This is a genomic window from Burkholderia sp. WSM2230, from assembly GCF_000472445.1.
In the GTDB taxonomy this organism is placed as follows: Bacteria; Pseudomonadota; Gammaproteobacteria; order Burkholderiales; family Burkholderiaceae; genus Paraburkholderia.
On sequence record NZ_AXAJ01000004.1, the window covers coordinates 115,343 to 172,868 of the forward strand.

49 protein-coding genes and 1 riboswitch (2 of these 50 cut by a window edge) are annotated in these 57,526 nt (G+C 63.3%); of the genes, 24 read left to right on the top strand and 25 right to left on the bottom strand.

Features of this window, described 5'->3' with window-relative positions:
* The 3 genes in view from A3AC_RS0110710 to A3AC_RS0110720 are tightly spaced (at most 32 nt apart) and all read right to left on the bottom strand, a layout consistent with a single transcriptional unit that may run on beyond the window.
* On the bottom strand, positions 1–115 hold the beginning of the coding sequence (locus A3AC_RS0110710; protein ID WP_025598818.1) for a molybdopterin-dependent oxidoreductase. The gene continues 677 nt to the left of window position 1, outside the view; 115 of the gene's 792 nt are visible here — the first part of the coding sequence; its start codon is at positions 113–115; its stop codon lies off the left edge, out of view.
* Positions 116–147: 32 nt separating this feature from the next.
* Positions 148–786, bottom strand: a complete 639-nt coding sequence (locus A3AC_RS0110715) for a cytochrome b/b6 domain-containing protein (protein ID WP_025598819.1) — start codon at positions 784–786, stop codon at positions 148–150.
* A 29-nt stretch (positions 787–815) separates the two neighbouring features.
* Entirely contained in the window at positions 816–1,679 is an 864-nt protein-coding gene (locus tag A3AC_RS0110720) for a DUF1223 domain-containing protein (protein ID WP_025598820.1), read from the bottom strand.
* 573 nt (positions 1,680–2,252) lie between these two features.
* On the opposite strand from A3AC_RS0110720, the gene A3AC_RS0110725 reads away from it, so the two are divergent.
* The 6 genes from A3AC_RS0110725 (at position 2,253) to A3AC_RS0110755 (ending at position 9,726) form a co-directional block, all read left to right on the top strand.
* Complete coding sequence (locus A3AC_RS0110725) at positions 2,253–2,672, top strand: GreA/GreB family elongation factor (RefSeq protein ID WP_025598821.1); 420 nt, start codon at positions 2,253–2,255, stop codon at positions 2,670–2,672.
* A gap of 213 nt (positions 2,673–2,885) precedes the next feature.
* A riboswitch (TPP riboswitch) is annotated at positions 2,886–3,004 on the top strand.
* A gap of 132 nt (positions 3,005–3,136) precedes the next feature.
* The gene (gene thiC / locus A3AC_RS0110735) at positions 3,137–5,068 is read left to right on the top strand and encodes a phosphomethylpyrimidine synthase ThiC (RefSeq protein WP_025598822.1); all 1,932 of its coding nucleotides are present in this window, start codon (positions 3,137–3,139) and stop codon (positions 5,066–5,068) included.
* Positions 5,069–5,328: 260 nt separating this feature from the next.
* Entirely contained in the window at positions 5,329–5,541 is a 213-nt protein-coding gene (locus A3AC_RS0110740) for a glycine zipper 2TM domain-containing protein (protein ID WP_025598823.1), read from the top strand.
* Positions 5,542–5,792: 251 nt separating this feature from the next.
* Entirely contained in the window at positions 5,793–6,308 is a 516-nt protein-coding gene (locus A3AC_RS0110745; protein WP_025598824.1) for a hypothetical protein, read from the top strand.
* A gap of 455 nt (positions 6,309–6,763) precedes the next feature.
* Positions 6,764–8,362: an L-lactate permease gene (locus tag A3AC_RS0110750; protein WP_025598825.1), complete on the top strand. Its 1,599-nt coding sequence runs from the start codon at positions 6,764–6,766 to the stop codon at positions 8,360–8,362.
* A 437-nt stretch (positions 8,363–8,799) separates the two neighbouring features.
* Entirely contained in the window at positions 8,800–9,726 is a 927-nt protein-coding gene (locus A3AC_RS0110755; protein ID WP_035475022.1) for a DMT family transporter, read from the top strand.
* A gap of 474 nt (positions 9,727–10,200) precedes the next feature.
* On the opposite strand, the gene A3AC_RS30655 is transcribed toward A3AC_RS0110755, so the two are convergent.
* Both A3AC_RS30655 and bamC read right to left on the bottom strand, forming a co-directional pair.
* Complete coding sequence (locus A3AC_RS30655; RefSeq protein WP_198017985.1) at positions 10,201–10,356, bottom strand: hypothetical protein; 156 nt, start codon at positions 10,354–10,356, stop codon at positions 10,201–10,203.
* A 171-nt stretch (positions 10,357–10,527) separates the two neighbouring features.
* On the bottom strand, positions 10,528–11,760 hold the full coding sequence (bamC, locus tag A3AC_RS0110765) for an outer membrane protein assembly factor BamC (RefSeq protein WP_025598828.1): 1,233 nt from the start codon (positions 11,758–11,760) through the stop codon (positions 10,528–10,530).
* 345 nt (positions 11,761–12,105) lie between these two features.
* Between bamC and A3AC_RS0110770 the strand changes: the two genes are divergently transcribed.
* The 3 genes from A3AC_RS0110770 (at position 12,106) to A3AC_RS0110780 (ending at position 16,040) form a co-directional block, all read left to right on the top strand.
* The gene (locus A3AC_RS0110770) at positions 12,106–12,564 is read left to right on the top strand and encodes a DUF2844 domain-containing protein (protein ID WP_025598829.1); all 459 of its coding nucleotides are present in this window, start codon (positions 12,106–12,108) and stop codon (positions 12,562–12,564) included.
* A 160-nt stretch (positions 12,565–12,724) separates the two neighbouring features.
* Complete coding sequence (locus A3AC_RS0110775; protein ID WP_025598831.1) at positions 12,725–13,996, top strand: DUF3443 domain-containing protein; 1,272 nt, start codon at positions 12,725–12,727, stop codon at positions 13,994–13,996.
* Between the two features lie 142 nt (positions 13,997–14,138).
* Positions 14,139–16,040, top strand: coding sequence for a hypothetical protein (locus A3AC_RS0110780; protein WP_025598832.1), 1,902 nt, complete (start codon positions 14,139–14,141; stop codon positions 16,038–16,040).
* A gap of 184 nt (positions 16,041–16,224) precedes the next feature.
* Here A3AC_RS0110780 and A3AC_RS0110785 read toward each other — a convergent pair whose 3' ends face one another.
* Positions 16,225–16,740, bottom strand: coding sequence for a hypothetical protein (locus A3AC_RS0110785; protein WP_025598833.1), 516 nt, complete (start codon positions 16,738–16,740; stop codon positions 16,225–16,227).
* A gap of 301 nt (positions 16,741–17,041) precedes the next feature.
* Here A3AC_RS0110785 and leuA point away from each other — a divergent pair, with 301 nt between their 5' ends.
* Positions 17,042–18,760 (top strand): 2-isopropylmalate synthase, encoded by a 1,719-nt coding sequence (gene leuA, locus A3AC_RS0110790; protein WP_025598834.1) that lies wholly within the window; start codon positions 17,042–17,044, stop codon positions 18,758–18,760.
* Positions 18,761–18,895: 135 nt separating this feature from the next.
* On the opposite strand, the gene A3AC_RS0110795 is transcribed toward leuA, so the two are convergent.
* The 8 genes from A3AC_RS0110795 to A3AC_RS0110835 form a co-directional block, all read right to left on the bottom strand.
* A complete protein-coding gene (locus tag A3AC_RS0110795) occupies positions 18,896–19,663 on the bottom strand; it encodes an amino acid ABC transporter ATP-binding protein (RefSeq protein WP_025598835.1) in 768 nt (255 codons plus the stop codon).
* The gene (locus tag A3AC_RS0110800; RefSeq protein ID WP_013338679.1) at positions 19,663–20,340 is read right to left on the bottom strand and encodes an amino acid ABC transporter permease; all 678 of its coding nucleotides are present in this window, start codon (positions 20,338–20,340) and stop codon (positions 19,663–19,665) included. The genes A3AC_RS0110795 and A3AC_RS0110800 overlap by 1 nt, the downstream gene beginning before the upstream one ends.
* A gap of 22 nt (positions 20,341–20,362) precedes the next feature.
* On the bottom strand, positions 20,363–21,145 hold the full coding sequence (locus A3AC_RS0110805) for an amino acid ABC transporter substrate-binding protein (RefSeq protein ID WP_025598836.1): 783 nt from the start codon (positions 21,143–21,145) through the stop codon (positions 20,363–20,365).
* Between the two features lie 351 nt (positions 21,146–21,496).
* Positions 21,497–22,948: a dihydropyrimidinase gene (gene hydA, locus A3AC_RS0110815; protein ID WP_025598837.1), complete on the bottom strand. Its 1,452-nt coding sequence runs from the start codon at positions 22,946–22,948 to the stop codon at positions 21,497–21,499.
* 51 nt (positions 22,949–22,999) lie between these two features.
* Complete coding sequence (locus A3AC_RS0110820; protein WP_025598838.1) at positions 23,000–24,511, bottom strand: NCS1 family nucleobase:cation symporter-1; 1,512 nt, start codon at positions 24,509–24,511, stop codon at positions 23,000–23,002.
* 114 nt (positions 24,512–24,625) lie between these two features.
* Positions 24,626–25,954 (bottom strand): NAD-dependent dihydropyrimidine dehydrogenase subunit PreA, encoded by a 1,329-nt coding sequence (preA, locus tag A3AC_RS0110825; protein ID WP_025598839.1) that lies wholly within the window; start codon positions 25,952–25,954, stop codon positions 24,626–24,628.
* A gap of 57 nt (positions 25,955–26,011) precedes the next feature.
* Positions 26,012–27,361, bottom strand: coding sequence for an NAD(P)-dependent oxidoreductase (locus A3AC_RS0110830; RefSeq protein WP_025598840.1), 1,350 nt, complete (start codon positions 27,359–27,361; stop codon positions 26,012–26,014).
* A 128-nt stretch (positions 27,362–27,489) separates the two neighbouring features.
* Positions 27,490–28,797 (bottom strand): Zn-dependent hydrolase, encoded by a 1,308-nt coding sequence (locus A3AC_RS0110835; protein WP_025598841.1) that lies wholly within the window; start codon positions 28,795–28,797, stop codon positions 27,490–27,492.
* 342 nt (positions 28,798–29,139) lie between these two features.
* Between A3AC_RS0110835 and A3AC_RS0110840 the strand changes: the two genes are divergently transcribed.
* Positions 29,140–29,856, top strand: a complete 717-nt coding sequence (locus A3AC_RS0110840) for a TetR/AcrR family transcriptional regulator (RefSeq protein ID WP_025598842.1) — start codon at positions 29,140–29,142, stop codon at positions 29,854–29,856.
* Positions 29,857–29,881: 25 nt separating this feature from the next.
* On the opposite strand, the gene boxA is transcribed toward A3AC_RS0110840, so the two are convergent.
* The 4 genes from boxA to A3AC_RS0110860 form a co-directional block, all read right to left on the bottom strand.
* Positions 29,882–31,123: a benzoyl-CoA 2,3-epoxidase subunit BoxA gene (gene boxA / locus A3AC_RS0110845; protein WP_025598843.1), complete on the bottom strand. Its 1,242-nt coding sequence runs from the start codon at positions 31,121–31,123 to the stop codon at positions 29,882–29,884.
* A gap of 61 nt (positions 31,124–31,184) precedes the next feature.
* Positions 31,185–32,612 (bottom strand): benzoyl-CoA 2,3-epoxidase subunit BoxB, encoded by a 1,428-nt coding sequence (gene boxB / locus A3AC_RS0110850; RefSeq protein WP_025598844.1) that lies wholly within the window; start codon positions 32,610–32,612, stop codon positions 31,185–31,187.
* 68 nt (positions 32,613–32,680) lie between these two features.
* Positions 32,681–34,351, bottom strand: a complete 1,671-nt coding sequence (boxC, locus tag A3AC_RS0110855; protein WP_025598845.1) for a 2,3-epoxybenzoyl-CoA dihydrolase — start codon at positions 34,349–34,351, stop codon at positions 32,681–32,683.
* Positions 34,352–34,465: 114 nt separating this feature from the next.
* Entirely contained in the window at positions 34,466–35,449 is a 984-nt protein-coding gene (locus tag A3AC_RS0110860) for a helix-turn-helix transcriptional regulator (protein WP_025598846.1), read from the bottom strand.
* A 182-nt stretch (positions 35,450–35,631) separates the two neighbouring features.
* Between A3AC_RS0110860 and A3AC_RS0110865 the strand changes: the two genes are divergently transcribed.
* The 7 genes from A3AC_RS0110865 (at position 35,632) to A3AC_RS0110895 (ending at position 45,005) form a co-directional block, all read left to right on the top strand.
* Positions 35,632–36,099 (top strand): DUF4863 family protein, encoded by a 468-nt coding sequence (locus A3AC_RS0110865; protein WP_025598847.1) that lies wholly within the window; start codon positions 35,632–35,634, stop codon positions 36,097–36,099.
* An 8-nt stretch (positions 36,100–36,107) separates the two neighbouring features.
* Positions 36,108–37,703 carry a 3,4-dehydroadipyl-CoA semialdehyde dehydrogenase gene (locus A3AC_RS0110870; protein ID WP_025598848.1) on the top strand — a complete coding sequence of 532 codons (1,596 nt, stop codon included), beginning with the start codon at positions 36,108–36,110 and terminating at the stop codon, positions 37,701–37,703.
* Between the two features lie 123 nt (positions 37,704–37,826).
* A complete protein-coding gene (locus tag A3AC_RS0110875) occupies positions 37,827–39,431 on the top strand; it encodes a benzoate-CoA ligase family protein (protein ID WP_025598849.1) in 1,605 nt (534 codons plus the stop codon).
* Positions 39,432–39,439: 8 nt separating this feature from the next.
* Complete coding sequence (locus A3AC_RS0110880; RefSeq protein ID WP_025598850.1) at positions 39,440–40,270, top strand: alpha/beta fold hydrolase; 831 nt, start codon at positions 39,440–39,442, stop codon at positions 40,268–40,270.
* A gap of 138 nt (positions 40,271–40,408) precedes the next feature.
* Positions 40,409–40,744, top strand: a complete 336-nt coding sequence (locus A3AC_RS30975) for a hypothetical protein (protein ID WP_025598851.1) — start codon at positions 40,409–40,411, stop codon at positions 40,742–40,744.
* An 80-nt stretch (positions 40,745–40,824) separates the two neighbouring features.
* Positions 40,825–42,936, top strand: a complete 2,112-nt coding sequence (locus tag A3AC_RS0110890; protein ID WP_025598853.1) for a phosphocholine-specific phospholipase C — start codon at positions 40,825–40,827, stop codon at positions 42,934–42,936.
* Between the two features lie 269 nt (positions 42,937–43,205).
* The gene (locus A3AC_RS0110895; RefSeq protein WP_025598854.1) at positions 43,206–45,005 is read left to right on the top strand and encodes a methyl-accepting chemotaxis protein; all 1,800 of its coding nucleotides are present in this window, start codon (positions 43,206–43,208) and stop codon (positions 45,003–45,005) included.
* Between the two features lie 39 nt (positions 45,006–45,044).
* On the opposite strand, the gene A3AC_RS0110900 is transcribed toward A3AC_RS0110895, so the two are convergent.
* From A3AC_RS0110900 to A3AC_RS0110910, 3 genes are all read right to left on the bottom strand, one after another.
* A complete protein-coding gene (locus A3AC_RS0110900) occupies positions 45,045–45,425 on the bottom strand; it encodes a DUF5594 family protein (protein ID WP_025598855.1) in 381 nt (126 codons plus the stop codon).
* Positions 45,426–45,544: 119 nt separating this feature from the next.
* Positions 45,545–45,742 carry a hypothetical protein gene (locus A3AC_RS0110905; RefSeq protein WP_025598856.1) on the bottom strand — a complete coding sequence of 66 codons (198 nt, stop codon included), beginning with the start codon at positions 45,740–45,742 and terminating at the stop codon, positions 45,545–45,547.
* A gap of 117 nt (positions 45,743–45,859) precedes the next feature.
* On the bottom strand, positions 45,860–46,768 hold the full coding sequence (locus A3AC_RS0110910; protein ID WP_025598858.1) for a LysR family transcriptional regulator: 909 nt from the start codon (positions 46,766–46,768) through the stop codon (positions 45,860–45,862).
* A gap of 164 nt (positions 46,769–46,932) precedes the next feature.
* Between A3AC_RS0110910 and A3AC_RS0110915 the strand changes: the two genes are divergently transcribed.
* The 3 genes from A3AC_RS0110915 to A3AC_RS0110925 are packed head-to-tail and all read left to right on the top strand — an operon-like array spanning position 46,933 to position 51,467.
* Positions 46,933–49,053 carry a 3-hydroxyacyl-CoA dehydrogenase NAD-binding domain-containing protein gene (locus tag A3AC_RS0110915; RefSeq protein ID WP_025598859.1) on the top strand — a complete coding sequence of 707 codons (2,121 nt, stop codon included), beginning with the start codon at positions 46,933–46,935 and terminating at the stop codon, positions 49,051–49,053.
* A gap of 59 nt (positions 49,054–49,112) precedes the next feature.
* A complete protein-coding gene (locus A3AC_RS0110920) occupies positions 49,113–50,321 on the top strand; it encodes an acyl-CoA dehydrogenase family protein (protein ID WP_025598860.1) in 1,209 nt (402 codons plus the stop codon).
* A 15-nt stretch (positions 50,322–50,336) separates the two neighbouring features.
* Positions 50,337–51,467, top strand: coding sequence for an acyl-CoA dehydrogenase family protein (locus A3AC_RS0110925; protein WP_025598861.1), 1,131 nt, complete (start codon positions 50,337–50,339; stop codon positions 51,465–51,467).
* A 64-nt stretch (positions 51,468–51,531) separates the two neighbouring features.
* Here the strand turns inward: A3AC_RS0110925 and A3AC_RS0110930 are convergent, their stop codons facing one another.
* Both A3AC_RS0110930 and A3AC_RS0110935 read right to left on the bottom strand, forming a co-directional pair.
* Positions 51,532–52,032 (bottom strand): GAF domain-containing protein, encoded by a 501-nt coding sequence (locus A3AC_RS0110930; protein ID WP_025598862.1) that lies wholly within the window; start codon positions 52,030–52,032, stop codon positions 51,532–51,534.
* Positions 52,033–52,118: 86 nt separating this feature from the next.
* Positions 52,119–52,544, bottom strand: coding sequence for a TOBE domain-containing protein (locus A3AC_RS0110935; RefSeq protein ID WP_025598863.1), 426 nt, complete (start codon positions 52,542–52,544; stop codon positions 52,119–52,121).
* A 211-nt stretch (positions 52,545–52,755) separates the two neighbouring features.
* Here A3AC_RS0110935 and A3AC_RS0110940 point away from each other — a divergent pair, with 211 nt between their 5' ends.
* Entirely contained in the window at positions 52,756–54,543 is a 1,788-nt protein-coding gene (locus A3AC_RS0110940) for an SH3 domain-containing C40 family peptidase (protein WP_084515433.1), read from the top strand.
* 189 nt (positions 54,544–54,732) lie between these two features.
* A complete protein-coding gene (locus A3AC_RS0110945; protein WP_025598865.1) occupies positions 54,733–55,197 on the top strand; it encodes a VOC family protein in 465 nt (154 codons plus the stop codon).
* A gap of 227 nt (positions 55,198–55,424) precedes the next feature.
* On the opposite strand, the gene A3AC_RS0110950 is transcribed toward A3AC_RS0110945, so the two are convergent.
* Entirely contained in the window at positions 55,425–56,357 is a 933-nt protein-coding gene (locus A3AC_RS0110950; RefSeq protein WP_025598866.1) for a recombination-associated protein RdgC, read from the bottom strand.
* A 236-nt stretch (positions 56,358–56,593) separates the two neighbouring features.
* On the opposite strand from A3AC_RS0110950, the gene A3AC_RS0110955 reads away from it, so the two are divergent.
* On the top strand, positions 56,594–56,926 hold the full coding sequence (locus A3AC_RS0110955) for a hypothetical protein (protein WP_025598867.1): 333 nt from the start codon (positions 56,594–56,596) through the stop codon (positions 56,924–56,926).
* Positions 56,927–56,973: 47 nt separating this feature from the next.
* Here A3AC_RS0110955 and A3AC_RS0110960 read toward each other — a convergent pair whose 3' ends face one another.
* On the bottom strand, positions 56,974–57,526 hold the 3' portion of the coding sequence (locus A3AC_RS0110960) for a glycosyltransferase family 2 protein (protein ID WP_025598868.1). The gene runs 293 nt beyond the window's last position; 553 of the gene's 846 nt are visible here — the last part of the coding sequence; its start codon lies off the right edge, out of view; its stop codon occupies positions 56,974–56,976.

A 57,526-nucleotide genomic window follows, 5' to 3' on the forward strand; every position in this document is an offset into this window, starting at 1 on the left:
TGCCGAACAGACGCCGCGACGGCATGGAAAGCTCACGCCGGGCGTCGATCAGAATCGACTCGCGGTCCAGCTTGCCGGCGCGCGCCAGCCGCGATGTTTCAGAGGGCTTGTTCATGATTCGGTATCCGTAATATTCGAACGTTGCGCTCAGCGTCCGCGCAACATGGCGAGCAGCGAACGCGGCACGAGTGCAACCATCGCGAGGTGCACGACAATGAACGCGGCCATCAGCGCCATCGCGCAGAAATGGACGATGCGTGCGTTGTCGTAGCCGCCCATCAGTTCGCGCAGCAGCGGAAACTGCACCGACTTCCAGATCGCGAGCCCGGACAGCACCAGCACGATCAGATCAAAAACGACGAACAGGTAGGCGAATTTCTGCACCGCGTTGTAGACCCGCAAGTCGGCGTGCGAAAGCTTGCCCGTCAACGCGGCGAGGAAGTCGCGCCATACCGCGCGCGGCGAAAGCGGCAAAAACTTGCGCACGAAACGCCCGCTTAGCAGGTTCAGCGCGAGATACACCAGACCGTTGAACACCAGCAGCCACATCGCGGCAAAATGCCATTGCAGCGCGCCGCCGAGCCAGCCGCCGAGCGTGATTTGGCTCGGAAAGCTGAACGACGCGAAGACCGGCGACGCGTCGTAAATGCGCCAGCCGGACAGCATCATCACGATGGCCGCGAGCGCGTTCAACCAATGCGTAACGCGCACCCAGAGCGGATGGATCGCTCCGCTCGCGGGCGCGGCCGGCGGCGCGTTGCCGCGAACGACATCAGGCGTTGCCATGGGAATCTCCTGTAATTGACGACGCGCGCTCAGGGGCAAAAGGCCAGTTCGGCCACTTGCAGAACGTCGCCGGTTGCGGCGTTTTCGACGAAGGCGACCACGCCGGACCGGTCGGCGAGAACGTGGTGGTCGCCAATGGCCTCGGCATCGTCGAGACGGATGTCGCGCCGAATCTGCGCCGTGCCGCCAACGAGCGGCACAGGCCCGATCCATTGCCGCGCGACTCTTTCGTGATGCAAGGTCGCGCCGCGGTTTTCTCCTGCGCCGACTTGCGAGCTCAGCGCGTTTTCATACACCGCGACATATGCGTCGAGCCGCGTCGCGGTATCCGCCGCCGCACTGTCGAAGCGGGCGGCGACGTCGAATACGTCGCCACCCGGCCGCGGCTTTATTTCCAGCGCAACGTTGGCCTTTGCCGGCTCGGCGATCAGCTTGCCGACCCGGCTTTGGAAGCTGTCCGGCTGCGACCAGCTTCGCAACTCGCGGCCCGCTACGAACACCTCGGGCGTGTAGACCGTGTGGCCGCCGGCAAGATCGGCAAGCATCTGCTGGCGCTCGGTGAAACGATGCTGCGAAAAGCGATCGGTCCAGCCGAGGCTGTTCCAGTAGTCGACATGCAACGCAAGGGGCACGACGCTCTGCGTGGAACCGCTGTTTTTCCATTGACCGAGCCACGCATCAGCGGGCGGGCAGCTATTGCAGCCTTCGCTGCTGTAAAGCTCGACGAGCGCAACGCGATGTGCAGGACTGCGCGCGCTGCACATCGCGCTCGCTGCACTCGCGAGACCGCTCGCGCACAACAGCGCGAGCGCGGTGACGAGTGCGACCGCGCGCTGAAGCGGCTGAAACGGCCGATGCGGCCTACGCGTGCGGCGCTTGAAGACTGATTGCATGACGTGCTCCGATCAGGATCTGCACGTTTGTCGAGGCGCGCGGCGGGATATGACACCGCGCTGCAAATTTTTTTCACCTCGCGTTTGCGGGCCGCCGGGGCGAGTGCTCGCGCCACATCGCCGGTTTCGGACCCACTCCAACACCTACGGCGACGAAAGGTTCGCCAAGGCCCCTGAAAGACGCCGTGCTAACATGCATCTACCCTTCGCACCGCTTCTGTGCGGTTCTCATCACGCGAATTCGCGCGGCGCGTCGTTCACTCCACTCCATACCTACTGGCCTTTCATGCGTTTCCCGACCTCCCGCCGCCTCACCCGCTTGCGCCGTTGCCGCGCAACCGGTTGCGCGCGCGTGCAGTTCGCGCCGCGAGGGGCCGGCCAACGGTTGCGAACGCTTTCGCCAACAACGGCACCGCTTCTCGCCGCCCGGCACCCCGACTGACGCGCTTCGCTCTCTCGCCCGAAGCCGCGTCGTCCCTCAGGGGACTTTCGGGGCGCCGGGCGATCACATCCTCATGATGTTTTTTGTATAGGAATTGCAGCCGTATTGCAGATCGATTTGGAGCAGCCGCCGTGAAAGCCACCAGAAGGACCAAGCAGTGTTACCTCACCGAACTCGACGTCGCCCGTCTTGAGAAGCACGCCGCTGCGCCTGGCGCGCATGCCCGCTTTCAGGAAATGCTCGACGACGTCCTGGAGCGCGCCGTGATCGTCGACTCGCGCGAAATTCCAGCCAACGTGGTGACTATGAACTCGCAGGCCACGCTCGTCGACGAATCGAGCGGCGAGCACATGACGTGGACCGTCGTCTATCCGCCGGAGGCCGACTTCGCGCACGGCCGCCTGAATGTGTTTTCGCCGGTGGGCCTCGCGCTGCTCGGCGCGAAGCGCGGCGAGCACATCCGCTTCATGCCGCCAAGCGGCGATGAAAAAGTGCTGAAGCTCGAGAAAATCCTGTATCAGCCCGAAGCGGCCGACGACTTCACGCGCTAGGCAAGCCGCGAGAAGGCACGCGCCACCTCTGCTGCGGCGCGTCATGAGTGGCGGCCGCCGTCAATACAAGCATAGTCCGTAAATGGCGCATGAAAGCCCGCTGCATCACAGCGGCATTCAGGCGCCGAATCTGGCCGCCGCGTCGTGCGCGCGTGCCGCCCAAGGCATCGCGCATGGGTTGCCAAGCAGCGCCCGGCGGGTGTATCGTGTGCGCTGCTAACGCGGGGGTCCTGCGTCGCACGAGAGTTGGAGGTCCGTGCCACGTGGGTGAGAAATACCCTTTGAACCTGATCTGGATAATGCCAGCGCAGGGAAGCGTACGGATTTCGCACTCCAGCTCCTCTGCCTCACCCCTCGCGAATTCCGACTACTTCCATCTCGTCTCCTGCTTAGCGGCCCCACATTGCATGGGACCGGACTAAGGCGTGCTATCGCCCACTCCGGCCGACACATGGAGAACACGCATGAACGCCAATCCGAAGTTTCTTTCCGCCGACGCCCACGTCGACGAAGCCGCCGTCGCACCGCTGCCGAATTCCCGCAAGGTCTACGTGACCGGCTCCCGCCCCGACATCCGCGTGCCGATGCGCGAAATCAGCCAGGCGGACACGCCTGACAGCTTCGGCGGCGAAAAGAATCCGCCCGTCTACGTCTACGATACATCGGGCCCGTATTCCGATCCGGACGCGAAGATCGACATTCGCGCCGGTTTGCCCGCATTGCGTCAACGCTGGATCGAAGAACGCGGCGACACCGAAGCGCTCACCGGCCTCACGAGCGACTACGGCCGCGAGCGCGCCGCCGACCCCGCCACCGCCGAACTGCGCTTCCAGGGCCTGCATCGCACGCCGCGCCGCGCGCTGCCCGGCAAGAACGTCTCGCAGATGCACTACGCGCGTAAGGGCATCATCACGCCGGAAATGGAGTACATCGCGATTCGCGAAAACCAGCGCCGCGCCGAATACCTGGAGAGCCTGAAGAAGAGCGGCCCGAACGGCGAAAAGCTCGCCGCGATGATGGGCCGCCAGCATCCGGGCCAGGCGTTCGGTGCGAGCGCATTCGGTCCGAACGGCGTGACCGAAATCACGCCCGAATTCGTGCGTGAGGAAGTGGCGCGCGGCCGCGCGATCATCCCGAACAACATCAATCACCCGGAAAGCGAGCCGATGATCATCGGCCGCAACTTCCTCGTAAAGGTGAACGCGAACATCGGCAACTCGGCGGTGACGTCCTCGATCGGCGAGGAAGTCGACAAGATGACGTGGGCGATCCGCTGGGGCGGCGACACGGTGATGGACCTGTCCACCGGCAAGCACATTCACGAAACGCGCGAGTGGATCATCCGCAATTCGCCTGTGCCGATCGGCACCGTGCCGATCTATCAGGCGCTCGAAAAGGTCAACGGCAAGGCTGAAGACCTGACGTGGGAAATTTTCCGCGACACGCTGATCGAACAGGCCGAGCAAGGCGTCGACTATTTCACGATTCACGCGGGCGTGCGTCTGCAATACGTGCCGCTCACCGCCAGGCGCATGACCGGCATCGTCTCGCGCGGCGGCTCGATCATGGCGAAATGGTGCCTCGCGCATCACAAGGAAAGCTTCCTGTACGAGCATTTCGAAGACATCTGCGAAATCATGAAGGCGTATGACGTGGCCTTCTCGCTCGGCGACGGCCTGCGTCCCGGCTCGATCTACGACGCGAACGACGAAGCGCAGCTCGGCGAACTGAAGACGCTCGGCGAACTCACGCAGATCGCATGGAAGCACGACGTGCAGACGATGATCGAAGGCCCCGGCCACGTGCCGATGCAACTGATCAAGGAGAACATGGACCTGCAGCTGGAATGGTGTGACGAAGCGCCGTTCTACACGCTCGGGCCGCTCACCACCGACATCGCGCCGGGTTACGACCACATCACGTCGGGCATCGGCGCGGCGATGATCGGCTGGTTCGGCACGGCCATGCTCTGCTATGTGACGCCGAAGGAGCACTTGGGCCTTCCGAACAAGGACGACGTGAAGACCGGCATCATCACGTACAAGCTCGCCGCGCATGCCGCCGATCTGGCAAAGGGTCATCCGGGCGCGCAGGTGCGTGATAACGCGCTTTCGAAGGCACGCTTCGAATTCCGTTGGGAAGACCAGTTCAACCTGGGCCTCGATCCGGACAAGGCGCGCGAATTCCATGACGAAACGCTGCCGAAGGATTCGGCGAAGGTCGCGCATTTCTGCTCGATGTGCGGCCCGCACTTCTGCTCGATGAAGATCACGCAGGACGTGCGCGAGTTCGCAGCGCAACAAGGCGTCACCGACGACGAAGCGCTGAAAAAAGGCATGGAAGTGAAGTCAATCGAGTTCATGAAGAAAGGCGCTGAGATCTATCAGCGGCAATGACGAGTGGCCGCGCATCGCGCCGGCTGCCGCCGGACTCGATGCGCGCACAACTTTTTCCGCTCAAAGCCCGCCTCCAAGGCGGGCTTTTTTCGTCCGGCGGGCAGGCACGGCGCATGCTCCATCAAGGGAAACATTTGATTACGAAACCGTCAGTCTGCTGACAACCGCATACAACTCGAAACCGGTTGCGGCGATAAGATCAAACCAGCAAACGCATAACGACAGGCGGCTTCGAATCACAACAAAGGGAGTGAGTCATCATGAAATCGATCCGTAAAATGGGTTCGCTTGCGATGATCGTGGCGGTTGTCGCAAGCCTTTCCGCATGCGAGGGTATGACGACGCGGCAACGGGACACTGCAATCGGGGCGGGCGTAGGCGGTGCGGCGGGCGCTGTGATCGGCGGTAACGCGTTGTCTACGCTCGGCGGCGCTGCCGTGGGTGGCGTGATCGGCAACCAGGTCGGCAAGTAGGCCTTCATGCATGACGCTGCAATGCGGGCCGGGTGCAAAAGCGCGCCCGCGTTTGCGGCGGTCAGGCAGAGTCATGCGGGGATCATTGCCGCATGAACACGGCGTTGGATGAGCGGCCGCCACGCGCGGCTGCAACAAGACGCAATGCACCGTTACTGTTTTGCAATGTTCGTCCCGCCTCATGGGCGTAAGCTCGTGCGATAACGTGCCGACGAGGGCGTCGGCCGCGTTGTCTGCAACTGGAGCGCGCCATGAAGTCCCGCGTCATCGATTCTCTTCTTGCCATTCATATGCGCCTGCCGCGCATTCGCTCAGTGCGATCTGTCGGCCACGGCCGGCTCGCGCTGAGCGGCGCGGCGGGCGCGCTGCTGCTGTCGGGCTGCTATTACCCGTACGGCTACTATCCGGCTTACTACCCTTCCGCCTACCCGGCCTATTACGCGACCGTGCCGGCCAGCGCCACCCAGCGCGAAGTGCCGCTCGGCACGATAGATGACTCGTCTGGCGGGCAGCAGTCCGCGCCGCAGTCGTCGCAGTCCGCACCGGTGCAACAAGGTCAGCAGGCGCAGCCAGGACCGGATACTTCACCGCCGGCGTATGTGGTCGCACAGCCGCCGGTGTATGTAGCGCCGGCTTACCCCGCGTACTATCCGCCGCCGGTTTATCCGGCGTGGTACGGCTATGGCTATCCGGGCTGGTATGGCCCGGCGGTGTCCATCGGCTTCGGCTGGTCGTGGGGCGGTGGCGGGCGGGGCCGGCATCATTGAGCGGCGTTGGGCGAAGCGGGTTTCTTGAGGCGGGTTTCTTGAGGCGGGTTTCTTGAGGGGGGTTTCTTGAGGCGGGTTTCTTGAGGCGCGTTTCTCGAGGCCGGTTTCTTGAGGCCGGTTTCTTGAGGGGGTTTGTTGAGCCGGTTTCTTGAAGCCGGTTTCTAACGCCAATTTCTCGAGCCCGGTTTGTCGAAAGCGGCTTCTCGAGGCCTGTCCCCCGGCGCTGCTCCCCATGTCAGTCGCCCTTCCCCGCCGTGCGCCTTCGCTCCTCCCGTAGTTTCCCTTCTTGACGCGCGAGCCCCGCGCTCTATTCTTGGTTAGGCCACACACAGTAAGCGTTTAAAAGCGAGCCGCCGGTGTTTCGTCGATCGGCGGCGCTCATCCGTCCTGCACCAGCGACGCGTCCCGTCATTGGCAATTCCGCGTCGATTTCGAACAACAACGAAGGAGACGTGATGTTTCATCAACTACTCACCCCCGTCGGCAATTCCCTGCTTGCGTCGTTTCTTGTCGCGGCGCTGCCTATCATCGTCGTGCTGGTGCTGCTCGGCTGGGCGCGCCGGCCCGCGTGGCAGGCGTCGCTCGCGGGGCTCGTCGTCGGTCTGATCGTCGCCATCGCCGGATGGAAGTTTCCGGTGAGGCTCGCGCTAGACTCGGTCGCGGCCGGGGTCGTGTTCGCGTGCTGGCCCGTCATGTGGATCGTGTTCACCGCGATCCTGCTGTACAACATCGCGCAGCGCTCCGGCCGCTTCGCCGCGTTTCGCATGTGGATGATCGACAATCTGCCGAACGACCGGCGCGTCGTGCTGGTGGTGGTCGGTTTTTCGTTCGGCGCGCTGCTCGAGGGCATTTCGGGCTTCGGCACGCCGGTCGCGATCACCAGTTCGCTGCTGATCCTGCTCGGTTTTCCGACGCTCGAGGCGCTCACTTTCACGCTGATCTTCAACACCGCGCCGGTGGCATTCGGCGCACTCGGCGTGCCGATCACGGTGCTCGGCGCGGTCACGCATCTGCCCGCCGATTCGCTCGCGAAAATGGTCGGCCGCCAGCTGCCGTTCTTCGCGCTGCTGCTGCCCTTCTATGTGATCGCCGTGTATGCCGGCTTTCGCAACATGCTGCGCATCTGGCCGGTGTTGCTGGTGTCGGGCGCGAGCTTCGCGCTTACGCAGTTCGTCGCGTCGAACTATGTCAACTACAGTCTGACCGACGTGTTGTCGTCGCTGGTTTCGCTCATCGTCACCATCGCGTTTCTGCGCGTGTGGAAGCCCGCCGCCGACCCGGCGTTCGCGGTCGACATCGATCGTGTCGGCGAGGTGCGCGGCAAGATCGGCGGCGGCCAGGGCTGGTATCCGTGGATCATCGTGTCCGTGGTCGTGATCGTCTGGACCGTGGCAAAGATTTTTCTGATCGGCGATGTGAAAATTCCGTGGCCGGGGCTCGACAAGGCCGTGTTCATCACGTTGTACAACACGCCCTACGGCGCGATCTGGGACTTCCAGCCGCTCGCGACGGGCACGGCGATTCTGGTCGCGGCCATCATCACGAGTCTCGTGGTCAAGCTCAGCGCGCGCGAATTCGGCGCGGCCATCGCCGATACGTGGGTGCAGACGCGCATTGCGATTCTGACGGTCGCCACCATCGTCGGACTCGCGTATCTGATGAATTACTCGGGGCTTACTTATACGCTCGGGCTCGGCGTTGCGTCGGTCGGACCGTTCTTCCCGTTGGTGTCGGCATTCCTCGGCTGGGTCGCGGTATTCCTGTCAGGCAGCGACACGTCGGGCAACGCCCTGTTCGGCAATCTGCAGGTGGTCGCGGCTAATCAGTTGAATCTCAACCCGGTGCTCATGGCGGCGACCAATTCGTCAGGCGGTGTGATGGGCAAGATGATCTCGCCGCAAAACATCTCCACGGGCGTGGCGACGACCGACCTCAAAGGCAAGGAAGGCGTGGTGTTCGCGAGAACCTTCAAGCACTCGATTCTGTTGACGGTGCTGCTCGGCATTCTTGTCTGGCTGCAGCAGAACGTGCTGCAGGGGATGATTCCGCATTGAAGGTTGAGCGGCTGTGATGCGCGTGGCTGGCTTGCGGCTCGGCCACGCCACGCGTTGCTATGCCCGCTTTGCGCGTCAGCCTGATGGCGCAGGCGCGGTTCGTCGCTTCAGCGGTTCATTGCTTCAGCGGTTCGTTGCTTCAGTGGTTCATTGCTTCAGCGGTTCACCGGTCACTGCTTCACGCGGTGTCATCAACCTTCGCTTCCATACACGGCGCGCGCCGCGCCGCTTCGTCTTTCATCCGTGATTGATCGCAATTTTTCTCACATCAGCGTGAGAATTGCTCGCTTTGCACGTCAGCCGACGACGCTTACGATCACGTCTGTCAGACGTCTTCTCCCGATACTTGCCGTTTCATTCGAACGTGAAACGTTTTGGGCTACCGCGCTGTTACGATGCGCAGGCGTCTCGACTCAACCGCGCGCGACGCCACCATAATGAATGCCAAAAATCTTTTCCAGTTGCTGATCCTCGCGGCCCTATGGGGCGCGTCGTTTCTGTTCATCCGCGTCGGCGTGACCGACTTCGGCGTTGCTCCGCTGATGGCGCTGCGCGTCGGCATCGGTGCGCTTTTCCTCATCATCGTGCTGCTGGCGCGACGTCCGTTGCAACAGTCCGCGACTATTCTGCGCACGCGAGCCCTGCCGTTGCTCGTAGTCGGCATTCTGAATTCGGCCGCGCCGTTTTGCCTCTTCGCTTATGCGGAGTTGACGCTTTCCGCGGGCGTAACCTCTGTGATCAACGCGACCACGCCGCTGTGGGGCGGCCTGGTCGCGTTCGTCTGGCTGCGCGATCGGCTGAGCGGCCTGCGCACGCTCGGCCTCGCGATCGGTTTTCTCGGCGTGCTGATGCTGGTGTGGGATCAGATCGCCGCGCCGAGCGGCTCGGCCGCCACGCCGTTGAGCACCGCGCTGGCCGCCGGCGCGGCGCTCGGTGCAACGCTGCTGTACGGCATCGCTGCCAATTACACGAAACGTTACCTGACCGGCGTCGATGCACTGACCGTCGCGGCCGGCACCATGACCGGCGCGACCATCGTGCTCCTGCCGCTCGCCGTGATCTACTGGCCGAGCGCACCGGTCTCGCTGCATGCATGGGGCGCGGTGCTCGCGCTCGGCGTGGCGTGCACGGGCATCGCCTACATGCTGTTCTTCCACCTGATTGCCGTGGCAGGCCCGGCGCGCGCAATCACGGTGACGTTCGTGATCCCGATCTTCGGCATTCTTTGGGGCGCGCTGTTTCTTGGCGAAGGCGTGTCGGCCGGCATGCTCGAAGGCTGCGCCGTGATTCTGGTGGGTACGGCTTTGGCGACGGGCGTCATCAAGCGTTTGCCGTGGTTCGGCACGCGGCACGCGGATACTTGATGAGTTTTGTGCCGGCCAGCGCGAAAAATAGCCCGCACTCCACCGGAGTGCGGGCAAAAACCGTCGCCCTACGAGGATAGGCGACGGGGCCACCAAGGCCTGCGCGTCGAACGCGCGGCCGTCATCGGGCTGAGCATCGGCTTCATGACCGACGCTCCCACTGGTTGAAGCAACGTGCTGAAGAAAGCGCGCTTGCGTCGGACCACGGCAATCCGGCCCCATCAATCTGAAAGCACCATGCATGCCAGTTATGACGAAGCCGCAGAAAAATGCCGCAACGCGTTGATTTGGCGCGGAATTTGAATTGCGTGACGACGCGCGCGGCAGGCCGCCGCGAGGTTCGGAAAAGTTACGTCACCGGGGTAACGTCAGGGCAGTAACGTGACGTCAGGCAGCAGGGGCGTGTTGGGAGATGCGCTTTGCCGGCCGCCTGGCCACGGGGGACGGCGGCAGAGCAACAGCGAGGGCGCGGATTCAACGCATCGGCCACTTCGAGCGCAGCGCGCTCATATGCCGGGCCCGCACCGATCGCGGCTGGCGCGGTTCGCGTGGATTCAAAGCCGCGCCGCACACGAGCGCGAGAACGAACAAGCTCACCGCCCACATCCAGTAAGGAATCACGTCGAACATGGCGATCTCCGTCGAATGCCGGTTCGCGCCGGCATGCTCATGACAAGCAAGACATGTGCACGGGACGCCAGCCGATGTGCAGCGCGGAGACCATGAAAAAACCCGCCCGGAACATTCATGTTTCGGGCGGGTTCTCAGACTGTCTGCTGCCGGCTTACCAGCCGGCGCGCTTCAGTGCAACTGGTCGGCCATCAAAGTCAGAATCTGCCTTGCCTGCGGGCTTTCGTCGATACCGCCCTTGTCGTCGACCACGGCCACGCGCGTCTGGTCCGGCGTCAGCGCGCGCACGTTCACGCGGTACTGCCTCGCGACCTTCTCCTTCTTGCCGTGGAACACCTGGCTCCAGAAACCCTGCTCAGCAGACGACATGTCCTTCGGGTCGACATAGCGCACGAAGTACAGGCCGCGCGTCAGATCGCGGTCGTCGACGGTGAAGTTGCTGCGGTCGAGCGCGAGGCCCACCCGCAGCCACGCGCGGTCATACGGTTCGCCAAGCGTCAGCTCGTTCGACGATAGCTGCGCCGAGCCGCCTGCCGAATCCGGATCGCGCGCGGGCTGCTGCGCCGCCAGCACGACGTTCTGCGCGGCCGTGGCCGCAGCCGCCGACTTCGCGCCAGTGGTCGCGGCACCAGGCGCCGCCTGGGCGCCCGCGGGCGACAGCGCCGCGTTCTGCGCGCCGCCGGAATTCGCGCGCGAATCGGCGAGTGCAAGCGCCGCCATCAGGCGCTTCAGGTATTCCTGCTCGAGGCCCGGATCGTTCGGCTTCGGCTGCCACGTGCTCGAGTCGTTGTTCGTGCCGGTCAACGCTTCGCGCATGCCCTTCTGGCTGACGAACACGTACGTGCCGCCGTTCGGCGCCGGTTCGAGGCGCGTGCGGTACTTGTTGCGCTCCGACGTGACGTAGCTGTTGCCCATTGCCTTCGACAGCGTGCTGCGAATCAGGCCGTCGTTGATCTGCGCGTGGGTTTCGTTCCAGTCGGTCTCCATCACGCCCTTGTCGCGTTGATCGACGACCAGCAGGAAACCCTGCTCCTGCCAGAAGCGGCGGATTTGCGGCCAGGCCTGTGCCGGCGTCTTGCTGTCGATCACCAGCCAGCTTTCCGTGCCGTCGCGCTGGATATGCATGCCGCTCACGGGCGGCACGACGGAAAGCGTGTTGGCCGCCGGCGCCTGAGCCTGCACCTGACGCAGCGTGGACAACGAGGTTTCGCCGCCCTGCGGGGGCAAGGAACGCTGATCGGGCGTCTCGTCGATCAGATTCGGCGGGACAGCGAGTGACACCTGCTTCGATTTCGAGTCGCTCTTGTAGTCGACCTTGGTCGGCGACGACGTGCCGCAGCCGGCGACCAGCCCGCCTGCCATCAGCATTACTGCAAACCGCTTGGTAAGACGAAGATCAGTCATGTTCGGGGAATCCTTCCGCTACGCCACGGCAAGTTTCCGTGGATCAACCCAACATTTTACCGATCCCGGCGGGCCCTGTGCAAAAACTGGGGTTTGCCCCGTCCGACGGGGGTTCCTGCACCGGCCACTTTTAACAATCGACAACTATTCCGAATGAGGCGTCAGATGTGCGCCAATCGGCTGTCAGAACATTGTTTTCAAAGACTCTTTCCGAATTCGACGGTGGCCGTTTTTGAGATGACGCGAGGCCGTGAGATTGGCGCCAGGCGTGGTTAGCAAGCACGAGTGTTATCTTCAAAACGCCCTCCCAGTCAGACGTGGGCGTCCTACGCAGGAGACACCGTCATGCCACAAATCGATCCTTCTCGCCTTCTGGCCGCCTCCGCAATCGCTGTCGCGACGCTGTGCAGCAGCGCCAATGCTTGTGCGCAACTCGGCGCTGTGATGGTGCCAAAACCAGGCGCCGGCGCGCCGCAAAACCTGTTGAACGGCGCGCTGCGCGTGCGCACCTCGACCGATGCGGGCAACACCACCATCAACGAGTACGGGACGAGCAGCGGCGAGATTGTCGCGTACACCTGGCAAGGGCCCACCATGCCGGACCTGGCCGCGCTGCTCGGCAGGTACGCCGGCTCTTACCGGGCGGGCGCCGCGGCTGCGGCGTCGCACGGCAACCTGCACGCATCGCGCGTCGCCCGGCCCGACGTGATCGTCGAATCCGGCGGACCGATGCGCGGCTACGCGGGCCGCGCGTGGCTGCCCGCCGCGTTGCCGCCGGGCGTGACGGCCGACGACCTCCGCTGACAGTCGTCCGCACGCGGGCCGATGCATGTCGCGGACGGCCTGAACACGCGCCGCACCCGAAGCTCCGGCGTCAGCGCCGCGCGCCGCGCGCCGACAAGGCGCCTGTGCCGCATACCTCGCATACCCCGAACAGCCAGAAGAACTATCGCACCCTGACGCCATGAAACCGAACCGCCCTCTTTGCGCCCTGCTCCTTGTTTGCGCCGCCCTCGCTGCTTGCGGCGGCGCAGGCGGTGGCGGCAGCGCTCCGACCGCCGCTACCGGCGCGAGCGCGCCCAGCGGCGCGGCCAGCGCGCCCGCGGCCTCCGCGCCGCTCGCCTCTTCCGCGCCGGCCAGCACGAGCGTCGCTCAATCGAATACACCGAACGTCCAGCCGATCGTCGTACACACCGCGCCGCATCTCACGCGCAACATGCTGACGACGAGCGTCACGCTGTGCCAGCCGGGCACCGACAAGTGCGCGACCATCGACAACATTCAGGTCGACACGGGCTCGCACGGCCTGCGCATTCTCGCCTCGGCGCTGCCGACAAGCCTGTCGCTCGCCGCAGTGCCCTCGGGCGGCGGCGTGTCGGGCGAATGCGCGGTATTCGGCGGCGGCTACGCCTGGGGCGCCGTGCGCAGCGCCGACGTGCGCATGGCCGGACAACTGGCCGCGGCGATCCCGATCCAGCTGATCGCGGACCCTTCCGTGCCCTCGGTGCCCTCGGACTGCGCCGGCTCCGGCCCGTCGATGCTCACGCTCGACACCTTGCGAGCAAACGGCATTCTCGGCGTCGGAGTGTTCGCAGCCGACTGCGGCGGCGCCTGCGCGAACGCCGCACTGCCCCGCTGGTACTACAGCTGCGACGCGAGCGGCGCCTGCCTGCCAAGCGCGCAGCCGCTCGCGCAGCAGGTGGTCAATCCCGTCAGCCGCTTCGCGCTCGACAACAACGGCGTGGTGATCGACCTGCCGGCGATCCCTGACAGCGGCGCGGTCAGCGTGTCGGGTTCGATGATCTTCGGCATCGACACGCAAGCGAACAACACGCTCGGCAGCGTGGGCGTGCTCAAAGGCAGTCCGCAAACGGGTTACGTCAGCACGACGCAGAACGGCCAGCTCTATACGCAAAGCTATCTGGACACGGGCTCGAACGGTCTCTTCTATCGCGACACGCAACTGCCGCAGTGCGGCTACTGGTACTGCCCGGCTTCGACGCAAACAGCGAGCGCGACGATCACCGGAACCAACGGCGCTTCGAACACGGTGACATACGCCGTCGGCAATTCGCGCGTGCTTTTTGCGTCGGAAAACAATGCTTTCGACAATCTCGCGGGCCCGGCCGCGAGCAGTTTCGGCTGGGGCCTGCCGTTCTTTTTCGGCCGGCGCGTGTACACGGCGATCGCGTCGCGCGTAACGTCCGCGGGACCGGGTCCGTACTACGCCTTCTGAAGGCAAGACCGCATTTGACGTGCCGAAAATTCACAAACTGACGGACGGCATAAATTCGATATTGGGTGGCTGCGATAATAGCCGTTCGCGGCTAACGCTTCAGGAAAATAGTTAGTCATGCATAACTACCAACCATCACCCAATGCAAGAAGCCACCTTTTCCCTCGACGATTTCGAGCAACTGGTTTATACGCGGCAGCATAACCGCGCAACCATCCAGTTGCTCTGCGCGCTCGCGCTGCTGCAGCACAAGCGCGGCCTGCTCGACGAGAGCTTCCTCGCGTCGGGCATGACCGGCCTCACGCCCGCGGAGCAACACAGGCGCTTCTGCACGCGGCTCGCCAGCGCGGCTTCCACCCTGTTTGCCGATCCCGGATTCAGGCCGCCCGCCGAATGCTTCAGGCTCTTTTTGACGCTGCATGAATGGGTCGGCTTGCTGTTCTCCGCCACGCCGTTCGGCGATGCGGACCATGTCGCGTGCCACCTCAACCCGCGCGGAGCGCAAGACCGGCAGTTTCTCGCGGGCGACAGCTTTGTCGAGAAGCTCTGCGTGCTCTATTCGACAGAGTCCGAGCTCGAACTCGACTTTGCCGCGCTATGGGCGTACGACAAAGTGCTGGCGGCCTGCCTCGCACTCGTTCTTCTCGCGCCCGTTTTCAAGGGCTCGGCCAACGCGCACGTCAAGCGTGAGGCGTTGATCGAATGGCTGCCCGGCAAGCTGCAACAGATCGAAGATCTCGACGACCTGCCCACGGCCTTGCTGCATAACGCCTACATGTTCTGCAGCTACGCACAGTCGCCTCGCCGGCATGAGATCAAGCGCGACATCAACGTGCTGGTGCGGCGCAAGCTCGCGCAACTCGGTTTGACCGACCTGCCGGCGGCGCCGCCTGCGTCTCGCGTGGTGAAGGCGAAGGCGAATTCAAAAACAAAGGCGACACCGCGCAAGAAACCGTTAATGCTGGTCGTGCTTGAATGGTTCGGCGGTGCGCATTCTATCTACCGGACGCACTCGCGCACGCTAGAGGCCGCGCGCGAGCATTTCGAAGTGGTGGCCTTCGGCTTCGGCTATGCGATCGACGACATAGGGCGAGCGGTTTTCGACCGTTACATCGAGCTCGAGAAGCCGGACTACATCGGCGAATGTCTGCGCACTATTCGCGACTTCGCCGAGCGGGAAAAGCCCGACGTGCTGTATATGCCGAGCGTCGGCATGTTCGTGATGACCATCTTCATGTCGAACCTGCGCGTCGCGCCGCTGCAGATTGCGGGGCTCGGGCATCCGGCTACCACGCATTCGGACAAGATCGACTACGTCAGCGTCGAGGAGGACTATGTCGGCGATCCCACCTGCTTCAGCGAGCGCGTGATGAAGCTGCCGAAAGACGGGCAGCCGTACCGGCCTTCCGTTGCGCTGCCGGCCATCGTCCCGAGTATCGCTCCGGCGCGCACCACACTTCAGGTGGTCATTACCGCGAGCGCGATGAAGCTCAACCCCGCATTTCTCGATGCATGCCGCGAGATCGGGGCGCGCGCCAGAACGCCCGTCGAGTTTCATTTCATGAGCGGCGTGCACCCCGGCCTGCCGCTGGATCATATGCGCGAGGTTATCGGCCGCGCGTTGCCGGGCTCGGTCGTGCATGGGTTCCATCAGTATGCGAGCTACCTGGAACGGGTCAATGGCTCGGATCTGTTCCTCAGCCCTTTTCCGTTCGGCAATACGAATGGCATCGTGGACGCGCTCACGCTCGGTCTGCCCGGCGTATGCATGCGCGGGCGCGAAGTGTTCGAGCGTATCGACGGCGCACTCTTCCAGCGCGTGGGCATGCCGCCGTGGACAACGACGGAGGACACCGAGAGCTATGTTGCCGCAGCCGTCCGGATGATCGACGGGCACGACGAACGCATAGCGTTGCGGCAGCGGTTGGTCGATACGCGCGCGGTGGAGCGTTGCTTTGAAGGCCGGCCCGAAGCGTTTGCGGAAAGCGTCCTTGCCTTGCTGAAAAAAGCGCGGAGCGGGCGTGAGGTTGAGGTGACGAGTTGAGAGCAGCGTGGTTGGCGCTTCCTGCGTGGCGGAGCAGTCGTGCGCGATTTGCGCGGCGTTAGTCGCCTCGTGTCCGACTGATGCTGGCGTGCGCGAAATCTGTTTTCGTCATGGCATGGCCATGGCGGCACCGTTCACGCGTGCCCTCGGCAGGCACGCCAGCAAGCGTGTCGTTCGGGAAGCCTTACTCGTCTGCTTCGCTCGCGTCCGAGTCGGAAGGCGCTGCCAGCCTGGCCGGCGCAAGCCAGCTAAACGTGCCCAGAACCCGGCCATGGAACGTGCATTCGGCGGCTGCCGCTTGAACGACCTTTTTCGGCTTGTCCGACCTCGGTGCAAGCGCTTGCGCTTCGGAAGCCGCTGAGGCCGAAGGGGAAGATGCAGCGTTCCTCTGACTCGAAGCGGTGGCACCGGAACCGGTCGTTGCTCCGGGCTTTATTCCAGCCGCGACCCCTGAAGCAGCGCGCGCCGCCGCAGCTTCCGACGCCGTCATCACATGTTCGATCGCCCCCTCCACCACCACACGCGAACCGTCGATACCAGCGCCGGTATGGCCGATCTTCAGCGTATCGGCCGATGTCTCCGCCAGCTTGCTGCGCATCAACTGCTCGCACGCGTCCGAGTTCCTGTAGACAGCGGTGCAGGCCGCGAGCAGTGCCGCAGCGGTCGAGACGCACGCGAGAGTGAGAATCCGAGTCTTCATTGACGTTCCGTTTGTCAAACCGTCGCGAATTGTAGCCTGGGCGGGCGTGATGGCCCGCGCTTGACGCCGTCTCGATAATATGTTCCTATTGCGCACTATGTACCGCGCCCAGACCACCCTATCGCTACTACTAGCCCGCTCTACCGGGCTAGGTCTGCTGCTGCGCGCTTCCAACTGAATCACCTGAAGCACCGCATAATTCCCCAGTAACTGACCCAGCCCCGGTTTCCGACCGGCGGCCCTGCTTTGCGTTTTTGTCGTCCGGTCGACTACCCACTTGTCGAATCTACGGATGATGAAAATGTTGAAAAACCCCGCAACGAAGTACCGCTCGTTCAAGCCCATCAATTTGACGGACCGCCAGTGGCCGTCGCGCACCATCACGCGCGCGCCAATCTGGATGAGCACCGACCTGCGCGACGGCAACCAGGCCCTCTTCGAGCCGATGAACAGCGAGCGCAAAATGCGCATGTTCAAGACGCTTGTGCAGATCGGCTTCAAGGAAATCGAAGTGGCGTTTCCGTCGGCATCGCAGACCGATTTCAATTTCGTGCGCGAGTTGATCGAGGGTGGCCACATTCCCGACGACGTCACGATCGAAGTGTTGACCCAGGCTCGCGACGACCTGATCGAACGCACCTTCGAATCGTTGCGCGGTGCGCCGCGCGCGATCGTCCATCTGTACAACGCAACGGCGCCGGAATTCCGCAAGATCGTGTTCGGCCTCGATCAGAACGGCGTCAAGGAACTCGCGCAAAAAGCCGCGCGCACGATGAAGCGTCTTGCCGATGCCACGCCGGAAACGCACTTCACGCTGCAATACAGCCCGGAAGTGTTCAGCGGCACCGAACTTGAATTCGCGAAGGAAGTCTGCGACGCCGTGTTCGACATCTGGCAACCGACGCCCGAGCACAAGGCCATCGTCAACTTGCCGGCCACCGTCGAAATGGCCACGCCGAATGTGTACGCCGACCAGATCGAATGGATGCATCGCAATCTCGCGCGCCGCGATTCGCTGATCGTTTCCGTGCATCCGCACAACGACCGCGGCACGGCCGTGGCCGCTGCGGAACTTGCCGTGATGGCCGGCGCGGACCGCATCGAAGGGTGCCTGTTCGGCAACGGCGAACGTACGGGCAACGTGGACCTCGTGACGCTGGCGTTGAATCTGTACACGCAGGGCGTCGACCCCGAGCTCGATTTCTCGAACATCAACGAAGTCGCGCGCACGGCCGAGGAATGCACGCAGTTGCCGGTGCATCCGCGTCACCCGTATGTCGGCGATCTGGTGTTCACGGCGTTCTCCGGCTCACATCAGGACGCGATCAAGAAAGGCTTTGCCGTGCAGAAGCCGGACGCGCTGTGGGAAGTGCCCTACATGCCGATCGATCCCAACGACCTCGGCCGCACATACGACTCCGTGATTCGCGTGAACAGCCAGTCGGGCAAGGGCGGCATCGCTTATCTGCTCGAGCAGAGCTACGGCGTCGTGTTGCCGCGCCGCTTGCAGGTGGATTTCAGCTCGGCCGTGCAGCGCTTCACCGATACGAGCGGACAGGAAGTCACGTCATCGCAGATCTGGGAGTTGTTCCAGCAGGAATATGTGCGCACCACGGCGCCGGTTCATTACGTCGGCCACAGCCTGTCCGAGCAGGACGGACGCGAGCGCATCAAGCTGACCGTCGATATCGACGGCGCGCGCCGCGTGTTGCACGGCGAAGGCAACGGTCCGCTCGACGCCCTCATGCACGCGCTGGACGTGCCGGTGCGCATCCAGCACTACGAAGAGCGCGCGTTGACGCAAGGCGCGGATGCCCGCGCGGTGGCTGTCGCCGAAATGGCAGGCGCGGACGTGACCGGCAGCGCGTTCGGCGTGGGTATCGACGCCAATCTGGTAACGGCGTCGATTCGCGCGGTAATCAGCGGCGTGAATCGCGCCTATGCCCGTGCTACAGACGAGGCGAAGCAACGCTTTTTCGACAGGGCGCTCAACGACGAAGCCGAGCGCGCCGAGGCATGAGCCGCGGCTGACCGCGTCTGACTGACGGTCTGACAAACAAGAAGGGGCGCTCTGTGCAGTTCACAGGGCGCCCCTCTCTTTTACCGCATACCCGAGCGGCTCTTCTCACCAGGCACTATGCCCGATGAATCCGCTTCACTCAGTCCACGCATCAGGCAAACTGTGCGTGAGCGTCGACACAAAACGCGCGGTTTCCTCCTGCTGCGGCCGCATGAAGACATCGCGCGACGGGCCCGCCTCCACCACCACGCCGTTGTTCAGAAACACCACGTCGCGCGCGATGGTCGCCGCGAGCCGCAAATCGTGCGTCGCCATCAGCATGGTCATGCCTTCGCTCGCGAGCTGCTTGAGCACCTCCACCACTTCGGCGGCGAGGCCGGGATCGAGCGCGGAGGTGGGTTCGTCGCACAGCAATACTTCCGGCGACGGCGCCAACGCACGGGCAATCGCCACGCGCTGCTGCTGTCCGCCCGAGAGCGTGACGGGCCACGCATCGCCCTTGTGCGCGATGCCGACTTTCTCGAGCAGTTCGTCGGCGCGAGCGCGCGCCTTTTCCTTGTCCCACTTGAGCACGGTCAGCAGCCCTTCCATCACGTTCTGACGCACCGTCAGATGCGGAAACAGCTGGAAGTTCTGAAACACCATGCCGGTGCGGCGCCGGATGGTCAGCACCGTTTCGCGCGACGGCCGCTCGTCTGGACTGAACGTAAGCTTCTGATCGCCGATTTCGAGCGAACCGGCCTCGGGAATCTCGAGCAGGTTCACGCAGCGCAGCAGCGTGCTCTTGCCGCTGCCCGAGGGGCCGATGAGCGCGGTTACGTTGCCCTGAGCGAGTTGCAGATCGACCGAATTGAGCACGCGGTGCCCGGAAAAGTACTTGTCGATTTTTTCCAGTCGGATCATCAGTTGCCCGCCTGAAAGAGTGCATGACGGCCGAATTTGCGCTCCAGCCTCACCTGCGCAGACGACAGCACCGAGCTGAACAGCAGATACACCAGCGCGGCCTCGGTATATAGAATCAAAGGTTCGTAGGTGACCGAAGCAATTCTCTGCGCGGCCTGGAACACCTCCGGCACGGTCAGCACCGCAGCGAGCGACGTGTCCTTCACGAGCGCGATGAACGAGTTGGACAACGGCGGCAACGCGACGCGCGCCGCTTGCGGGAGAATCGCTCGACGCAGCGCCTGCTCGCGCGTCATGCCCATCGAATACGCGGCTTCCCACTGTCCTTTCGGAATCGACTCGATCACACCGCGTATCACCTCGGAGTTATACGCGCCCACGTTCAGCGAAAAACCAATGATCGCCGCGGTCAACGGATCGAGCACGATGCCGACGTTCGGCAAGCCGTAGAAGATCACGAATAGTTGCACGAGCAACGGTGAGCCACGAAAGAGCCACACGTAGAAACGCACGGCCGCCACCGCCCACTTCGGCCCGAAAAGCCGCACAAGCGCGACAATGAACGCGAGAGCGAGCCCGATAGCGAACGACGCCAGCGTAAGCGGCACCGTGAACACGAGCCCCGCATACAGCAGGGGCCACAGCGACTGCGCCATCAGATGCAACCATGCCGGCATGATTCAGTCTCGCGAAAGGCGTTTACTGGGAGACGTCCTTGCCGAAGTACTTCTGCGAAATCTTCGCGTACGTGCCGTCTTTCTTCATATCGGCAAGCGCCTTGTTGATCGCCGCAACGAGTTCAGGGCTGCCCTTGCGAATCAGCACAGCGGACTTGTCACTGCTTTGCGCCGAGGTATCCAGTGCGGCGATCTTCACCTTTGCATCCGGCTTGTGCTTCTTGAAGTCGAGGAACGACAGCGAATCGTTGACCGTTGCATCCACTCGGCCCGCGGTCAACAGGTCGATCGACTCGTTAAAGCCCTGCACCGGAATCACTTCGGCGCCATGCGACGCGGCGATCTTGCCGAAGTTGCTGGTCAGCGTATTGGCCGACTTCTTGCCTTTCAGGTCGTCGAAAGTCTTGATCGTGTTGTTGTCCGAGCGCACTATCAGCGCCGCGTGCGACGTGATGTACGGATCGGAGAAATCGTATTTCACTTTGCGCGCGTCCGTGACCGCGACTTCATTGATCACCGCGTCATAGCGGTTCACGTCGAGCCCCGCGATCAGGCCGTCCCATTTGCCTTCGACGAATTGCGGCTTGACGCCGAGCCGCTGCGCGATCTGCGTGCCGATCTCCACGTCGAAGCCGGTCAGCTTGCCCGATTCGTCGTGGTACGTGAACGGCGCATAGGTGCCTTCGGTGCCGATCCGGAACACGCCCGAGGACTTGATCTGCGCGAAGTCATCGGCTGCGAAGACAGGGCTCACGGCGAGCGCATGCAACAGCGCAACCAGCAGAATGGAACGAATCGACTTCATGAGAGGCTCCCTAAAGTGGCCAGGCCGTATGCCTGGTCTTGTGTTGGCAGTCCCGCAGGCGAGCTCGCCCGGCGGAGTGGGCGGACTGTAGCAAACGGCTTGCCTTTTTACAAAGGATCAGGTTTCCAATTCATATGCGCATGCGTGCTAAGCCGCAGCTATGGCGTTCGTCATCGCATGAATTTCAACTCTACAGCAGATGTGACGACGCGGCATGCATCGCAACATGGAACATGGGCGGGCGCCATCGGGGAAAACGCGAGACGGGCGTGCCGCGGCGAATGCGCAGCAGCATGAGAAACGCGGCGCGGGCTTTGCGCGCCCGCGCCGCGTGTTGCAAATTCCAGGCCTCTACCGCTCGACGGGATGCGGCTCTTTCAGCTTGTTGCACACGCGGATCGCATCGAAGTAAGCCGCGTTAGGCGGACGCTTCTGATACTGGCCCGCGCCTCGCACCGCGCGCAAATCGCCATTGGTCCAGGCAAGCGCACCACGCGTGAGCGTATGCATCGCCACGCCCTGCACGGTCATCCCTTCGAATACGTTGAAATCCACTTTCTGATGATGCGTCTTCACCGAAATGGTCTTGCTGGCATTCGGGTCCCACACGACGATGTCAGCATCGGCGCCCACGTGTATCGCGCCTTTGCGTGGGTACAGGTTGAAGATTTGCGCCGCGTTCGTCGACGTAATGCGCACGAACTCATTCGGCGTGAGACGCCCGGAGTTCACGCCGTGATGCCATAGAACGGCCATGCGATCTTCCACTCCGCCGCAGCCGTTCGGGATCTTCGTGAAGTCTTCGCGGCCCATCGCTTTTTGCGATGCGCAGAATACGCAATGATCGGTTGCCGTGGTATGCAGTTGCCCGGCCTGCAAACCACGCCAGAGTGCCTCGCGATGTTCGGCCGAGCGAAACGGCGGGCTCATCACATGGGCGGCCGCGCGCGTCCAGTCGGGATCGCGATACACGGCTTCGTCTATCACCAGGTGCCCCGGCAGCACCTCGCCGAACACGCGCAGCCCTTCGCTGCGCGCGCGGGAGATTGCGTCGACCGCGTCTTTCGCGGACACGTGCACGATGTACACAGGCACGCCCAGCACCTGCGCAATGCGAATCGCGCGATTGGCGGCCTCGCCTTCCACCTCCGGTGGCCGCGACAATGGATGCGCCTCCGGACCGGTAAAGCCCTTCGCCAGCAACTGTCGCTGCAACTGAAACACCAGCTCGCCGTTTTCCGCATGCACGGTGGGCAGCGCGCCGAGTTCGAGCGAGCGCGAAAAGCTGTTCACCAGCACTTCGTCGTCGGCCATGATCGCGTTCTTGTAGGCCATGAAGTGCTTGAAGCTCGACACGCCGTGCTCGTGCACGAGCGTGCCCATGTCGCGATACACCGAATCGTCCCACCAGGTAACGGCCACATGAAAGCCATAATCCGCCGACGCTTTCTCTGCCCAGCCGCGCCACTCTTTGAACGCTTCCATCAGGCTTTGCTTAGGACTGGGAATCACAAAGTCGATAATGCTCGTCGTGCCGCCCGACAATCCTGCTGCCGTGCCGGTATAGAAATCGTCGCTCGCCGTGGTACCCATGAACGGCAGCTCCATATGCGTATGCGGATCGATACCGCCCGGCATCACGTACTGGCCGCCCGCATCGACTATCGCCGCGCCCGCCGGGGCCGCGAGGTCCGCGCCGATCTGCAGGATCGTGCCACCGTCTTGCGGGCCGGCACATAACACGTCGGCACGATAGGTGTTTTCCGCATCGATAATCGTGCCGCCGCGAATCAGGGTCGTCATGTTCCGCCTCCTTATGAACTTGCGTATTTCGCTGCCACGTACGCTGTTTTTTTACGCGCTCGCCACGCGCGCGCTCGGTCCCTTGCTGAGCTTCATCCATGCGCTATAGACGATGGACGCCAATGCAAGCCCGACAAACCATGCATAGGTATAGAGCGTATTGAAGATCGACGGCACGTTGGCAAACGAAGCCGGAAAGGCTGTGTGCAGAAAACCAGGCAGATTCGGCAACACGCCGATCACGAGCGCAACCACCGCGCCGATATTCCAGCCGCCCGTGTAGCTGTATTCGCCGCGCTCGTCGAAGAGTTCACGCGGATCGAGGCGCGTGCCGCGAATCAGGAAATAGTCGACCATCAGAATGCCCGCCACCGGACCCAGAAGCGCCGAATAGCCGACGAGCCACGTGAAGATGTAGCCCTGCGTGGTCGCGAGAATCTTCCACGGCATCATGACGATCGCGATCGTCGCCGTAATCATGCCGCCGGCGCGATACGAAATGCCCTTTGGCCACAGGCTCGAAAAATCATAGGCGGGACCGACGAGATTCGCGGCCAGATTGCAGCACATCGTGTCGAGCGTGAGGATAACGAGCGCAAGGCCGACGCCGGTGCCCGTCATGCGGCTCGTCAGATCGATCGGGTCCCAGATCGCCTTGCCGTAGATCACCACCGTCGCCGAGGTCACGACGACGGAGATCACCGAGAGCAGAGCCATCGGCACCGGCAAGCCAATCGACTGACCGACCATCTGGTCGCGCTGCGTCCTCGCAAAGCGTGTGAAGTCAGGAATGTTCAGCGCAAGCGTGGCCCAGAACCCGACCATCGCCGTGAGGCCGGGCCAGAAGGTGGCCCAGAACATCCCCTCTTTCTTGCCGCCGGGCACGAACTGCGACGGTGCCGAAAGCATCGAGCCGAGACCGCCCGCCTTCGACGTCGCCCACCACACGAGCGCAATGCACATCACGATCTTGATCGGCGCCGACCAGCTTTCGAGCCAGCGGATGGAATCCGTGCCGTGCACGATGAAGTAGATCTGCAGCGCCCAGAACACCAGAAAACAGGCGAGCTGTCCAATGGAAATGTCGATAAACGGCAAGGCCGCGCCATGCAGCGCGTTGCCGGTCAGAATATTCAGCAGCGTATAGATCGCGCTGCCGCCGAGCCAGGTTTGAATGCCGTACCAGCCGCATGCCACGATGGCGCGCAGCATTGCAGGCAGCTTGGCGCCCTGGGTGCCGAACGACGAACGCACCAGCACCGCATACGGAATACCGTGCTTTGCGCCCGCGTGGCCGATCAGCAGCATCGGCACGAGCACGATCAGATTGCCGAGCAGCACGGTCACTACCGCTTGCCACGGCGACATGCCCTGTTCGGTCAAACCGGCGGCAAGCATGTATGACGCAATGTTCATCACCATGCCGACCCACAGCGCGGCGAAGTGATACCAGCGCCATGTGCGCTGCGCGGTGCCGGTCGGCGCGAGGTCGTCGTTGTAAAGACTGCTGCCCTGCGCGCCGGCCGCGAATTGCGGATCGGCGGATTGCGCGGTCTGCTTCATCGAAAGATCTCCACTTGATCGTTGAAGCCCGCGCGGTTTCTGTTGGCGCGTCGGGCGTTAAAGGGAAACACGGCTCATGCGCAAGCGCTGCACGATGATAAAAAAGCCCCTGTTTCAGGCCGCCTTCGCTGCGTGCGCCGGCTCCTCGCCTGTGCGCGCTTCATGTGCGTTGCTCTGTGCGGCATTCACGCGCGCCGGATTGTTCGGATGGGTGGTCCAGTTCGCGTATTCGCCGTTATCCACGCGCTCCATCGTGATGCATTGCTCGACGGGGCACACGTGCATGCACAGATTGCAGCCCACACATTCGGAGTCCATCACTTCAAAATGCCGGACGCCATCTTTTTCTTTCATGATCGCCTGGTGCGCAGTGTCTTCGCACGCGATATGACACAGCCCGCATTGAATGCACTTGTCCTGATCGATGCGCGCCTTGATGCTGTAGTTGAGGTTCAGATACTTCCAGTCGGTGACGTTGGGTACTGCGCGGCCGCGAATATCGTCGAGTGTCGCGTAGCCTTTTTCATCCATCCAGTTGGACAGGCCGTCCGCGAGATCCGTCACGATGCGAAAGCCGTAGTGCATTGCCGCCGTGCAAACCTGCACGCTGCCCGCGCCGAGTACCATGAATTCGGCCGCATCGCGCCACGTGGAAATGCCGCCTATGCCCGATATCGGGAGGTTCGGCGTCTGTTCGTCGCGTGCGATTTCGGCGACCATATTAAGCGCGATCGGCTTCACCGCCGGGCCGCAATAGCCTCCATGCGTGCCCTTGCCGTCGACCATCGGCAGCGGCGACATGGCGTCCAGATCGACGGCGACAATCGAGTTGATCGTGTTGATCAACGACACGCCGTCCGCGCCGCCCTTGTACGCAGCACGCGAACCGAGGCGGATGTCGGTAATGTTCGGCGTAAGTTTCACGAGGCACGGCAGGCTCGTGCCTTCCTTCACCCAGCGCGTGACCATTTCGATGTACTCGGGAACCTGGCCGACCGCCGAGCCCATTCCTCGCTCGCTCATGCCGTGCGGACAGCCAAAGTTCAATTCCACCGCATCGGCGCCGGTGTCTTCGACGAGCGGCAGTATCCATTTCCAGTCGCGCTCGTTGCACGGCACCATCAGCGACACGATCATCGCGCGCTCGGGCCAGTCGCGTTTCACTTGCGCTATCTCGCGCAGATTCACTTCGAGCGGACGATCGGTAATCAGCTCGATGTTATTGAGCCCCGCAACACGCTGGCCGTTCCATTGCACCGCGCCGTAGCGCGAGCTCACGTTGACCACGTGCGGGTCGAGGCCGAGCGTCTTCCACACCACGCCGCCCCAGCCCGCTTCGAACGCGCGGTTCACGTTATAGGCTTTGTCGGTCGGCGGCGCGGAAGCGAGCCAGAAAGGATTCGGCGATGTAATGCCGGCAATCGTACAGCGCAGATCGGCCATGTTCGGCTCCTTGGGGACGGCTGTTTTTATGTGACTGGGCGCGAGCGGTAGTTCGCGCTACGCGGCCTTCATGTCGGTGCGCGCAAACTGCGCATGAATGGCGTCGGCGGCGAGCTTGCCGTCCTGCACGGCCTGCACCGTCAGATCGATGCCATCCGTAGCCGCGCAATCGCCGCCCGCCCACACATTGGCGAGCGACGTCTGCCCGTTTGCATCGACGGCGATGCGGCTGCCGTCGAGCGTCAGCAGTTCGCGATCTATGCCAACCGCGACGAGCGTCTGACCGATTGCCTTCAGCACCATGTCTGCTTCGATCACAAAGCGCTCGGCGTCGCCCGTGCTCAACGTTCGCTCGAACTCCACGCCGGTCACCACGCCGCCCGCACCGAGCAAACGCACAGGCGTTGCGTGCGTGACGAGCGTGACGCCATTGGTCTGCGCGAACTCGCGCTCCGCCCACGTCGCGCTCATCGATTCGACGCCGCGCCGATACACCATCGTCACCTGCGTCGCACCGAGCTTGCGGCTTTGCACCGCCGCGTCCACCGCCGTATTACCGCCGCCGATCACGACGACGCGGCGGCCTACCGGCACGCTGCCGAAGTCGCGCGCGCTGCGAATCGCTTCGATAAAATCGACTGCGTTCATCACGCCGGCCAGATCCTCGCCCGCCATCGCGAGTTCGCGCACGCCGGCAAGGCCGATTGCGAGAAACACAGCGTCATATTGCTTGCGCAGTGCACCCAGTTCCACGTCGCGGCCGAGCGCAACACCATGCCTGATCTCGATCCCGCCGACCGAGCATAGCCACTGCACCTCGCGCTGCGCGAAGTCGTCGACGGTTTTATAGGCTGCAATGCCGTATTCGTTGAGGCCGCCGGCCTTCTCGTGAGCGTCGAAGATCGTCACGTCGTGTCCGGCAAGCGCGAGGCGATGCGCGCACGAAAGTCCCGCCGGGCCCGCGCCGATCACGGCAACATGCCGGCCTGTCGCGGGCGCGCGCGCGAATAGCGCTTCACTGCGCGCCATCGCCCAATCGGTTGCATGGCGTTGCAGCGCGCCGATGGCTACCGGCTTTGCGTCCTGATGGTTGCGCACGCAAGCGCCTTCGCAAAGAACCTCGGTCGGGCATACTCGCGCGCACATGCCGCCGAGCGGATTAGCCGACAGGATATCCACGGCCGCGCCCTTCAGGTTGCCGTTGCCGATCTTGCGGATAAAGCCGGGAATGTCGATCTGCGTCGGGCACGCGCTAACACACGGCGCGTCATAGCAATAGTGGCAGCGGCTCGCTGCCGCGGCGGCGGCACTCGCGTCGAGCAACGGTGCAATGTCGGAGAACTCGCAGGCGAGCTGTTCGGGCGACAGGCGCTGCGCGGCGATATCGCCGGTTTGCTTGATGGCCATACACGTTCCTTCTGTCGATGTGAGGACGCAGCCGTGCCTGTGGGCTCTCGCGTGAACGAGGCCCGCACGGCATTTTCTGGCACTGCGGTGAAGCGGCTAAAGCACTCAGGCAGCTAAAGACGGATCTACTATGAAACCGGCTCGCACGCGCGCTCGAGCATGGCGTGCAGCAGGACGTTCGCGCCCGCCTCGATCCATTCGAAGGTGGCGTCCTCGATTTCGTTGTGGCTGATGCCGTCCACGCAAGGCACGAACACCATCGAAGTGGGCGCGACCTGCGCGAGATAACATGCGTCGTGCCCCGCGCCGGACACCATGTTGCGATGCGAGTAACCGAAGCGCTCGGCCGCCGCGCGCACGGACTTCACGCAGGCTTCGTCGAACGCAACCGGCGCGTAGTAAAAGATCTGTTCGAGTTCGGTTTGGAGGCCAATGCCGCCCGCAATGCGCGCGACGCCCTCGCGCAACGCTTCATCCATTTTCGCGAGCACGGCATCGTCGGGATGACGGAAGTCGACGGTAAAGAACACGCGGCCCGGAATCACGTTGCGCGAATTCGGATGCACCTGCATCATGCCGACCGTCGCGCACGCGAGCGGCGCGTGGTCGAGTCCGATGCGATTGACGAGGTCGACGACGCGCGCGGCGCCGAGCAACGCATCGCGCCGTCGTGGCATTGGCGTAGGACCTGCGTGCGCTTCCTGCCCCGTCAACGTGATTTCGTACCAGCGCTGGCCTTGCGCATCCGTGACCACGCCAATGGTTTTCTGCTCGGCTTCGAGAATCGGCCCCTGCTCGATATGCAGCTCGAACGCCGCATGCAACCGGCGACCGCCGCATGGCACGTCGCCCGCATAGCCAATGCGCTGCAACTCCTCGCCGATCGTCTTGCCGTCCACATCCTTGCGCGACAAACCATACTCGAGAGGAAACACGCCCGCGAACACGCCGGACGCGACCATGGCCGGAGCGAAACGCGAGCCTTCCTCGTTGGTCCAGATCACGACTTCAACGGGATGCTCGGTTTCTATGCCGTGATCGTTCAGGCTGCGAATCACTTCGAGACCGCCCAGCACGCCGTAGATGCCGTCGAAGCGGCCGCCCGTCGGCTGGGAGTCGGCATGCGAGCCGGTCATCACAGGCAACGCATCCGGATTGCGCCCGGCGCGCCGCATGAAGACATTGCCCATCTGGTCGATGCTGACCGTACAGCCCGCTTCTTTCGCCCAGCTAACTATCAGGTCGCGCCCTTCCTTGTCGAGGTCGGTCAGCGCGAGCCGGCATACGCCGCCTTTGGGCGTTGCGCCGATCTTCGCCATCGTCATCAGGCTGTCCCATAGCCGCTTGCCGTCGACCCGAATCGACTTTGCGTGCTCCGCACTTGCGATGAGAGCTTCGTTCGACGCGCTCTTCAGCGCTTCAGTAACCGCGTTCATTCGTCTCGCTCCTTTCGGTGAACCGACATGAAACTGGTGCATGGGCGGCGGCTTTGTGCGGCGTGCCCGCACGGTGGCGGTGCAAGCTCGATGCACGCGGCTGCCTCCTGATACAAGGGCAAACCCTGATGCATGTCCCGCTCTGTCAATCCTGTCCAGTTGGACAGGTTGTAGACGATTAACACCGCCAAATCAATGCTTTTCGTACCGGCGGAAAGAGAGCGAGAAGCGTGCCATTGCATTGCAGCACGGCCGCGCATGACGTGAGAAATACGCGTGTGCGCGCGGCGTCGAGCGACTAGAATGAAGCGCGACGCGGCACCGATGCCGCCGAAGGCGAACATGAGAGACGACGACGTGATTGCGAGCATCACCGAAAACGAAGAAACGCGCACGCCTTTGCGGCGGCGCAAGGCGCACATTCGCGAGTCGAACGAAGCACATCTTCTGGCGTGTGCGGAGGCGGTTTTTGCCGAACGTGGACTGGACGGCGCGAGCACTGCGATGATCGCCGAGCGCGCAGGCTTACCGAAGGCAAACGTGCATTACTACTTCCCGACGAAGCTTGCGCTGTACCGTCGCGTGCTGGAAGACCTGTTCGAAGACTGGCATCGCGCGGCCGATACTTTCGAATGCAGCGACGACCCGGTCGAGGCAATCGGCGGCTATGTGCGGGCAAAAATGGAACTGTCGCGGCGGCGTCCGCTCGGCTCAAAAGTTTGGGCGAGCGAGATCATCCACGGCGCGGAGCATATGGAAGACATACTCACCGAGCGGGTCAAGCCGTGGCTCGACAGCCGCGTGAAAGTGATCGACAACTGGATTGCACGAGGTCTGCTCGCTCCTGTGAACCCGCGCACGTTGATGTACATGATCTGGGCAACGACCCAGCACTACGCGGACTTCGACGCGCAGATTCGCGCGCTGAAAGGCAAGCGCGCGCTGACGCAGAAGTCGTTCGAAGCGACGACCGAAGAAGTCGTGCAACTCGTGATTCGCGCGTGCGGCGCAGTGTCGCCCGCGGCGCAGCATGAGGAAGGCGCGGATCCCTCGCGGTAGGGGTTTTTGTGCTACTGCGCGTCCTTCAATACGTTTCCAGATGCAGGCGCCCTTCCTTCTTCAACCTTCCCCACAGCGTGTCCCAATCCATCTGATGCTGCTCGCCGATCTCCTTGAGCGCTTGCAGCACGCCGTCTTCCATGCCCTTCAACCCGCAAACGTAGATATGCGTGTTGTCGTCCTTCAGCATGTGTGCAACGTCGACCGCGCGCTCGCGCATGGCATCCTGCACATAGCGCTTTGGCTGGCCCGGCGTGCGCGAGAATGCCAGATTGGTGTCGATAAAATCTTTCGGCAGATTAGTGAGCGGCCCGAAATATGGCAATTCTTCCTTGGTCCGCGCGCCGAAGAACAGCATCAGCTTGCCGGTCGCACCCTTCAGCCGGCGCCGCCGCCGATACTCGGTCATCGCACGCATCGGCGCTGAGCCGGTGCCTGTGCAGATCATCAGCAGATGCGAGTCCGGATGGTTCGGCATCAGGAAGGTGCCGCCAAACGGGCCGATTACCGTCACGACGTCGCCCTTTTTCAGGTCGCACAGATAGTTCGAGCAGACTCCGTCAAGCGCGTCGCCATGCCGTTGCGAAACGCGCTTCACAGTCAGCGAAACGTTGTTGTAGCCGGGCCGCTCGCCGTCGCGCGGACTCGCAATCGAATACTGGCGCGCGTGATGCGCACGGCCGTCGGCGGTCGCGCCTGGCGGCAGCACGCCAATCGACTGCCCCTCCAGCACCGGAAAAGGCATCGATCCAAAATCCAGCACGATGTGATGGATATCGCTTTGTGTCGATGCATCGGTAAGCCGGTAGTTGCCGACCACGGTCGCCGTGGTCGGCGCCTTGTGCGTATAGAGATTGACATACGGTTTCGCCGCGGACCACGGCGGCACGACGGAACCGCGCACCGTATCCACTTCGATGCCGCTTGCGTCCGCTGCCTCGTCGCGCGCCGACCCAGAAGCGGGCGTTTCGTCGGCGGCGGGCACGGCCATCGTGTTCTGCTCGGGCAGCACGTCCCACGTGAATTGCTCTTCGATCGGATACGCGTCGGCCTTCAGCACGGTACGCCAGTTGTCGATCGCGCCTGTCGGGCACGGCGGCACGCACGCCATGCAGCCGTTGCACACATCCGCCTTCACAACGTAATTATTTTCGTCGTGCGTGATCGCGTCGATCGGACAGGTCTCTTCGCATGTATTGCAGCGAATGCAGATTTCCGGATCGATCAGATGTTGCCTGAGTACCTCGATCGACACTGGGCCGTTCATCATTGCCTCCACCCTGTAGTGCTAGAGAAGCGTGCTGCGCGCTGCGCTTCTTCGTGTGCGTTCAGTTAAAGCGCACGTATTCGAAATCGACCGGCTGACGGTTCACGCCCATCGCGGGCGGCGCAATCCAGTTCGCGAACTTGCCCGGCTCCACTACGCGTCCCATCAGCGAAGCAACGAATGCGCGATCTTCCGGCGTGGCAAGCCACCTCGCTTCGTTGGCGGCCCACTCCGCTTCGCTGATCACGCGGCCGTCGGGCGACACGCGGGTGCCCGCGAAGGTACCGATCTGCCGGTTGAACGCCTTATGCGGCACGGACATGCGAAAGTCGATGCCGGCTTTTTCGAGCACCTTGTTCCAGCGCCCAACGCCCGCCACCGAATCCTTGATGTAATCGTCGCGCAGCACCTCGTTCATTGCATTGAGCATGGGCACTTCGCGTTCCACCAGCTTGCCGTCCTGCACGTCGAGCAGTTTGTAGCTCTGCCCGTCCAGTTGATGATCGTCGTCGCGCTTGCTTTCCTCATAGCGGCCTTTGAGGCCCGAACTATAGAAGGTTGCAGCGTTCGACGAATGATCCGCGCCGAACAGGTCGATCGTCACCGAGTAGTGGAAGTTCAGATAGCGCTGAATGGTCGGCAAGTCGATCACGCCGGCGGCGCGAATCTTTGCGACGTCGTCGGTGCCGAGCTCGTTCATCACCTGCGCGGTGCGCTGAATCACGCGCGAGACACCCGATTCGCCGACGAACATATGGTGCGCTTCTTCGGTCAGCATGAACTTCGTGGTGCGCGCGAGCGGATCGAATCCCGATTCCGCGAGCGCGGAGAGCTGGAACTTGCCGTCACGGTCCGTGAAGTAGGTGAACATGTAGAACGCGAGCCAGTCCGGGGTTTTCTCGTTGAACGCGCCCAGAATGCGGGGATTGTCGTCGTCGCCCGAACGGCGGCCGAGCAATGCTTCGGCTTCCTCACGACCATCGCGTCCAAAATAGCGATGCAGCAGATACACCATTGCCCACAGGTGCCGGCCTTCTTCCACGTTGACCTGAAACAGGTTGCGCAAGTCGTACATGGAAGGCGCGGTCAGGCCGAGGTGCCTTTGCTGCTCGACTGAAGCCGGCTCCGTATCGCCTTGCGTCACGATGATGCGGCGCAGATTCGCGCGATGCTCACCGGGCACGTCCTGCCACGCCGCCTCGCCCTTGTGCTCGCCGAAATGAATCTTGCGGTCCTGCTCCCCCGGCGTGAGAAAGATGCCCCAACGATAATCCGGCATCTTCACGTGATCGAAATGCGCCCAGCCGCCCGCATCCACGCTTACTGCCGTGCGCAGATACACGTCGTAGCCATGCGAGCCTTCCGGTCCCATGTCGCCCCACCAGGAGAGGAAGTTGGGTTGCCATCGTTCGAGCGCGCGTTGCAGCGCGCGGTCGTCGGCGAGGTTGACGTTGTTCGGAATCTTTTCACTGTAGTTGATGGTGGACATGGTCGGTTCCTTGCAATGCTGAAGGTGAGAGGCGCGTCGGGAAAGCGCAGGTCGCCTGGGACCGCGCGTCAAACGCGCGAGACGTCGAATTGCGCCTTGCTGCCCTTGCCGTACACCTTGAGCGCGCCCTTCTCGCCCACAGCGTTCGGCCGGTTGAAGATCCAGTTCTGCCATGCGGTGAGACGGCCGAAGATGCGCGTCTCCATCGTTTCAGGCCCGTTGAAGCGCAGATTTGCTTCGAGACCGGTCAGCGCGTCCGGCGACATGGCCGCGCGTTCCTCCAGTGCAATGCGAATCTCGTCGGCCCAGTCGATATCGTCCGGCGCCGCGGTCACGAGACCAAAACGCTCCGCTTCGACCGGCTTGATCTGCTGGCCGATCAGCGAACGCACTGCGTCGAGCGGTTCGGCTTCCTCATAGAAGCGGCGCGCGAGCCGCGACTGATGCGTGACCATCGGATAGAGTCCGAAGTTGACTTCCGAAAGCGTGATCGCCGGCTCCTCCTCTTCATTGCTCGGCAGCGCAGCCATATACGAGCGGTCAGCGGCGAATGCGAGTTCCGCGAACGTACCGGCAAAACACGAGCCGGGCTCGATCAACGCGAAAAGGGACCGCGACGATACGTCGATGCGCGCGAGCGTGCGGCGCAACAGGCCAATCGTTTCGCGCACGAACCAGTGATCCTTGTGCTGCATCAGCACTGCATCCACGGCGAGCACATTGCGCGCGTCGCCTTCGGTGCGAAATACCCACGTGCCTACTTCGAGTTCGTTGGTGCGCATCGAGAGGATCGCGTCGTCGAGTTCGCGCGCGAATTGCAGCGGCCACCAGTTGGCGCCGGCGGCGACGATGGCGTCGACAGTTGTCGGCTGTGCTGCTTGTGGCGCTTTCGCAGTAAAGGTGGCGATGCGTTTCGCGCGGTCGATCGTCACGTCGAGCGTCTGATACGTCAGGCCGTCGTCGCGGTCCGTGCGTTCTATGCGCGTCAGCTTCACACCTTGCGCGTCGGAAGGACGATCGCTCTGCGCGGCGAGTTCGAGCGCGCGGGCCTGAATGGCCGCGTCGAACTGGTTCGGCTTCACCACTTCATCGACGAGACGCCATGCCTTCGCGCGCTCGCCGCGAATGCCTTCCACCACGGTGCAAAAGATGTCGGCGCGATCATGGCGCACCTTGCGCTTGTCGGTCACGCGCGTGAGTCCGCCAGTGCCGGGCAGCACGCCGAGCAACGGCACCTCCGGCAACGATACGGACGACGAACGGTCGTCGACCAGATAGATCTCGTCGCAGGCGAGCGCGAGTTCGTAACCGCCGCCCGCGCACGCACCGTTCACCGCCGCCAGAAACTTGAGTCCCGAATGACGCGACGAGTCTTCGAGACCGTTGCGCGTTTCGTTAGTGAACTTGCAGAAGTTGACCTTCCACGCATGCGACGAAAGACCCAGCATGAAGATGTTTGCGCCCGAGCAGAACACGCGGTCTTTCAGGCTCGTCACCACGACGGTTTTCACTTCCGGATGCTCGAAGCGGATGCGCTGGATCGCGTCGTGCAATTCGATATCGACGCCGAGGTCGTATGAATTGAGCTTCAGCTTGTAGCCGTCGCGAATGCCGCCGTCTTCCGCGATGTCGATGCCGAGCGTCGCGACCGGACCGTTGAAACTCAGCTTCCAATGCTTGTACTGCGAGGGATCGGTTCGGTAGTCGACCGGTGCGATGGCGGTTTCTGCTGTGGACATGGGCGTCTCCTGACTGGACGATGCGAGTTGTTGATCGAACAATAGTGCATCGTCACACCCATGTAAAGCATTTTAATGCATGTTGGCGCGTAAACCCTGATGCCCGAGTGCAGTTCAGCGGGCCGGCGCTTCGTCGGGAGACTCGGCCGCAAGCCTTGCGGCAAGGCGGTCGCGCAGTTGCAGATAGGCGTCGGCCAGGGTTTTCTCGCTGGTGTCGAACGTCATGTCGGCGCGGCTATACAGCTCGCTGCGCCCGGCCAGAATGCGCTTCAGGTCGTCCATTGCCTCCTTGTTGCCGGACATGGGCCGCAGATCGCCCTGCGCGACGACCCGCCGCATATGCTCCTCCGGCGCCGCCTGCAGCCACACGGTAAAGCAGTGCGACAACAGCGCGTTGAACGTGCCGGATTCCGACACGAGCCCGCCGGGCGACGCGATCACCGCGTGATCGTGCTCGTTGATGACCGCCTCCAGCGCGCGGTGTTCGTAGCGCCGGTAAGCGCTCGCTCCGTACAGCGAATGAATCTCCGAGGGCGGGCATCCGGCGAGTTGCTCGATGACCCGCGTCAGTTCCACGAACGGCACCTTGCGCTCCTGCGCGAGCATCCGGCCAAGCGTTGACTTGCCGGCGCCCCGCAGCCCGATCAGCGCGATCCGGTCCTTGCGGTGCGGGTCGCGCGGCGCCTGTGCGAACATCTCGGCAAGCGTCATGCGTGCCCGCTGCAACGCGGCCTGATCGCGCCCATGCAGCAGTTCGCGAATGAGCAGCCATTCCGCCGACGCAGTGGTTTCGTCGCCGATCACTTCAGCGAGCGGGCAGTTCAAGGTCGCCGCGATCTGCCGCAGCACGAGCACCGACGCATTGCCGACCCCCGACTCCAGATTCGCAAGATGCCGCTCGGATAAGCCCGTCTCAGCGGCCAGCGTCTTGCGCGTCATGCCGCGCCGCGCGCGCAACAGACGCACGCGTTCGCCCATCGCGGTGAGAAACGGATCACGCTCTTCGCGTTCGCCGGCACGCTCCGGGCGGCCGGCTTCTCCGTCGGCGACCGGCGGCGACGGCGCGTCCGGCGGCGAGCCGGTGTAATTCTGGTTCATGTTCCATATCTCCCAAACCACGATACATGTACTATAGTGCTTGACACGCACCCCGTGAACGGTTAATTTTCGCCCAACATTGATCCATGTACAAAGACTGCCGCGATTTTTCGCGCGGCATCACGGAGACCGCGCAGTGCGTCACATGCAATGACGTGCATGCGCATAGTCCGGAGGCTTGCATGTCCCCATCCGAATTCCAGCGGTTGATCGCTCAGGTCACCGAGCAACTGGCCGGCCGGCCACTGAACGCCGAACTCGCGAACTGGCTCAACCGCACCTATCCCGCGGACAGCCCGACGTTTCGCGATATCGCCAGCGCATGCCGCGCCGGAGTCGCCGAAGGCTGGCTCTGCAACCGCGAGGCCGGCGGCCTGCGCTATGGCCGCATCTTCAAGGCGCTGCCCGACACGCACGATTTCTCCGTCGACGTAGTCGACATGAAGGACATGGCCGGTCCGCATCACGTTCATCCGCACGGCGAGATCGACCTGATCATGCCGCTCACCGAAGGCGCCACGTTCGACGGCCACCCTGCGGGCTGGTGCGTGTATGAGCCGGGCTCGGCGCATCGCCCGACAGTGGCGAACGGCGCGGCGCTCGTGCTTTATCTTCTGCCGCAAGGCGTCATTGAATTTACCGCTGCGTGAGTGCCGCCATGATCGAACTATTGAAGAACCACGTCGCCGGCGAATGGGTCGCGGGCAACGGAGAAGGCGTCACGCTGAGCGACCCTGTAACCGGCGAAGCGCTTGTGCGCGTCTCGAGCGAAGGCCTCGATCTGCCGAACGCATTCCGTTTTGCCCGCGACGAAGCGGGCGCCGCGCTGCGCGCGCTGACCTATGCGCAGCGCGCAGCGCGCCTCGCCGACATCGTCAAACTGCTGCAGGCGAAGCGCGACGACTACTACGCAATCGCACTCGCGAACTCGGGCACAACACGCAACGATTCAGCGGTCGATATCGACGGGGGCATTTTCACGCTGTCGTACTACGCAAAACTCGGCGCCTCGCTCGGCGACGTGCATGCGCTGCGCGACGGCAACGCAAGCGCGCTGAGCAAGGACCAGTCGTTCGCGGCGCAGCACGTGCTGACGCCCACACGTGGCGTCGCGCTCTTTATCAACGCGTTCAATTTTCCGTCGTGGGGCCTGTGGGAAAAAGCGGCGCCCGCGCTGCTGTCCGGCGTGCCTGTCATCGTGAAGCCCGCCACGGCCACCGCATGGCTCACGCAACGCATGGTCGCCGATGTGGTCGACGCGGGCATTCTGCCCCGCGGCTCGCTCTCGGTGATTTGCGGCAGCTCCGCGGGCCTGCTCGATCAGGTTCAGACATTCGATGTCGTGTCGTTCACCGGCTCGGCTGAGACGGCCGCGATCTTGCGCGCACATCCGGCTTTTGTCGAACGCGGCGCACGGCTCAACGTCGAAGCGGACAGCTTGAACAGCGCGATTCTCTGTGCTGATGCCACGCCGGACACACCTGCGTTCCAGCTTTTCGTCAACGAAGTCGTGCGCGAAATGACCGTGAAATCAGGGCAAAAATGCACGGCGATCCGGCGTGCATTCGTACCGGAGGCCGCGCTCGAAGCGGTGATCGATGCGCTCGCAACAAAGCTGGCCAAAGTCGCCGTCGGCAATCCGCGCAACGACGCCGTACGCATGGGCTCGCTCGTCAACCGCGCGCAGTACGAGAACGTGCTGGCAGGTATCGCCGCCCTGCGCGAGGAAGGCATGCTCGCATATGACGGTTCGTCCACGTCTTTTGTCGACGTGAACCCCAGCATCGGGGCCTGCGTCGCGCCGCATCTTTTTGTCGTCAACGATCCGGACAGCGCGACGCTGTTGCACGATGTCGAAGTGTTCGGCCCCGTGGCGAGCGTGGCGCCGTATCGCGTCGCACACAATGCTGACGAATTGCCCGAAGCGCATGCCGTCACCCTCGCGCGACGCGGCCAGGGGTCGCTGGTCGCGTCGATCTATTCGAACGACGACGCGCATCTCGGCAGACTCGCACTCGAACTCGCCGGTTCACACGGCCGCGTGCATGCCGTGTCGCCTTCCGTGCAGCACAGCCAGACCGGCCACGGCAATGTGATGCCGATGTCGCTGCATGGCGGACCGGGACGCGCAGGCGGCGGTGAAGAACTGGGCGGTCTGCGCGCGCTCGGTTTCTATCACAGACGCTCGGCGATTCAGGCGTCCGCAACGGCAATCGATGCACTCGCACAACTCGCTCATCTGCCGGCGGCCTGACGATCTTGCGCCTGACAGACACGACGCACGTGGCAAGCACCCGTAAGGCAGCAGCGCACGCAAGCATTCAGCGGATCATGAGCACATAACAGCCGGACCGCCCCCACCAGATGGAGGAGACATATGGAAGCCCTGTTCGAACCGGCTGCAAGCCAGCCCGCTGTGACGGCCGAGCCGCCGCCCGCGCGCTTCAACTTCGCGGCTCATCTGTTTGCGTTGAACGCGTCGCGCGCCTCCAGGACCGCGTATATCGACGACGGCGGCACTACAAGCTACGGCGAGCTGGAAGAACGCGCGCGGCGCTTCGCGACCGCATTGCGCGGTCTGGGCGTGCATGCCGAAGAGCGGGTGCTGCTGGTGATGCTGGACAGCGTCGCGTTGCCGATCGCTTTTCTTGGCGCACTCTACGCAGGCGTGGTGCCGGTGGTGGCGAACACACTGCTCACGCCCGCGGACTATGTGTATATGCTCACGCACAGTCACGCCCGCGCGGTGATCGCGTCGAGCGCGCTCGCCGCAAATGTCACGCAGGCGATGGAGTCAGCCGAACACGACGGCTGCCAGCTGATCGTTTCCACACGCGCGTCAGCAGCGCCTGAAAACAAGCCGCTCGCGGCGCCCGTATTCGAAGATCTGGTCGACGCTGCTGCGCCTGCCGCGAAGCCCGCCGCAACCGGTTGCGACGACATCGCCTTCTGGCTGTATTCGTCGGGCTCGACCGGCAAACCGAAAGGCACTGTGCACACGCACGCGAATCTCTACTGGACCGCGGAGCTGTATGCAAAGCCGGTGCTTGGCATCGTCGAAAGCGATGTGGTGTTTTCCGCGGCCAAGCTGTTCTTCGCATACGGTCTCGGCAACGCGCTGACCTTTCCACTGTCGGTAGGCGCCACGGCAGTGCTAATGGCGGAGCGCCCCACCGCCGAAGCCGTGTTTGCCCGCCTCACGCGCCACCGGCCGACTGTTTTCTACGGCGTGCCGACCCTCTATGCAAGCATGCTCGTATCCCCGAATCTGCCCGCGCGCGAAGAGGTCGCCATACGCGTTTGCACGTCGGCTGGCGAAGCGTTGCCGCGCGAAATCGGCGAGCGCTTTACGAACCACTTCGGCTGCGAAATTCTCGACGGCATCGGCTCGACGGAAATGCTCCACATTTTTCTGTCCAATCGCGCGGGCGCGGTCGAATATGGCACGACGGGACGCCCTGTGCCAGGCTACGAAGTCGAGCTGCGCGACGAGAGCGGCCATGTGGTCGACGACGGCGAGGTCGGCGACCTGTATATCAAAGGACCCAGCGCGGCGCTGATGTACTGGTGCAACCGGGAGAAGTCGCGCGCCACGTTTCTCGGCGAGTGGATTCGCAGCGGCGACAAGTACTGCCGTCTGCCGAACGGCTGCTACGTTTATGCGGGCCGCAGCGACGACATGTTGAAAGTCAGCGGCCAATATGTGTCGCCGGTCGAAGTGGAGATGGTGCTGGTGCAGCACGATGCAGTGCTGGAAGCGGCGGTAGTCGGCGTCGATCACGGCGGCCTCGTCAAGACGCGTGCGTTCGTCGTATTGAAGCGCGAGTTTGCAGGGTCTGACATACTGGCGGACGAATTGAAGGCCTTCGTGAAGGACCGGCTCGCGCCGCATAAATATCCGCGCGATATCGTGTTCGTCGACGACCTGCCGAAAACCGCCACCGGTAAAATTCAACGCTTCAAACTGCGCGAACTATCATAAGGTGATACATGCAGAACCCCGTCCTCGAGACGCCGGCCACCCAGTTTGCCGACTTGCCTGCTGGCGCGTCGCATGGACCGTTGCGCATCGAATATCGTTGGCTCAACCGTGCAGCGGGCGATGCGCCGATCGCGGTCTTTCTGCATGAAGGACTCGGCTCGGTAGCAATGTGGCGCGACTGGCCGCAAACCCTGTGCGAGCGTCTCGGCATGCGCGGGCTCGTGTATTCGCGGCCGGGTTACGGATGGTCGACGCCGCGCGAGCATCATGTCAGATGGCCGTTGCATTTCATGACGGACCAGGCGCGCGATGTTCTGCCCGCGTTGCTCGACGCGCTGGGCGTCGACATGCATGAACGCCGGCGCATGTGGGTGATCGGCCATAGCGACGGCGGCTCCATTGCGCTGCTCTACGCGGCGCTATCTCCTGACTCGCTCGCCGGCGCGGTTGCCATCGCACCGCATCTGTTCGTCGAAGACCTGTCCGTGCAAAGCATTGCGCAAACAAGGCTGCTTTATGAAACCACCGACCTGCGCAGCAAGCTCGCGCGCTATCACGCGGACGTCGACTCGGCTTTCTACGGCTGGAACGATATCTGGTTGAATCCGGCATTCCGGCAATGGTCGATTGCGCAGCAACTCGCGTCGATCGACAAACCGCTGCTCGCCGTGCAAGGCCACGACGACAACTACGGCACGATGGCGCAGATCGACACTATTCCCGAGTACGTGCCGCATGCGCGGCTCGCCAAACTCGACGCGTGTGGGCACTCGCCGCATCGCGATGCCCCGGACCGACTCAACGACGTGATTGCAGCGTTCGTGTCGCGGCATTTATAAGCCGCGATTCCACAATAATCATCAAATCCTCAAATTTCCAATACTTCACAAAACTTACACAGGTAAGCGGATATTCTTTTCGCACCGCTGACCTGGGCATGCCGATGCCCGCGCGTTCCCCGTGCCGGAGACATCGCCATGTTCTTTGTGTGGAAGCCCTGCATTGCCTTGCACGCCAAACGTTTGGCAATTGCGTTCGTGGCGCTGCCGCTTTGCCCGCTGATCAGCGCATGCGGCAACGACGACGCCAGGGCCCCAGACACGAGCGCGGCTGATTCCTCCGGCAACGGCGCCAGCAGCAACAGCAACGCCGCAGTGCTGTCGGCCAATCCGTCTTCCGCGCCTTCGGTATTGCCCTCGCCTGCCGCCGTCACGATTCAAAGTCCCGCACTACCCGCATCAAGCGCCGACCCGGCATTGTCCGCCGCCGCGTCGACGCCGCTCGCCACACCCGTTATCCATACCGTTGATTGAGTCCCGCACTTCACGCGGCGCGCGGCTCACGCTTGCGCGCGGCGTGAAGCGTTCCCACCGAAGACACGAAGGCTCATACCATGACCTCAAAGAATCGCCGCGATTTTCTCCGCTCGGCCGCGCAGGCGGCAGGCTCGTTCACCGCGCTCAGCATGCTGCCGGCCGGCATCCGCAATGCACTCGCCATTCCGGCCAACAGCAAAACCGGCACGATCCGTGACGTCGAGCACATCGTCGTGCTGATGCAGGAAAACCGCTCGTTCGACCACTACTTCGGCACGCTGCGCGGCGTGCGCGGTTTCGGCGACACGCGTGCGGTCAATCTGCCGAACGGCAAGCCGGTGTGGTATCAGCCGCTCGCCGCCGATCTCGGCTATGTGCTGCCGTTCCGCCCCAGCGCCCCGAACCTCGGCCTGCAATTCCTGCAAGATCTCGCACACGACTGGAACACCACGCATGCGGCATGGAACGGCGGCCGCTACGATCAATGGGTGCCCGCCAAAAGCGCGACGACCATGGCCTACCTCACGCGCGAGGATATTCCGTTTCACTATCAACTCGCGGACGCATTCACGATCTGCGACGCGTACCACTGCTCGCTGATGGGTCCCACTGACCCGAACCGCTACTACATGTGGGCGGGCGGCGTGGGTAACGACGGCACAGGCGGCGGTCCGGTGATCGACAATTCGGAACTCGGCTATGGCTGGTCCACATACCCGGAAGTGCTGCAAAACGCCGGCATAACATGGAAGATCTATCAGGACGTCGGCACTGGTCTCGATGCAAACGGCTCGTGGGGCTGGACGCAGAACGCGTACATCGGCAATTACGGCGACAACTCGCTGCTCTACTTCAACCAGTACCGCAACGCGCAGCCGGGTAACCCGCTGTACGACAACGCACGCACCGGCACGAATGCATTGAAGGGCGACGGCTATTTCGACATACTCAAGCGCGACGTGCAGAACAACGCGCTGCCGCAAGTCTCGTGGATCGTCGCACCGGAAGCCTACTCCGAGCACCCGAACTGGCCAGCCAATTATGGCGCGTGGTACATCGACCAGGTCTTGCAGATCCTGACGTCGAATCCCGATGTATGGAGCAAGACGGTACTCCTTATCAATTACGACGAGAACGACGGCTTCTTCGATCACATGGTACCGCCCTGTGCGCCGACCTCGGGCGCGAACGGTCTTTCGACCGTGGACACCGTCAACGAAATCTATCCGGGCGATGCGAAGAATGTTGCCGCACCTTACGGCCTCGGTCCGCGCGTGCCTATGATCGTCGTCTCGCCGTGGTCCAAAGGCGGCTATGTGTGCTCGCAGGTGTTCGACCATACGTCGGTAATCCGCTTCATCGAACAGCGCTTTGGCGAGCAGCACAATCTCACCGGGTCGAATATCTCGCCGTGGCGTCGCGCCGTGTGCGGCGATCTGACGTCGGCGTTCAACTTCAGCAATCCGAACGATGCGTTCCCGACTTTGCCGGCCACGAGCGGCTATGTGCCGGCGGATCAGAACCGTCATCCGGATTACGTGCCGCTGCCGCCGGCGATTCAGGCCGTTCCGCGGCAGGAGCCGGGCGTGCGCCCCGCTCGCGCGCTGCCATATGAATTCTTCGTGCGTGTGCACGGCGAAGGCGCGGAGAAAACGCTGACCATGCGCTTCGTCAATACGGGCAGCGCGGGCGCGGTATTTCAGGTGTACCGCGCAAATAGCCTCGAGGCGCCGCGCACCTACACCGTGGAACCCGGCAAGCGCTTGCAGGACCAGTTCCCGCTGAACGTGGACGGCAGCTACGATTTCACCGTGCATGGTCCGAACGGATTCCTGCGCCGCTTCACGGGCCGCCCGGTTGCGCGTAGCTGGTGGGACGGCTCGGACATTGCGCGCCCCGAAGTGATCGAAGGTTACGACGTCGCGAACGGCAATCTGCAATTGCGCCTTGAAAACGTGGGCAGCGCGCATTGCAAGTTCACCATCGTCAATGCATACGACCCGAAGCATGCAATCAAACGTGTGGTGCGCGGCGGCGATACGGATGAACTGTATCTCGATCTTCGCAATGCGCACGGCTGGTACGACCTCGCGATTACCGTCGACACAGACCCGCTGTTCACGCGCCGTTTTGCAGGCCACGTCGAGACAGGCAAGAGCAGCATGAGCGATCCCGCACTGGGCGCGTGATCGCGCACTGAATGGAACAGGCTCGAACGGCCGCTGCGGTAAAACGCTGCGGCCGTTTTTTTTGACCAGCGGGCTGACTTTTTCGCACCGACTAATCATCAGATCACCGACTAATCATCAGATGTATGGCAGAAAACCCCGGGTTCGGCACGCTACGCGTAAACACCGGTCAACGCCTGCTCAAGTCTTTACGCGTGCAAGCCGTATACCGCGTATGAGGCAGCCGCCTCATCGACCACGACTCATTGCTCAGCCGAAAGACTCCCATCATGTTTTCCTCCATTCGCGCGCGGATCGTTGCGCTGTGCGTCGCCATCGTTGTCGTTGCACTGGCAACGAATGCCGTCCTCAACTATGTCGTCGCCAACTCGTATAACGCCGACGCCATCGACAGCAGCCTGACCGCCGTCGAAAGCGGCCACGCGGCCGGCATCAGCGACTGGGTCGCCGTCAACAGCCAGATGATCAACTCGCTGCAGGACGCAGTGTTGCAACCGGACCCATCGCCTGCGCTCAAGCAGATTGCCGCCGCCGGCAGGTTCACCAACGTCTATGTCGGCTACGCGGACAAAACGGCAAAGTTTTCAGACCCGACAGGCATTCCCGCCGACTACGATCCGACCGGACGTCCCTGGTACAAGCAGGCTGCGGCGGCAGGCAAGCCGGTGGCAACACCGCCTTACGTCGACGTCGGCACGGGCAAGCTGGTGGTGGCGTTCGCCGCGCCCGTGGTGCGCGACGGCGCCGTCAAGGGCGTGGTTTCCGGGGACGTCGCGATGGACAGCGTGATCGCGAACGTGAAGTCGATCCATCCGACGCCCGCGAGCTTCGGCATGCTGATCGATGCAAGCGGTCAGATCGTCGCGCATCCCGATGCGAAACTCACTTTGAAGCCGGCGTCCGATCTCGTGCCCGGTCTCGCGGGCGACAAGCTCGCGACACTTATTCGCGCGGAGCGCCCGGTGCAGATGAGCGTGAGCGGCAGCGCCAAGCTGTTGCGCGCGCAACCGATTGCAGGCACCGACTGGTACCTGATCGTCGCGCTCGACAAAGCCGAAGCGACTGCCGGCATGCGCTCGCTGCTGACCGCCTCGGTCATCGCGCTGGTCGTGATCGCCGGTATTGCGGCGGCAATCGTCGCGGCCGTCACTGCGGTGTCGTTCCAGCGTCTGTCAAAAGTGCGCGATGCAATGGACGATATCGGTTCCGGCGAAGGCGACCTGACGCAACGCCTGCCCGCAGTCGGCAACGACGAAGTTGCGCAGATCGCGCGTTCGTTCAATACCTTTATCGACAAACTAAGCCACGTGATGCGTCAGATTCGCGATGCAAGCGAGTCGGTGCGCATTGCCTCGAATGAAATCGCCGCGGGCAACGTCGATCTGTCGGGCCGCACGGAGTCGGCTGCGGCGAGCCTGCAGGAGACCGCTGCGTCGATGGAAGAAATCACCTCGACCGTTACGCAATCGGCGAGTGCCGCGAAGCAGGCCGACACGACGGCGGTGTCTGCGTCGCAAGTCGCTTCGCGCGGTGGCGCGGTAATTTCCGAAGTAATTACGACGATGGCCGAGATCCAGCACGCGTCGGTGAAGGTCTCGGACATCATCGGCGTGATCGACGGCATTGCTTTCCAGACCAATATTCTCGCGTTGAACGCCGCGGTGGAAGCCGCACGCGCCGGCGAACAGGGCCGCGGCTTCGCGGTCGTGGCCGGCGAAGTGCGCAGCCTCGCGCAGCGCAGCGCGCAGGCGGCGAAGGAAATCAAGGCGCTGATCGAAGCCACCGTCGCAAGCGTCACGTCGGGCTCCAGCCAGGTGCGCCAGGCCGGCGAAACGATGACGGAGATCGTCAGCAACGTCGCGAACGTGACCACGATCATCTCGGAGATCACGCAAGCCGCTAACGAGCAGACGCGCGGCATTCAGGAAGTGAACCGCGCGGTCAGCCAACTCGACGAAATGGTGCAGCAGAACGCGGCACTCGTCGAACAGTCCACGGCGGCCGCGGCCGCATTACAAACGCAGGCGGTGAGCCTCGCCGGCGCGGTCACGCAATTCAAGCTGGACTAGTAGTCGGTGCAGAACAGGTAGCGAAGTGACGCGGCGGGCTCACGACTCGAAGTCGAGCCCGCCGATGAGTGCCTCGGGCTCGGCTTGCGTGTGCGACGAAAAATCCAGTTCGCGCGCGTAACGCCATGCCGCGAGCTTGCGAGGCAGCGCGGTGAGATAGCGGGCAAAGCGCGCCTGCCCTTCGTCTTTCATGAGTCGCTCGATCTCGTCGCTGTCCCACGTCAGATACAGATTGAGCGGATGCGCGTATTGAGCGATATGCTCGAGCGGCGCTGCATGAACGCGCAGCCGCGTGGGGCGACCAGGACCGCCGTACGGCAGCACTTCAGTATGCACGGTCGTGGCGAAGCATGCAGCGATGGCCTCGGCAATGCGAGGCGCGAATTCTTTATCGAAACGGTCGGCAGTGTCTGGGCGCATCTGATTCTCCGGCGTGCTGCGCAATGAGCGAAGCATCGTAGCATGCACGGCGCGGCCTGCAGCGAGGGCTTGCTGGCACCTCTCCTGACACCTCTCCTGGCACCGTCTGCTGGCACCGTCTACCCGGCACGCTTCCCCTTCTGCGCGCGAGTGTTGCGCCTTCGAACCACAAAACTGATCAGCGCCGCAAGCGCGGCTGTCACTGCATAGCCCGCAAAACGAATGGCCTGCTCAGTCGGCAGGCGCGCGATCAGCAGCGCCGCAACGGCACTTGCAACCGCGGCGAACGCGACAAGCAATGCGACTGTCCACTTCATTCTGGTCTCCCCTAACGTTTCGACGTGCTGCCGGGCGGCGCGTGCGCGCTCTTTTTTCACAGCATGGTGGGGGCAAGCGCGCGGCGGCGCAATTGTCTTTAACCCGCAAGGCGCGCTTCAGGCGACGCCGCCTCTTCCGCTCGCGCGCGCCTGTTCCAGAATGAATTCGATGAAGGTGGCCGCTGCCCGCGTGTGATGGCGGTTCGGCATGTACAGCATGTACATATTGGTGCCGAAGATGCTGAGGCGCCATTCGTCGAGCGTCGTCACCACGTCGCCTCGTTTCAGATCCTCGTGCACCACATAGTCCGGCACGATGCCGACGCCGAGCCCCGCCAGCACAGCTTGCCGCAAGAACAGAAAGTTCTCGGAGATGATGGTCGGTTCGAGCAGCACCTCGTGGCGCTCGTCGCGCAGATACGCGGCTACGCGCAATTGCCGGCCCACCACTGCGGCCGTGATCAACGGCGCAGTGCGCAGATCGTCGAGTTGCATCGGCATGCCGTGGGTTTCGGCGAAAGAACGCGAAGCACAGGCAACGTACCGCACCGAGCCCATGTCGCGCGCAACGAGATTTTGCGGCGGCTCGGACATGACGCGCACGGCGATGTCCACTTCGTCGCGCATGAGGTCTTCCACACGATTTTCGAACAGCACGTCGAGCACGATGCCGGGATAGCGACGCTTGAATTCGATCAGCCACTCCGACATCACGAGTTGCCCGTAACCGCTCGGCACGCTCAGACGCACGCGCCCTTGCAGGCTTTGCCCGAGCGTCGTGACTGATTCGCGTGCGGCCAGCAGCGCGTTCTGGATCGCGCGGCCGTGTTCATACAGTTGCAGGCCGATCTCCGTGGGCTCCACGCGGCGCGTGGTGCGCCGAACCAGTTGCAGGCCCACCGAGCGCTCCAGCTGGTTCAGGTGATAGCTCACGTTCGCGCGGCTCATCTTCAGGCGCCGCGCCGCCTCGCTCAGGTTGCCGGCGTCGAGTATTTCCACCAGCAGGGTTAGCGAATTGACGTCCACAAACCGGCCTTTGTCAAAGTTGTTTTGACAGTCTGTCAACGGTTCATGTGATTGTCAATGAACCTTGACCGCTCCACAATCGGACCATTCGCGCGAAGCGGTATCGGCGTGGCATGCGCCCTCGTGCCGTCGGCGCGCCCGACAATCAGCCAGGAGACGACCGCATGACCCCTACCCCTTCATCCGACGTCGTGACGCGCGAATTGCGCGGCAAGGTGCTGCTCGTGACGATCGACCATGCGCCCGTCAACGCGCTTTCCGCCGACGTGCGGCGCGGCCTGCTCGCCGCCATCGAAGCTGCGGACAGCGACGCCTCGGTCGAAGCGGTGCTGCTCATCGGCGCGGGCCGCAATTTTATCGCCGGTGCGGACATCCGCGAGTTCGGCAAGCCGCCGGTGCCGCCCTCGCTGCCCGACGTGTGCAATCGCATCGAGGCGTGCACGAAGCCGGTTGTCGCGGCGCTTCACGGCGCGGCGCTCGGCGGCGGTCTTGAAGTGGCGCTCGCGGCGCATTACCGGATTGCCGTGGAAGGCGCGAAGCTCGGCTTGCCCGAAGTTCAACTGGGCCTGCTGCCTGGCGCGGGCGGCACGCAGCGCACGCCGCGCCTGATCGGCGCGCAGGCAGCGCTCGATCTGATGCTGAGCGGCCGCCATGCGAGCGCGAAGGAAGCGCTCGCGTCCGGACTCGTCGACCGGCTAGGCGCCAGCGACGACATTCTTGCCGAAGGCCTCGCCTACGTGCACGAACTGCTGGCGAGCCATGCAACGGTGCGCCGCACGCGCGACGCAACCGCATTGAGCGATCGCGCCGCGAGCCTCGTGGCAGTTGCGGCAGCGCGCGCGGAGACAGAGAAGAAATCGCGCGGTCTCTTTTCGCCGCTCAAGATCGTCGACGCAGTCGAGGCCGCGATCACGCAGCCATTCGAACAAGGCTTGCGGCTCGAGCGTCAACTCTTTCTGCAATGTATCGACAGTCCGCAACGCGCCGGCCTGATTCACGCGTTCTTTGCGGAGCGCGAAGTGCTCAAAGCGCCCGAGACGCGCGCTGCCAGACCGCGTGCTCTTGATACCATCGGCGTAGTGGGCGGCGGTACGATGGGCGCCGGCATTGCGGTCGCCGTGCTCGACGCGGGCCTGCCGGTGACCATGATCGAGCGCGACGAGGCCTCGCTAGCGCGGGGCCGCGCGCACATCGAGAAAGTCTACGACGGCCTGATCGCGAAGGGCCGCATGAGCGCCGCGAAGAAGGTGGAACTGATGGCGCGCTGGAGCGGCAGTGCGTCATATGAAGCACTGGCGAACGCCGACCTAGTGATCGAGGCCGTGTTCGAAGACCTCGCGGTCAAACAGGCCGTATTCGCCGAACTCGACCGTGTCTGCAAAGCGGGCGCCGTGCTAGCGACCAATACTTCGTATCTGGACATCGACGCGATTGCCGACAGCATTTCGCGGCCCGCCGACGTGATCGGTCTGCACTTCTTCTCGCCGGCCAACATCATGAAGCTGCTCGAAGTGGTCGTGCCCAAAGCGGTCAGCGCCGACGTGGTCGCGACCGCGTTCGAGCTCGCGAAGAAGCTGCGCAAGACGCCGGTGCGCGCGGGCGTGTGCGACGGCTTTATCGGCAATCGCATACTCGCGGTGTATCGCAGTGCGGCGGACGCGATGATGGAAGACGGCGCGTCGCCCTATCAGATAGACGCCGCCGTGCGCGCGTTCGGTTTCCCGATGGGGCCGTTCCAGGTGGTGGACCTCGCGGGCGGCGACATCGGCTGGGCGGCCCGCAAACGGCGCGCCGCAACGCGCAATCCGGCGGCACGCTATGTACAGATTGCGGACCGTCTGTGCGAGCGCGGCTGGTTCGGTCAGAAAACGGGCCGTGGATTCTATCGGTACCCCGAAGGATCGCGCAGCGGCCAGCCGGACCCGGAAGTCGAGGCGATCATCGACGCCGAGCGGGCACGCGCCGGCATCACGCCGCGCAAGTTCACCGACGAGGACATCATCCGCCGCTATATGGCCGCGATGATCAACGAGGGCGCGAACGTGGTGCATGAACGGATCGCACTGCGCCCGCTGGACGTGGACGTCACGTTTTTGTATGGCTACGGTTTCCCGCGCTATCGCGGCGGTCCGATGAAATACGCGGACATGATCGGCTTGCCGCGCATTCTTGCGGACATTCGCGAGTTCGCGAAGGAAGACCCGCTGTTCTGGAAGCCGTCGCCTCTGCTCGTCGAACTCGTCGAGCGTGGCGCGGATTTCGCAAGCCTCAATCAGACGGTTTGACGCGCGCAGCTCGTCAGCACGCGTCGGTGCAATCGTTGGACATCCACAAAGGAACTGCGATGGACCTGAATTTCACGCCCGAAGAAGAAGCCTTTCGCGCCGAGGTGCTCGCGTTTCTGCGAGACCGGCTTCCGCAGCGTCTCGCCGACAAGGTGCAGGGCGGACAGCGCCTCACGCGTGATGACATGGCCGAGTGGCACGCGATTCTCAACGAGCGCGGCTGGCTCGCGAATCACTGGCCGAACGAATATGGCGGACCGGGATGGAGCCCGGTGCAGAAATTCATCTTCGAAAACGAATGCGCGCTGGCGGGCGCGCCACGCGTGGTGCCGTTCGGCGTCAATATGCTCGGACCGGTGCTGATCAAGTACGGCAGCGATGCGCAGAAACGCCACTGGTTGCCGCGTATTCTCGACGGTTCTGATTGGTGGTGCCAGGGCTACTCGGAGCCCGGCGCGGGGTCCGACCTCGCGTCCGTGAAAACCACGGCCGTGCGCGGCGTCGATGCACACGGCGAGCACTACATCGTCAACGGACAGAAGACGTGGACCACGCTCGGCCACTACGCGAACATGATTTTCTGCCTGGTGCGCACCGCTACCGACGTGCGCAAGCAGGAAGGCATCAGCTTCCTGCTGATCGACATGCAAACACCGGGCGTGGAGGTGAGGCCGATCATCACGCTCGATGGCGAACATGAGGTCAACGAAGTGTTTTTCACCGACGTGCGCGTGCCCGCTGCGAATCTGGTCGGCGAGGAAAACAAGGGCTGGACTTACGCCAAGTATCTGCTCACGTATGAGCGCACGAATATCGCGGGCGTCGGTTTTTCCGTGGCGGCCTTCAACCGGCTGCGCGGGATCGCCGCGAAACAGCGGCGCAATGGCCGGCCGCTTGCGGAAGATCCGTCGTTCGCGGCGCGCATGGCGCGTGTCGAGATCGATCTGGAGAACATGAAGACCACTAACCTGCGTGTGATCGCGGCCGTGGCGGGCGGCGGCGTACCAGGCGCCGAAAGTTCGATGCTGAAGATTCGCGGCACGGAGATTCGCCAGGAGATTTCGTCGCTCACGCGGCGCGCGATGGGAGCGTACGCGCAGCCGTTCATCGAAGAAGCGTTGCGCGAGGGTTATCAAGGCGTGCCCGTTGGTCCAGAAGAAGCGGCGAGCGCCGCTTCGCAATACTTCAACAATCGCAAGCTGTCGATCTTCGGCGGGTCCAATGAGATCCAGAAGAACATCATTTCCAAAATGATCCTCGGACTGTAAGAGGAGACGCACGTCATGAATTTCCAGCACACCGAAGACCGGCGGATGCTCGCCGATACGCTGAACCGATTCATCAGCGAACAGTATGGTTTCGCGGCGCGGGATCAGATCGCCCGTTCGCCCCTCGGCTTTAGCCACGAGATGTGGAATCGTTTCGCAGAGCTGGGCATTATCGGCGCCCTGTTCGATGAAGCGAGCGGCGGCTTCGGCGGCGGCGGTTTCGATATCGCGGTGGTGTTCGAGAGCCTCGGGCGCGGGCTCGTGGTCGAGCCGTTTCTCGATACGCTAATGGTCGGCCAGGCGATTGCCCGAAGCGGCAATGACGCGCAACGGGCATGGCTTGGCGAATTGATCGACGGCTCGCGCATTGCCGCGCTCGCGCATGGCGAAGCCGACGGCCACTACGAGTTGGCCCGCGTAACGACGCGCGCGCAGCGCAACGGCAATGCATGGCAATTGAACGGCGCCAAAGCGGTGGTTCAGCACGGCGAGCACGCTGCCCTCTTTCTCGTATCGGCGCGCACAGAAGGTGCCGACGATTCCGAACAAGGCGTGAGCCTCTTTCTCGTGCCGCGCGACGCGGCGGGCGTGAGCGTGCGCGGCTATCCGAAGATCGATGGCGGCCGCGCCGCCGAAGTCACGTTGCAAGACGTCACGCTCCGCGACGATGCGCTGCTCGGTGCGCAAGGCGCGGGTTTCGCGACGCTCGAATACGCGATTGCATGCGGCGTGCTCGCGCTGTGTTCGGAAGCGGTTGGCGCGATGGACATTGCGAAGGACTACACGCTCGACTACCTGCGCACGCGCAAGCAGTTCGGCGTGGCGCTCGGCAGCTTTCAGGCGCTGCAGCATAGAATGGCCGACATGTTGCTGGAGATCGAGCAGGCGCGCTCGGCGGTGATCAATGCGGCAGCAGCGTTGGGCGCCGCGCGCAAGTCGCGCGAGCGTGCGGTGTCGGCGGCGAAGTACAGCATCGGCAGGATCGGCGCGCTCGTCGCAGAGGAATGCATTCAGCTGCACGGCGGAATCGGCATGACGTGGGAGCTGCCGCTTGCTCATTATGCAAAGCGGCTGGTGATGATCGATCATCAGCTAGGGGATGAGGATCATCACCTCGAGCGGTTCGTGCAGCTGGGGCGCGAGTGAAGCTCAGTAACGCCGCTTGCTCCGGGCTGAAGTCCCAGTGGAACCGGCAGGTCGTGCGCAGTGTTCAGGACGCGCGCGGTAATGCCGCTTCGATGAACACCGCGCACAGCGCTTCCATGCCCTTCGCGTCTTCTTCGTCGAAGCGCGCGAGAACCGGGCTATCGACATCCCATACGCCGATCAGCGTGCCGTCAGGCGCCACGAGGGGCACGACGATTTCCGATTGCGAGGCCGAATCGCACGCGATATGGCCGGGAAACGCGTGAACGTCGCGCACGATCTGCGTCTTCCGCATTTGCGCGGCAGTGCCGCACACGCCTTTGCCGAGCGCAATGCGCACGCACGCCGGCTTGCCCTGGAAAGGTCCGACCACCAGTTCGCGGCCATCGTGGAAGTAAAAGCCGGCCCAGTTCAGGTCGCTCAGCGAATGAAAAACGAACGATGAGAAGTTCGCGGCGTTGGCGATCCAGTCTGTTTCGTCGGCGAGGAGCGCGCGCGCCTGCGCGACAAGTTCTTCGTAGTGCGCGGCTTTGGGCAAATGCGAGGCGGAGGAGACTTCGAACATAAAGGGTCCGTGATGAAAGCGAAAAACGATACGACGGGCCGTCCAGCATAAAGCAGGCAGCCCTCCCGATCACTGGAATACGGCCATTACGACTCTACGCCGACGATCACGCTCGATGCCTTGAAGATCGCGGTCGCCGCTTTGCCCGCCGCGAGGCCGAGCCGCTCCACGCTCTCGTTCGTCACGATGGCGGCGATCTGCGCGCTGCCCGCGCTGATTGTCACTTCGGAGTTCACCGCGCCTTTCGTCACTGCGCTCACTGTGCCCGCGATGCAGTTGCGCGCCGACACCTGGTTCTTCGCGACATCGACCATCACGATGATCGACGAGGCCTTCACCAGCGCGAAGGCACGCTTGCCCGCGGCGAGCCCGAGCGTGCTGGCGCTGCCATGCGTGATGATGGCGACGATGTCGAGGCCTTCGGCCGTGCGCAGCGTGACTTCGTCGTTGACGGCGCCGTGCGTGAGCTGAACTACTTCGCCGGCGAATTGATTGCGTGCGCTTGTTTGCATGTCGTGCTCCAGATATTGTGAAAAGCGTCGGAGGCGTTGGAGGCATCGTTGGCCTCGCCATCAAGTGTTCAAGTGTAATGGAACGCGCAACGCCGTATCATCGTGGCCTTGGACTCTCTTTGCCGAACTCATGCCTTTAGCCGTCCCTTTCCGCGTTGTGCGCGCTTTTTATTCTGCACCTGTTGCCTGCCTCACTCGCATTGCCCGCGTTATGCGCGTTACTCGCAATGCCCGCGTTGTCTGCGTCGTCTCTTCTGTCCGCTTTTCCCGCAGCTCTCATGCGCTGGCGGGCGGGTGGCGCGGCGTCGCGTCGTCCGTGGCGCTGGCGTCGCTCGCGGCTCTTGCCGCTTGCAGCAATCCATCGCAGACGCACGAAGCGCGCGCTCCCATCGACACCGTCACGCTCTTTCCGCTCGGCGCTTACGATCAGAATGTCGATCACTGGCTCGAGCCGGACAGTCCTGGCTACGACACGCCGTTCCTGAGCCCTGCCGAGCAGCAGGCGCATTTCCAGGCGCTCTACGCACGCTACTTCGGCACAGGGACGAGCGCGCCGTCGCCGTGGAATTCCACGTATGTGACGATGCGTGTGTATCGTCAGCAAGGCGCGGATATCACCGCGTTGCAGCAACGCCGCATTGCCCGCTTCGACAATACCGGCAAGAGCGGCGCGGCCATTGGTTATGGCGAGAACTTTCGCGCGCACGACAAGGCGTGGATCGACGCCATCGCGCGGAACATGAACGTCGCGCAATTCACCGAGGCGCCGGTCTATCAGCCCGCGCGGCGCGCAATTGCGACGACCAATCTGATGGTGCGCGAGCTGCCGACCACCGACCCTTCGTTCTACGATCACCGTCTCGCCGGCGAAGGCTATCCGTTCGACAATCTGCAGATCTCCGCCGTGCGGCCGGGCACGCCGCTGTATGTGCTGGGCACGAGCGTCGACGGCGCGTGGCATTACGTGCAGACGCCCGATGTGCAAGGCTGGGTGCGCAGCGATGGCGTCGGCATGGCGAGCGAGCGTTTCGTCGATACGTGGCGCGCCGCGAGCGCGAACTCGCTAGGCGCGGTGATCGGCGCTTTCACGCCAGTGCGCGACAGCCGCGGAGTGTTCCGTTTTCGGGCGCCCGCAGGCACGCTGCTGCCGTTGGTGGCGGGGCCGCCGGGCAATGCGGCGAAAAGCGCCAGGACGCTTGTTGCGCCCAGGCCCGCGCCGCCGCCCGCGCCTGCACTTGGCGCCAGCGCAAACGGCAATGAGCCGCAAATCGATGCGGCCGGCGCGCCGACGGCACCGACGGTGCCGCCCGCGCCGCGCACAGTCCTCCTGCCCGCGCGCGACGCGGAAGGCGAGGCGCTGATCCGCATCGCAGAGCTCGACGACACGCAAATCGCGCCAATGCCGCTCGCCGCCACGCCCCGGCATCTGGCGACGCTGATGAAAGCGCTGATCGGCCGGCCTTACGGCTGGGGCAACAGTGGCCTGTACAACGACTGCTCGTCCGAACTGCAAAGCATCTTCGCGGTATTCGGCGTGTGGCTGCCGCGCCATTCGTCCACGCAGATGAGCGCCGGGCGCATGATCGACCTGTCCGCGTCGACGCCCGCGCAACGGCTCGACTATCTGGCGCAGCATGGCGCGCCGCTGCGCACGCTGATCTATATCGGCGGGCATGTGATGCTTTACATCGGCAATACGACTCGCAACGGCGTCGCGGTGCCGGTGGTGTATCAGGACGTCTGGGGACTGCGCCCGGCCGACAACAGCCGGCGCGCGGTGATCGGCGGCTCGGTCATTCTGCCGCTCTTCGAGCACATCCCCGAGGACGCGACGCTGCAATCGCTCGCCGGCACGCCCACGTTCCAGATCAGCGTGCTCGGCGCGCCGACCGGCGCGGCGGCGCCCTCGCCTGGCTCCGCGGCGGCGCCCGCCGCACCTGCTGCACCTGCACCTGCACCTGCACCTGCACCTGCCGACGAAGATAGCCCGGCGGGCTGAGCGCGACCGGTAAAACCTGGAAGAGCGTGGCACGCACGCGCCATGCGCCGATCAACGCGCACGTGCGTACTCGAAATATTTTTTACGGAGTGTCGATCCGGGACCAGGCTGCGCGTCGTAACGTTGAAGTCCTGGCTGAACCAGTTGGACTTTCAATCCACGAACCTGTTACTTCAAGGAGCCGCCGTCATGACCAGCCCCGCTGTCAAACCGATCCCGGACGGGATGCACTCGCTCACACCGTATCTGGTCTGCGCGAACGCCGCGGACGCCATCGCCTTCTATACGAAAGCCTTCAACGCCGTCGAGCAGTTCCGCCTGCCCGGGCCGGGCGGGAAAGTGATGCACGCGTGCCTGAAAATTGGCGATTCGATGCTGATGCTCACCGACGAATGGCCCGAGCACCAGTGTTTCGGCCCCAACCATCTGCAAGGCACGCCGGTAACGATTCACCATTACGTTGAAGATGTCGACGCCAGTTTTCAGCAGGCGGTGGATGCGGGCGCGACGGTCAAGCTGCCCGTCTCCGACATGTTCTGGGGCGACCGCTACGGCCAGTTGAAAGACCCGTTCGGCCATAGCTGGTCACTGGCGACACATAAGCGCGATCTGAGCAAGGAAGAGATCGAGCAGGCCATGGCGGCAATGAAGTAGCCGACCTGGCGTTTTGCGAAGATGGCGGTCTCGCTCTCGCGTGGTGACAAGAGGTGTGCGGGGGCGAGCAACGCGGCGGAGGGAAGTTACCCACAGAATCTGTTCAGAAGCCTGTGGACAACTATCCCGCAATCGCCGCAACTCATTGACATGCTGGCCGTTTTCGCAGAGAAGCGGAAGTTGGGCACACTCGCGCGCCGCCCGTTTTCCTCATGCGACGCTCGGCCTCAACCGGCGCTTGAAGCCGCCGCCTGCAGCATTCGCTCGCCCTCTTCGCCGCCCAACGCATCGAGCAGATCGCCGAGCATGCTGTCGAGTTCAGCTGTCATCAACGTAACGTCCGAGTCGAAGCGTTCGTCGTCGTTCTGCGCGGTCGGGTCGCCCGCTTCCTTCAGCACGTCGAGCGGCGCGATGCGTTTGATCGTCAGCGAAGGCGTCAGCACGAACGACACGCGGTCCTTCCACGTCATCGCGAGGCGCATGCATTGCTTGCCGGCCTCGATATGGCGGCGCATATCTTCCGCATCCAACGTATGTCCGACATAACGGACCGTCGCGTTGCCTTCTGTTGGCGAGCGCAATTCCGTGTCCTGGTCGACGGTGAATCCGGGCGGACCCTCGCCGGAAAGCAACCATTCGGTCATCGCCGCAACCGGCGACTGCGCGACGCGCACCGTGCCAAGCGGCAACTGATCGATCGACTTCACCAGCAGGCCGCGCACTTCGTCGGCGACTGCCTGCGACGCTGCGTCGATCACGAGCCAGCCATTGCGGCAATCGACCCACACACGCGTGTCGCGGCGAATACTGAAAGCGCGGGGCAGCAGTTCGTCGGTGACCTGCTCCTTCAGTTCGCGCATCTGTTTGCGGCCGGGCTTGAAGCCCTGCTGCTCTTCCAGTTCGGCAGCACGCGCCTTTGTCACCTGGGTGACGACCGAAGCAGGCAGCAATTTCTTTTCGGCGCGAAACGTCAGCAGCATCTGGCCGTTGAGCGCATACACGAGCGAATCGTTATCGCGCGGCGACGCCCAGCCGTGGCTTTGCATCTCGACGCTGTTGCCGGGCGCGAACGCGTGCGGCGCGAGCCACTTCTGCATCTGTTCGGGGGTGATGGACCACGGCGCGGGAAGGCGGTGAAGCTGTAGGTTTTTGAACCACATAGGCGAGGTGTCTGACGGGCAAAGCGCGTCATTCTATATGACGGCGTCCGTCGGGCGAGCGCAGTGGCCGATTGGCCGATGCGCGCCCGGGCTCGAGGAAAGAATGCCCATGCCGCGAGCAACGCCGCAACCCGGCGCGGTGAAACCTTAGTGGTTTTGCAGGAGGCGTCAACGAACGCGCTTCGCGACGAAATCGCCTAGACTTTCTGATATGCGCGACGAAGACGGAGGCGGCTATGGCCAACGCAACCACAGCCTGGCAGATGGTCGAGTACGAGGGCTTTGAGATTCACGTGGCGCCCATGCTGAAAAATGCACCGGGCGAAGCCGACATGCCGAACGCGCCGCCGAATACGGCAAACAACCGCTACACGTACGTGGGCTACGTTTGTCATCCGGGCGCCGATCCGTCTATTCCCGGACACGCAGTGCCGTTTCACGCGGACGGCGAAGAAAGCTTCGCCAGCATGGACGACGCGCTTTACGAGGCCGTGCACGTGGGCCGCAGCATCGTCGACGGGACGCATCCGGACCTGACTGTGCTGCCGCTCGTTACAGGCGGCGTGTGATGCGCGGCGCGCTGCGCGCCGCGCCGCGCCGCAATCGTTCAAAGGTATCAGCCGAAGACGCGCTTGATACGCGACTTCAGCAGCGCGCGCCGTAAAGCTCCGGTGCGCTCGGGCTCGCTCACAGCCGGCGCGCCCACCACCGCCGTGCCGCGCCGCAAGTAGTAGCGGTCGAAGGTGGCCTGCGTCATGCCCCACTTGTTCAGGAACTGGCGGCGGCCATCGTTCTTGACGATCTTGCCGGTGCTCTTCTGCTGGAAGTGATAAACGAGGCTGTCGCCAACGCCCAGGAAAACGCGGCAGCCGGCGTCCCAGAGCTTCATCGAAAAATCGTTGTCGCTGCTCATACCGGGGCTGAGTTCGCTGCTGTACCCACCGACCTTGTGCCACCAGTCGCGATGCACAAGCGTGGGCGGCCAGGTCGCGCCGCGCCAGTCCGCGCGCACGAGCCGCGGCGTCGCGGCCACCAGTTCGTCGCGGCGGAACGTCTCGGCGTCGCGGCCGAAGTTCTGCACGACCACGCACGGATTGCCCGAATCGACCGGTTCAATCATGGTGCCGGACAGCATGAACAGATTGTCGGCGGGCATCTGCGCCAGGCGT

Coding starts and splice junctions, on each gene's coding strand:
- A3AC_RS0110880 (WP_025598850.1), top strand. CDS start 39,440: ATGCAGAACCCCGTCCTCGAGACGCCGGCCACCCAGTTTGCCGACTTG.
- A3AC_RS0110865 (WP_025598847.1), top strand. CDS start 35,632: ATGTCCCCATCCGAATTCCAGCGGTTGATCGCTCAGGTCACCGAGCAA.
- boxA (WP_025598843.1), bottom strand. CDS start 31,123: ATGAACGGCCCAGTGTCGATCGAGGTACTCAGGCAACATCTGATCGAT.
- A3AC_RS0110750 (WP_025598825.1), top strand. CDS start 6,764: ATGTTTCATCAACTACTCACCCCCGTCGGCAATTCCCTGCTTGCGTCG.
- A3AC_RS0110890 (WP_025598853.1), top strand. CDS start 40,825: ATGACCTCAAAGAATCGCCGCGATTTTCTCCGCTCGGCCGCGCAGGCG.
- A3AC_RS0110835 (WP_025598841.1), bottom strand. CDS start 28,797: ATGAACGCGGTTACTGAAGCGCTGAAGAGCGCGTCGAACGAAGCTCTC.
- A3AC_RS0110930 (WP_025598862.1), bottom strand. CDS start 52,032: ATGTTCGAAGTCTCCTCCGCCTCGCATTTGCCCAAAGCCGCGCACTAC.
- A3AC_RS0110785 (WP_025598833.1), bottom strand. CDS start 16,740: ATGAAGACTCGGATTCTCACTCTCGCGTGCGTCTCGACCGCTGCGGCA.
- bamC (WP_025598828.1), bottom strand. CDS start 11,760: ATGACTGATCTTCGTCTTACCAAGCGGTTTGCAGTAATGCTGATGGCA.
- A3AC_RS0110950 (WP_025598866.1), bottom strand. CDS start 56,357: ATGTGGTTCAAAAACCTACAGCTTCACCGCCTTCCCGCGCCGTGGTCC.
- A3AC_RS0110715 (WP_025598819.1), bottom strand. CDS start 786: ATGGCAACGCCTGATGTCGTTCGCGGCAACGCGCCGCCGGCCGCGCCC.
- A3AC_RS0110915 (WP_025598859.1), top strand. CDS start 46,933: ATGACCCCTACCCCTTCATCCGACGTCGTGACGCGCGAATTGCGCGGC.
- A3AC_RS0110940 (WP_084515433.1), top strand. CDS start 52,756: ATGCGCGTTACTCGCAATGCCCGCGTTGTCTGCGTCGTCTCTTCTGTC.
- A3AC_RS0110830 (WP_025598840.1), bottom strand. CDS start 27,361: ATGGCCATCAAGCAAACCGGCGATATCGCCGCGCAGCGCCTGTCGCCC.
- leuA (WP_025598834.1), top strand. CDS start 17,042: ATGTTGAAAAACCCCGCAACGAAGTACCGCTCGTTCAAGCCCATCAAT.
- A3AC_RS0110900 (WP_025598855.1), bottom strand. CDS start 45,425: ATGCGCCCAGACACTGCCGACCGTTTCGATAAAGAATTCGCGCCTCGC.
- A3AC_RS0110935 (WP_025598863.1), bottom strand. CDS start 52,544: ATGCAAACAAGCGCACGCAATCAATTCGCCGGCGAAGTAGTTCAGCTC.
- boxB (WP_025598844.1), bottom strand. CDS start 32,612: ATGTCCACCATCAACTACAGTGAAAAGATTCCGAACAACGTCAACCTC.
- boxC (WP_025598845.1), bottom strand. CDS start 34,351: ATGTCCACAGCAGAAACCGCCATCGCACCGGTCGACTACCGAACCGAT.
- A3AC_RS0110755 (WP_035475022.1), top strand. CDS start 8,800: ATGAATGCCAAAAATCTTTTCCAGTTGCTGATCCTCGCGGCCCTATGG.
- A3AC_RS0110770 (WP_025598829.1), top strand. CDS start 12,106: ATGCCACAAATCGATCCTTCTCGCCTTCTGGCCGCCTCCGCAATCGCT.
- A3AC_RS0110860 (WP_025598846.1), bottom strand. CDS start 35,449: ATGAACCAGAATTACACCGGCTCGCCGCCGGACGCGCCGTCGCCGCCG.
- A3AC_RS0110820 (WP_025598838.1), bottom strand. CDS start 24,511: ATGAAGCAGACCGCGCAATCCGCCGATCCGCAATTCGCGGCCGGCGCG.
- A3AC_RS0110945 (WP_025598865.1), top strand. CDS start 54,733: ATGACCAGCCCCGCTGTCAAACCGATCCCGGACGGGATGCACTCGCTC.
- A3AC_RS0110875 (WP_025598849.1), top strand. CDS start 37,827: ATGGAAGCCCTGTTCGAACCGGCTGCAAGCCAGCCCGCTGTGACGGCC.
- A3AC_RS0110800 (WP_013338679.1), bottom strand. CDS start 20,340: ATGCCGGCATGGTTGCATCTGATGGCGCAGTCGCTGTGGCCCCTGCTG.
- A3AC_RS0110840 (WP_025598842.1), top strand. CDS start 29,140: ATGAGAGACGACGACGTGATTGCGAGCATCACCGAAAACGAAGAAACG.
- A3AC_RS0110720 (WP_025598820.1), bottom strand. CDS start 1,679: ATGCAATCAGTCTTCAAGCGCCGCACGCGTAGGCCGCATCGGCCGTTT.
- A3AC_RS0110780 (WP_025598832.1), top strand. CDS start 14,139: ATGCAAGAAGCCACCTTTTCCCTCGACGATTTCGAGCAACTGGTTTAT.
- A3AC_RS0110745 (WP_025598824.1), top strand. CDS start 5,793: ATGAAGTCCCGCGTCATCGATTCTCTTCTTGCCATTCATATGCGCCTG.
- preA (WP_025598839.1), bottom strand. CDS start 25,954: ATGGCCGATCTGCGCTGTACGATTGCCGGCATTACATCGCCGAATCCT.
- A3AC_RS0110795 (WP_025598835.1), bottom strand. CDS start 19,663: ATGATCCGACTGGAAAAAATCGACAAGTACTTTTCCGGGCACCGCGTG.
- A3AC_RS30655 (WP_198017985.1), bottom strand. CDS start 10,356: ATGTTCGACGTGATTCCTTACTGGATGTGGGCGGTGAGCTTGTTCGTT.
- thiC (WP_025598822.1), top strand. CDS start 3,137: ATGAACGCCAATCCGAAGTTTCTTTCCGCCGACGCCCACGTCGACGAA.
- A3AC_RS30975 (WP_025598851.1), top strand. CDS start 40,409: ATGTTCTTTGTGTGGAAGCCCTGCATTGCCTTGCACGCCAAACGTTTG.
- A3AC_RS0110905 (WP_025598856.1), bottom strand. CDS start 45,742: ATGAAGTGGACAGTCGCATTGCTTGTCGCGTTCGCCGCGGTTGCAAGT.
- A3AC_RS0110895 (WP_025598854.1), top strand. CDS start 43,206: ATGTTTTCCTCCATTCGCGCGCGGATCGTTGCGCTGTGCGTCGCCATC.
- A3AC_RS0110870 (WP_025598848.1), top strand. CDS start 36,108: ATGATCGAACTATTGAAGAACCACGTCGCCGGCGAATGGGTCGCGGGC.
- hydA (WP_025598837.1), bottom strand. CDS start 22,948: ATGACGACCCTGATTCGCGGCGGCACGATTATCGATGCGGAAAACACC.
- A3AC_RS0110920 (WP_025598860.1), top strand. CDS start 49,113: ATGGACCTGAATTTCACGCCCGAAGAAGAAGCCTTTCGCGCCGAGGTG.
- A3AC_RS0110740 (WP_025598823.1), top strand. CDS start 5,329: ATGAAATCGATCCGTAAAATGGGTTCGCTTGCGATGATCGTGGCGGTT.
- A3AC_RS0110805 (WP_025598836.1), bottom strand. CDS start 21,145: ATGAAGTCGATTCGTTCCATTCTGCTGGTTGCGCTGTTGCATGCGCTC.
- A3AC_RS0110775 (WP_025598831.1), top strand. CDS start 12,725: ATGAAACCGAACCGCCCTCTTTGCGCCCTGCTCCTTGTTTGCGCCGCC.
- A3AC_RS0110955 (WP_025598867.1), top strand. CDS start 56,594: ATGGCCAACGCAACCACAGCCTGGCAGATGGTCGAGTACGAGGGCTTT.
- A3AC_RS0110925 (WP_025598861.1), top strand. CDS start 50,337: ATGAATTTCCAGCACACCGAAGACCGGCGGATGCTCGCCGATACGCTG.